General features: G+C 66.3%; 45 protein-coding genes and 1 tRNA gene (1 of these 46 cut by a window edge). 26 read left to right on the top strand and 20 right to left on the bottom strand.

Annotated features, from left to right (window positions below):
* Nucleotides 1–583: 583 nt before the first annotated feature.
* From BLU17_RS08680 to BLU17_RS08655, 6 genes are all read right to left on the bottom strand, one after another.
* Nucleotides 584–1,084: a DUF4411 family protein gene (locus BLU17_RS08680; protein WP_091996316.1), complete on the bottom strand. Its 501-nt coding sequence runs from the start codon at nucleotides 1,082–1,084 to the stop codon at nucleotides 584–586.
* Between the two features lie 2 nt (nucleotides 1,085–1,086).
* Nucleotides 1,087–2,253, bottom strand: a complete 1,167-nt coding sequence (locus BLU17_RS08675; protein WP_091996315.1) for an XRE family transcriptional regulator — start codon at nucleotides 2,251–2,253, stop codon at nucleotides 1,087–1,089.
* A 228-nt stretch (nucleotides 2,254–2,481) separates the two neighbouring features.
* Nucleotides 2,482–2,558 (bottom strand) — tRNA-Met (locus tag BLU17_RS08670).
* Between the two features lie 115 nt (nucleotides 2,559–2,673).
* Nucleotides 2,674–4,332, bottom strand: coding sequence for an MFS transporter (locus BLU17_RS08665; RefSeq protein ID WP_091996314.1), 1,659 nt, complete (start codon nucleotides 4,330–4,332; stop codon nucleotides 2,674–2,676).
* Nucleotides 4,333–4,616: 284 nt separating this feature from the next.
* A complete protein-coding gene (locus tag BLU17_RS08660; RefSeq protein ID WP_091996313.1) occupies nucleotides 4,617–6,251 on the bottom strand; it encodes a sensor histidine kinase in 1,635 nt (544 codons plus the stop codon).
* A gap of 12 nt (nucleotides 6,252–6,263) precedes the next feature.
* On the bottom strand, nucleotides 6,264–7,007 hold the full coding sequence (locus BLU17_RS08655) for a response regulator transcription factor (protein ID WP_091996312.1): 744 nt from the start codon (nucleotides 7,005–7,007) through the stop codon (nucleotides 6,264–6,266).
* A 235-nt stretch (nucleotides 7,008–7,242) separates the two neighbouring features.
* On the opposite strand from BLU17_RS08655, the gene recA reads away from it, so the two are divergent.
* From recA to BLU17_RS08615, 8 genes are all read left to right on the top strand, one after another.
* Entirely contained in the window at nucleotides 7,243–8,319 is a 1,077-nt protein-coding gene (recA, locus tag BLU17_RS08650) for a recombinase RecA (protein ID WP_091996311.1), read from the top strand.
* 182 nt (nucleotides 8,320–8,501) lie between these two features.
* Nucleotides 8,502–9,284: a recombination regulator RecX gene (gene recX, locus BLU17_RS08645; protein WP_091996310.1), complete on the top strand. Its 783-nt coding sequence runs from the start codon at nucleotides 8,502–8,504 to the stop codon at nucleotides 9,282–9,284.
* 142 nt (nucleotides 9,285–9,426) lie between these two features.
* Nucleotides 9,427–10,122, top strand: coding sequence for a DUF2889 domain-containing protein (locus BLU17_RS08640; protein ID WP_091996309.1), 696 nt, complete (start codon nucleotides 9,427–9,429; stop codon nucleotides 10,120–10,122).
* Nucleotides 10,123–10,172: 50 nt separating this feature from the next.
* Entirely contained in the window at nucleotides 10,173–11,339 is a 1,167-nt protein-coding gene (gene sucC / locus BLU17_RS08635) for an ADP-forming succinate--CoA ligase subunit beta (RefSeq protein ID WP_091996308.1), read from the top strand.
* Between the two features lie 85 nt (nucleotides 11,340–11,424).
* Complete coding sequence (sucD, locus tag BLU17_RS08630; protein ID WP_091996307.1) at nucleotides 11,425–12,306, top strand: succinate--CoA ligase subunit alpha; 882 nt, start codon at nucleotides 11,425–11,427, stop codon at nucleotides 12,304–12,306.
* Between the two features lie 176 nt (nucleotides 12,307–12,482).
* Nucleotides 12,483–13,205: a TerC family protein gene (locus tag BLU17_RS08625; protein ID WP_091996306.1), complete on the top strand. Its 723-nt coding sequence runs from the start codon at nucleotides 12,483–12,485 to the stop codon at nucleotides 13,203–13,205.
* 129 nt (nucleotides 13,206–13,334) lie between these two features.
* The gene (locus BLU17_RS08620) at nucleotides 13,335–13,955 is read left to right on the top strand and encodes a pilin (protein ID WP_425434075.1); all 621 of its coding nucleotides are present in this window, start codon (nucleotides 13,335–13,337) and stop codon (nucleotides 13,953–13,955) included.
* Between the two features lie 217 nt (nucleotides 13,956–14,172).
* The gene (locus tag BLU17_RS08615) at nucleotides 14,173–16,002 is read left to right on the top strand and encodes a PglL family O-oligosaccharyltransferase (protein ID WP_091996304.1); all 1,830 of its coding nucleotides are present in this window, start codon (nucleotides 14,173–14,175) and stop codon (nucleotides 16,000–16,002) included.
* Between the two features lie 73 nt (nucleotides 16,003–16,075).
* Here the strand turns inward: BLU17_RS08615 and BLU17_RS08610 are convergent, their stop codons facing one another.
* The gene (locus tag BLU17_RS08610; protein ID WP_091996303.1) at nucleotides 16,076–16,426 is read right to left on the bottom strand and encodes a nucleotide pyrophosphohydrolase; all 351 of its coding nucleotides are present in this window, start codon (nucleotides 16,424–16,426) and stop codon (nucleotides 16,076–16,078) included.
* Nucleotides 16,427–16,454: 28 nt separating this feature from the next.
* Complete coding sequence (moaC, locus tag BLU17_RS08605; RefSeq protein WP_091996302.1) at nucleotides 16,455–16,934, bottom strand: cyclic pyranopterin monophosphate synthase MoaC; 480 nt, start codon at nucleotides 16,932–16,934, stop codon at nucleotides 16,455–16,457.
* Between the two features lie 144 nt (nucleotides 16,935–17,078).
* Between moaC and BLU17_RS08600 the strand changes: the two genes are divergently transcribed.
* Nucleotides 17,079–18,902 carry a M48 family metalloprotease gene (locus BLU17_RS08600; RefSeq protein WP_091996301.1) on the top strand — a complete coding sequence of 608 codons (1,824 nt, stop codon included), beginning with the start codon at nucleotides 17,079–17,081 and terminating at the stop codon, nucleotides 18,900–18,902.
* Between the two features lie 12 nt (nucleotides 18,903–18,914).
* Here BLU17_RS08600 and BLU17_RS08595 read toward each other — a convergent pair whose 3' ends face one another.
* The 6 genes from BLU17_RS08595 to BLU17_RS08570 all read right to left on the bottom strand — a co-directional run bounded on the left by BLU17_RS08595 (nucleotide 18,915) and on the right by BLU17_RS08570 (nucleotide 23,882).
* Complete coding sequence (locus BLU17_RS08595) at nucleotides 18,915–19,514, bottom strand: DUF2946 family protein (RefSeq protein WP_091996300.1); 600 nt, start codon at nucleotides 19,512–19,514, stop codon at nucleotides 18,915–18,917.
* Nucleotides 19,507–20,550: a YheT family hydrolase gene (locus BLU17_RS08590; protein WP_091996332.1), complete on the bottom strand. Its 1,044-nt coding sequence runs from the start codon at nucleotides 20,548–20,550 to the stop codon at nucleotides 19,507–19,509. Before BLU17_RS08590 ends, BLU17_RS08595 begins: the two co-directional genes overlap by 8 nt.
* Nucleotides 20,551–20,579: 29 nt before the next feature.
* On the bottom strand, nucleotides 20,580–21,026 hold the full coding sequence (locus BLU17_RS08585; RefSeq protein WP_091996299.1) for a nuclear transport factor 2 family protein: 447 nt from the start codon (nucleotides 21,024–21,026) through the stop codon (nucleotides 20,580–20,582).
* Between the two features lie 305 nt (nucleotides 21,027–21,331).
* The gene (waaF, locus tag BLU17_RS08580; RefSeq protein ID WP_091996298.1) at nucleotides 21,332–22,360 is read right to left on the bottom strand and encodes a lipopolysaccharide heptosyltransferase II; all 1,029 of its coding nucleotides are present in this window, start codon (nucleotides 22,358–22,360) and stop codon (nucleotides 21,332–21,334) included.
* 344 nt (nucleotides 22,361–22,704) lie between these two features.
* Nucleotides 22,705–22,899 (bottom strand): zinc-finger domain-containing protein, encoded by a 195-nt coding sequence (locus BLU17_RS08575; protein ID WP_091996297.1) that lies wholly within the window; start codon nucleotides 22,897–22,899, stop codon nucleotides 22,705–22,707.
* A 59-nt stretch (nucleotides 22,900–22,958) separates the two neighbouring features.
* On the bottom strand, nucleotides 22,959–23,882 hold the full coding sequence (locus BLU17_RS08570) for a branched-chain amino acid transaminase (protein WP_091996296.1): 924 nt from the start codon (nucleotides 23,880–23,882) through the stop codon (nucleotides 22,959–22,961).
* Between the two features lie 519 nt (nucleotides 23,883–24,401).
* Between BLU17_RS08570 and BLU17_RS08565 the strand changes: the two genes are divergently transcribed.
* The 7 genes from BLU17_RS08565 to BLU17_RS08535 all read left to right on the top strand — a co-directional run bounded on the left by BLU17_RS08565 (nucleotide 24,402) and on the right by BLU17_RS08535 (nucleotide 32,892).
* The gene (locus tag BLU17_RS08565) at nucleotides 24,402–25,601 is read left to right on the top strand and encodes a phosphoglycerate kinase (RefSeq protein WP_091996295.1); all 1,200 of its coding nucleotides are present in this window, start codon (nucleotides 24,402–24,404) and stop codon (nucleotides 25,599–25,601) included.
* Between the two features lie 426 nt (nucleotides 25,602–26,027).
* On the top strand, nucleotides 26,028–27,464 hold the full coding sequence (gene pyk / locus BLU17_RS08560) for a pyruvate kinase (RefSeq protein WP_091996294.1): 1,437 nt from the start codon (nucleotides 26,028–26,030) through the stop codon (nucleotides 27,462–27,464).
* Between the two features lie 382 nt (nucleotides 27,465–27,846).
* Nucleotides 27,847–28,911: a class II fructose-bisphosphate aldolase gene (gene fba / locus BLU17_RS08555; protein ID WP_091996293.1), complete on the top strand. Its 1,065-nt coding sequence runs from the start codon at nucleotides 27,847–27,849 to the stop codon at nucleotides 28,909–28,911.
* A 199-nt stretch (nucleotides 28,912–29,110) separates the two neighbouring features.
* Entirely contained in the window at nucleotides 29,111–30,001 is an 891-nt protein-coding gene (locus tag BLU17_RS08550) for a phosphoribosylaminoimidazolesuccinocarboxamide synthase (protein ID WP_091996292.1), read from the top strand.
* A 31-nt stretch (nucleotides 30,002–30,032) separates the two neighbouring features.
* On the top strand, nucleotides 30,033–30,551 hold the full coding sequence (purE, locus tag BLU17_RS08545; RefSeq protein WP_091996291.1) for a 5-(carboxyamino)imidazole ribonucleotide mutase: 519 nt from the start codon (nucleotides 30,033–30,035) through the stop codon (nucleotides 30,549–30,551).
* Nucleotides 30,552–30,607: 56 nt separating this feature from the next.
* The gene (locus BLU17_RS08540; RefSeq protein ID WP_091996290.1) at nucleotides 30,608–31,825 is read left to right on the top strand and encodes a 5-(carboxyamino)imidazole ribonucleotide synthase; all 1,218 of its coding nucleotides are present in this window, start codon (nucleotides 30,608–30,610) and stop codon (nucleotides 31,823–31,825) included.
* Between the two features lie 14 nt (nucleotides 31,826–31,839).
* Nucleotides 31,840–32,892 carry an L-threonylcarbamoyladenylate synthase gene (locus BLU17_RS08535; RefSeq protein ID WP_091996331.1) on the top strand — a complete coding sequence of 351 codons (1,053 nt, stop codon included), beginning with the start codon at nucleotides 31,840–31,842 and terminating at the stop codon, nucleotides 32,890–32,892.
* A gap of 90 nt (nucleotides 32,893–32,982) precedes the next feature.
* Here BLU17_RS08535 and BLU17_RS08530 read toward each other — a convergent pair whose 3' ends face one another.
* From BLU17_RS08530 to dacB, 3 genes are all read right to left on the bottom strand, one after another.
* Entirely contained in the window at nucleotides 32,983–34,362 is a 1,380-nt protein-coding gene (locus BLU17_RS08530; protein WP_091996289.1) for an SGNH/GDSL hydrolase family protein, read from the bottom strand.
* A gap of 185 nt (nucleotides 34,363–34,547) precedes the next feature.
* Nucleotides 34,548–35,486, bottom strand: coding sequence for a sterol desaturase family protein (locus BLU17_RS08525; protein WP_091996288.1), 939 nt, complete (start codon nucleotides 35,484–35,486; stop codon nucleotides 34,548–34,550).
* A gap of 282 nt (nucleotides 35,487–35,768) precedes the next feature.
* A complete protein-coding gene (gene dacB, locus BLU17_RS08520; protein ID WP_091996330.1) occupies nucleotides 35,769–37,457 on the bottom strand; it encodes a D-alanyl-D-alanine carboxypeptidase/D-alanyl-D-alanine endopeptidase in 1,689 nt (562 codons plus the stop codon).
* Between the two features lie 419 nt (nucleotides 37,458–37,876).
* On the opposite strand from dacB, the gene BLU17_RS08515 reads away from it, so the two are divergent.
* The 6 genes from BLU17_RS08515 (at nucleotide 37,877) to BLU17_RS08490 (ending at nucleotide 43,744) form a co-directional block, all read left to right on the top strand.
* A complete protein-coding gene (locus BLU17_RS08515; protein ID WP_091996287.1) occupies nucleotides 37,877–38,539 on the top strand; it encodes a response regulator in 663 nt (220 codons plus the stop codon).
* Nucleotides 38,540–38,612: 73 nt separating this feature from the next.
* The gene (locus tag BLU17_RS08510; RefSeq protein WP_091996286.1) at nucleotides 38,613–39,914 is read left to right on the top strand and encodes an ATP-binding protein; all 1,302 of its coding nucleotides are present in this window, start codon (nucleotides 38,613–38,615) and stop codon (nucleotides 39,912–39,914) included.
* A 136-nt stretch (nucleotides 39,915–40,050) separates the two neighbouring features.
* A complete protein-coding gene (locus tag BLU17_RS08505) occupies nucleotides 40,051–41,550 on the top strand; it encodes a DegQ family serine endoprotease (RefSeq protein WP_091996285.1) in 1,500 nt (499 codons plus the stop codon).
* 240 nt (nucleotides 41,551–41,790) lie between these two features.
* Nucleotides 41,791–42,300 (top strand): hypothetical protein, encoded by a 510-nt coding sequence (locus BLU17_RS08500; RefSeq protein WP_091996284.1) that lies wholly within the window; start codon nucleotides 41,791–41,793, stop codon nucleotides 42,298–42,300.
* Nucleotides 42,301–42,595: 295 nt separating this feature from the next.
* Nucleotides 42,596–42,961 (top strand): DUF427 domain-containing protein, encoded by a 366-nt coding sequence (locus BLU17_RS08495; RefSeq protein WP_091996283.1) that lies wholly within the window; start codon nucleotides 42,596–42,598, stop codon nucleotides 42,959–42,961.
* Between the two features lie 33 nt (nucleotides 42,962–42,994).
* On the top strand, nucleotides 42,995–43,744 hold the full coding sequence (locus BLU17_RS08490; RefSeq protein ID WP_091996282.1) for an SRPBCC family protein: 750 nt from the start codon (nucleotides 42,995–42,997) through the stop codon (nucleotides 43,742–43,744).
* Nucleotides 43,745–43,763: 19 nt separating this feature from the next.
* On the opposite strand, the gene BLU17_RS08485 is transcribed toward BLU17_RS08490, so the two are convergent.
* The gene (locus BLU17_RS08485; RefSeq protein ID WP_091996281.1) at nucleotides 43,764–44,780 is read right to left on the bottom strand and encodes a helix-turn-helix domain-containing protein; all 1,017 of its coding nucleotides are present in this window, start codon (nucleotides 44,778–44,780) and stop codon (nucleotides 43,764–43,766) included.
* A gap of 156 nt (nucleotides 44,781–44,936) precedes the next feature.
* Here BLU17_RS08485 and BLU17_RS08480 point away from each other — a divergent pair, with 156 nt between their 5' ends.
* A complete protein-coding gene (locus tag BLU17_RS08480) occupies nucleotides 44,937–45,572 on the top strand; it encodes a cysteine hydrolase family protein (protein WP_091996280.1) in 636 nt (211 codons plus the stop codon).
* Between the two features lie 81 nt (nucleotides 45,573–45,653).
* Here BLU17_RS08480 and BLU17_RS08475 read toward each other — a convergent pair whose 3' ends face one another.
* Nucleotides 45,654–46,307, bottom strand: coding sequence for a TetR family transcriptional regulator (locus BLU17_RS08475; RefSeq protein ID WP_091996279.1), 654 nt, complete (start codon nucleotides 46,305–46,307; stop codon nucleotides 45,654–45,656).
* A gap of 433 nt (nucleotides 46,308–46,740) precedes the next feature.
* On the opposite strand from BLU17_RS08475, the gene BLU17_RS08470 reads away from it, so the two are divergent.
* Genes BLU17_RS08470 through BLU17_RS08460 form a run of 3 tightly spaced genes read left to right on the top strand, consistent with a single transcriptional unit; the run spans nucleotide 46,741 to nucleotide 52,837 of the window.
* Nucleotides 46,741–48,015 (top strand): efflux RND transporter periplasmic adaptor subunit, encoded by a 1,275-nt coding sequence (locus tag BLU17_RS08470; protein WP_091996278.1) that lies wholly within the window; start codon nucleotides 46,741–46,743, stop codon nucleotides 48,013–48,015.
* Nucleotides 48,016–48,030: 15 nt separating this feature from the next.
* Nucleotides 48,031–51,297 carry an efflux RND transporter permease subunit gene (locus BLU17_RS08465; protein WP_091996277.1) on the top strand — a complete coding sequence of 1,089 codons (3,267 nt, stop codon included), beginning with the start codon at nucleotides 48,031–48,033 and terminating at the stop codon, nucleotides 51,295–51,297.
* A 1-nt stretch (nucleotide 51,298) separates the two neighbouring features.
* A complete protein-coding gene (locus BLU17_RS08460) occupies nucleotides 51,299–52,837 on the top strand; it encodes an efflux transporter outer membrane subunit (RefSeq protein ID WP_091996276.1) in 1,539 nt (512 codons plus the stop codon).
* Between the two features lie 193 nt (nucleotides 52,838–53,030).
* On the opposite strand, the gene BLU17_RS08455 is transcribed toward BLU17_RS08460, so the two are convergent.
* Nucleotides 53,031–53,055 carry the 3' portion of a nucleobase:cation symporter-2 family protein gene (locus tag BLU17_RS08455; RefSeq protein WP_091996275.1) on the bottom strand. 1,430 nt of this gene lie beyond the right edge of the window, so only the last 25 of its 1,455 coding nucleotides appear in the window; its start codon lies beyond the right edge, outside the window; it ends in the stop codon at nucleotides 53,031–53,033.

The following is a 53,055-nucleotide window of genomic DNA, read 5'->3' as shown; positions in this document are numbered from 1 at the left end:
TTTCGAGCGTCGTCTCGACATTCATGTCGCGTTGCTCTCCCTGGCTGCTGCCGTTATCTGTTCGCGCTTCGTTGATGACTTGTGTTAGCCGCTCTTAATCCGCTTCGACAAATTGAGATCGAAAGGAAAGAACATGAGCAAAAGAACGCCGCAAGCCGGATGCTACAAAGCCTCTAGCACGCTCTAGTCCCGTCAGGGCGATCTCGGAAATAACAGAAGTGTCTCCATTGGAGACACTCACCACTCAATTGGCCGTCAGTACCCGCGCAAATAGCAAGCGAATGGCGTATTTTGCCTCATGTGCTCAGCATAGGGCGTGCGGGCCTTAGTAACTCTGCGATCGCCTCGGGGGGGCCTGCAAGCAGCGACCGCCATGCGTCGATGTAATCGCGGCTGCACAACTGGCCTTGCTCCCATTTCGCAACTTGACTTGATGCGTTGGCAACTACGGCTCGCGCACAAGCGCGATCGCGCAGCAATGCAGCCACGCCAGCATGAGCAACTAGGCGCTGCTCTTCGCGTTCGAGCTGCGCAGCTCGCCTCAACTGCTCCTTATCAGCATCCACCGACTTTTACCGGTAGGTCAGTTTGGACGGTTCCATCCGAAGGTGGCTTTCAACTGGCGCAAGACGTCAAACGTATTCCGGCTATCGACGCCAAAATTGCGACATACATTAGGAATCTTTACTTTTGTCGAATTCTCGCTGTACTGCTCGTGGGTTGCAACTCCCCAGCCCATGGTCCGAGCTTTTGCAACAAGCCAAGGATCTGCACCCCCAAGGAACAGATTCTTGTTCGGTCGCGTGTAGCGCTCGACTGACTCTACGTGCCGAACGACCTCAGCGAATGAAGTCTGAGTTGCCGCATCGGAAACATCTAGGAACCAGCCGGTACCGTGTCGCGCTTCTATCCATTGAGCGAGGCCGTCGCCTCGACCCGCGAGCTCGTCATAGACTTCGCTGATACTCGCAATCATGCCCCGTGCGTTGGCGTCGTCCAACCAGTTCCAGAAGCCCGGGCAAATATCGCTTGCGTAGTAGCGATTCTGTGCCTCAATGAAGATATTGGTATCCAGCAGGTACATTCTTATTCTTCCCCGTACACGCTGCTCGCAAGCTTTTTCAAGTTTGCGGGCGCTACTCCAAGCAAGCTACTCGCATCGCGTATGAGCATTCGTCCTTCAAACGCGGTTTCGAGCACAGCCTTGGTTAGCAGCTTGCTGTTCCTTACTGCAGAAGTTTTATACGGATTACCGCCGCTAGCCTGCCGGGCCGCAGCTGCCGCCCAAGCATCACGTTCAGCTTGGTAGAAGTCAGCGAAGTCGTTCCAAGGCGCGAGCTGCAGCTCGACGGCACGCCTACCAACGACGACGCCGCTCACCTTAAACGCCCGGGCAAGCTCTCTAACTTGAGCCGAAAAATCGGCGTGCCCACTCCACAAGGCACGAAATTCAGCTGCCGGAACTAAAAATTCAGCGGCTGTGGCATTACATAGCCGTTCGAGATCGCTGCCGTGGTGTTGGGCCGAACTGATCTTCTCGTTAGATACCCCGCTTTCCCCAAGCCACAGGTGCGCGAGCTCGTGAATGACCGTGAATATTTGAGCAGCTTTCGCGTCCTTGCCATTGAGAAATATGACAGGCGCATACTGATCAGCAATTACAAAGCCACGAAATTCATCGACGGATAAGGGGCGGTGAGTATTGTTACCAACAATCCCCGAGCGCATCACGAGAATTCCAATATCCTCTATCCTCTCGATCAACAGCCGCAAATACTCTTCCCAGTTTTGGCAGTTGTGCCGATCCTGCGCTGTAATCGCCAAAACGCGTCGGATATCGGCCGCAATTTCAGGCGCCGTGGCCCGGATGTTAAACCGACCTATAAATTCCAGCGGCTGATAGCCTTGTAACTGTCGATACTCTCGAAACCAAGCTTGCTTACGCAGAACGTCATCGAGTATGTCTCGAAAATCAGCGCCCAGCGGTCGGACGGGGTCGTCGCCTACCGTTCGAAAGTCTGCAATAGGGAGGGGCTCATCCGGGGGCTCAGGCAGATAGAAATAGCCAAATGGGATGTGCGTAATCTCGGCAATACGTCGAGCTTGCCGGAAGGTCGGTTTGCGTTCTCCAGTCTCCCAAGCCAACACTCGAGCAGAGGCGGTCCCCAACTTCTCTGCCAACGCGGGCACGTCGATACCAGAGCGCTGGATCGCCCAAGTCAGTATCGCGGGATTAATCTGCGCCTCGGCCATGATCTTAGCGGTCGTTACGACTCGTTTTCATTCTTGCCCCCGCAAGGGAGCTGACGTCGGCTGACCTACACCCCGAGTTCAGCCAACGGCCATCTTACCCGATGATGTTTGGAGGCGGTGTCGGATTGGCGCCAACGGCGTAGAAAAGCCCACGCACCGCCGTTGACACATCGTTGACAGTGGCCAGAAATGACAAAGGGTTAGCCGAAGCTAACCCTTTGTTTTATATGGTGGCGAATCAGGGACTCGAACCCCGGACCTGCGGATTATGATTCCGTCGCTCTAACCGACTGAGCTAATTCGCCGAAGAAGACGAATTATGGCGATGCGGCAGAGCCGTGTCAACCCCTTTCGCCATCTTTTTGCAAACTGGCGCCTGCCGGACGAAAAGCGCCGTCTAGCAGGCGCCCCGGCCGACCATCAATCCTGCGCGTAAATATCCGAGTCCTTGGTTTCCTTCACGAACAGCATGCCGATCACGAAAGTCGCCAGCGCGATGACAATCGGATACCAGAGGCCCGAGTAGATATTGCCCCTCGCCGCCACGATCGCGAAGGCCGTTGCCGGCAGGAAGCCGCCGAACCAGCCGTTGCCAATGTGATACGGCAGCGACATCGAGGTGTAGCGGATACGTGTCGGGAACATCTCGACCAGCATCGCCGCAATCGGGCCGTACACCATGGTCACGAAGATCACGAGGATCGTGAGGATGACCACCGTCATCGGCCAGTTGAGCTGGGCCGGATCGGCCTTGAGCGGATAGCCCGCCGCCTTCAGCGCGGACGCGAGCGTCTTTTCGAATGTCGCGCCCGCTTCCTTCGCGTCGGGCGCGCGACCGTCAAATGTGTCGATGGTCGTGTCGCCCACCTTGATCTGCGCCAGCGTGCCAGCCGGCGCGGCCACGTTGTCGTAGTTCAGGCCGGCCCTCGAGAGCGCGCTCTTCGCGATGTCGCACGAACTCGTGAACTTCGACGTGCCAACCGGGTTGAACTGGAACGAGCACTCGTCCGGGTTCGCGATGACGACAATCGGCGCGCGCTGCGTGGCCGCTTCGAGGGCGGGGTTCGCGTAGTGCGTGAGCGCCTTGAAGAGCGGGAAGTAGGTGAGCGCCGCGATCAGGCAGCCGGCCATGATGATGGGCTTGCGGCCAATCTTGTCCGAGAGCGAGCCGAAGAACAGGAAGAACGGCGTGCCGATCAGGAGCGCCAGCGCAATCAGGATGTTGGCGCTGGCGCCGTCCACCTTGAGCGTCTGCGTGAGGAAGAAGAGTGCGTAGAACTGGCCCGTGTACCAGACCACGGCCTGGCCTGCGGCCACGCCGAAGAGGGCGAGCAGCACGACCTTGAGGTTCTTCCACTGACCGAACGCTTCCTTGAGGGGCGCCTTCGAGACCTTGCCTTCCGCCTTGATGCGCTTGAACGCCGGCGATTCGTCGAGCTGCAGGCGGATCCACACCGAAACGGCGAGCAGCAGGATCGAGGCGATGAACGGAATGCGCCAGGCCCATGCGGCAAACTGTTCTTCGCCGATGAAGGTCCGCACGCCGAGGATCACGAGGAGCGAGAGGAACAGGCCAAGCGTGGCCGTCGTCTGGATCCATGCGGTGTAGAAGCCGCGACGTCCGGGCGGCGAGTGCTCGGCCACGTAGGTCGCGGCGCCGCCGTACTCGCCGCCGAGCGCGAGGCCCTGCAGCAGACGCATGCCGATGAAGATCACCGGCGATGCAATGCCGATCGACGCGTAGCCCGGCAAGAAGCCGACCACGAAGGTCGAGACGCCCATGATGACGATCGTGACGAGGAACGTATGCTTGCGTCCCACGAGGTCGCCGAGGCGCCCGAACACGATCGCGCCGAACGGGCGGACGGCGAAGCCCGCGGCGAAGCCGAGCAGCGTGAAGATGAAGCCCGCCGTCGGATTGACGCCAGAGAAGAAGCTCTTGCTGATGAAGGCCGCAAGTGATCCGGCCAGGTAGAAGTCGTACCACTCGAACACCGTGCCGAGCGACGACGCGAAGATCACGCGTTTTTCGTCGCTCGTCATCGGCGCGTGCGAGACTTGTCCGCCAACGGTTGCCATATATGTCTCCAGTATTGATATGCGTGTGGCCCGCCCGGCGCGGTCATGCGGCACTCTGCCGCCGGTGGTCCTGCGATGCATTATTGGAATGGAAACTTACGGGCTTCTGACGCGCGCGCAGGTTTTTGAGACGGGGCGCGGGAAAGGGGTGGCGGGTGATCGTCGTCTAATTTATGTCTAACGTCGCCAATCGTGATGGTAACGTCTTTTGATGGGGATCGGTGGCGCCTTGCGTTGCGCGCGGGGTAAGGGAAAGTCCCATCCCGGTTTTCGGAGCCGGTCCGTCAGTTTCGCAGCCGCAGCGTCACGCGCACGAGCGTTCCGGCGAGGCGAGGCGTGTCCTGATAGACGTGGTCGTCGATGGCGAGCGTCCCGCCGTGCATCGTGGCGATCTCGCGCACGATCGCGAGACCGAGCCCGCTGCCTTCGCCGTCGCGCCCGAGGATGCGGTAGAAGCGCTCGATCACGCGCTCGCGCTCGGCGGCCGGAATGCCGATGCCCGTGTCTTCCACTTCGAGGTGGACCACGCCTGCGGCGGCCTGCGGCCGTACGCGCACGGTGATGCGCCCGCCCGCCGGCGTGTAGCGGATGGCGTTGTCGATGAGATTCGAAAGCATCTCGCGCAGCATCACGGGATTGCCGTCCACTTCGACGCGCGCTGCCGCTTCGCCATCGCCTTCCTCGCCGCCGTACGCCTTTTCGGGGCCTTCGTAGCCGAGGTCCATCTGCTTGGCGAGCGCCGGCTGCACCCAGTCGCGCACGGCGTGGCGCGCCACATCGGCGACGTCGACCGGCGTGAAGATCTGGCCGGACATGCGGTTTTCCGCGCGCGCGAGCGCGAGCAGCTGCGTGACGAGCCGCGCGGCATGCTCGGAACTCGTCGCGATCTGCTCGAGCGAGCGGTGCACTTCGGCGGGTGCGTTCTGGCGCAGCGCGAGCTCGGCCTGGGTGCGCAGACCCGCGAGCGGCGTTTTCATCTGATGCGCGGCGTCGGCGATGAAGCGCTTTTGCAGCTCCATGTTCTGTTCGAGCCGCGTGAGCAGATCGTTGAACGAGGTGACGAGCGGCTCGATTTCGGGCGGTGCGCGGCGCGCTTCGAGCGGCGAGAGGTCGTCGGGGCGGCGCATGCGGATGTTCGACTGCAGCGCGTGCAAGGGCGCGAGGCCGCGCGAAAGCCCGAACCACACGAGCAGGATCGCGAGCGGCAAGATCACGAACTGCGGCAGGATCACGCCCTTGATGATGTCGTTGGCGAGCTGCCGGCGCTTGTCCAGCGTCTCCGCGACCTGCACGAGCACGGGCTGATTTTGCGGGGCGCCGGCGGCGAGACGCTCCGGTTCGACCGTCGTATAGGCCACGCGAATGTCGATGCCGTGCAGCGTGTCGTCGCGGAACTCGACCACGCCCGGCGGCGGGCGGTCGTCGTCGTGCGGCAACGGCATGTCGCGGTCGCCGCCCACGAGCTCGCCACGGCTGCCGAGCACCTGGTAGAACACGCTGTCGACGTTATCGGCGCGCAGGAAGTCGCGCGTGGAGGCGGGCAGCGTCAACTCGGCCACGCCGTTCACGGGATGGATCTGGCGCGCGAGCACATAGGCGTCGGTTTCGAGCGCGCGGTCGAAGGGCCCGTTCGCGATCGACTTCGCAACCAGATACGTGACCGCGATGCTCATCGGCCAGAGCAGCAGCAACGGCGCGAGCATCCAGTCGAGGATTTCGCCGAACAGCGAGCGCGGCCGCGCCTCGGCGACGGCTTCGGCTTCGTCGGGCGGCGCGAACGGGTTGGCGTAGCGGGCGTCCCGCGCCTCGTCGTCGAGGGCGTCGGCGGCGAACGCGGATGCGCCCGGCGCGCCCGCCCCGGCCGTGCTTGCGGCATCTTTATGCGGCGCAGAGCGCGTGGCGGAAGGACGCCCGGCCATCGTCGCTCCCGGTTACTTGAAGTAGTGGCTGGCGGGCATCGGCGGCGGCGCATCGGGCGCGCCGGCCGAGGCCCGCGCCGGCGCTTCTTTCGATTCCTTTTCGAGGCAGTAGCCAAGCCCGCGCACGGTCACGATGCGCACGCCACCCGCTTCGAGCTTCTTGCGCAGCCGGTGGACGTAGACCTCGATCGCATTGTTGCTGACTTCCTCGCCCCATTCGCACAGGTGATCGACGAGCTGCTCTTTCGAGACGAGCCGTCCGAGCCGCTGCAGCAGCACTTCGAGCACGCCGAGCTCGCGTGCCGAAAGGTCGAGCACCTGGTCGTTGATGCGCGCGACGCGCCCCACCTGGTCGAACGAAAGCGCGCCGTGGCGCACGACGGTCGGGCCGCCGCCTGCGCCACGCCGCGTGAGCGCGCGCACGCGCGCCTCGAGCTCGTTGAGCGCGAAGGGCTTGGCCATGTAGTCGTCGGCGCCGAGGTCGAGGCCTTTCACGCGCTCGTCGACGCTGTCGGCGGCGGTGAGGATCAGCACGGGCAGGTTGGAATTGCGCGCGCGCAAACGGCGCAGCACTTCGAGGCCCGGCATTTTCGGCAGGCCCAGATCGAGGATCAGCAAGTCGAACGACTGCATCGACAAGGCCGTATCGGCGTCCACGCCGCTACGCACGTGATCGACGGCATAGCCCGATTGGCGGAGTGATCGGACAAGGCCGTCCGCGAGTATGCTGTCGTCTTCGGCAATGAGGATTCGCATGTTGCGCCAGCGTCGCCTTCGAGGCTTCTGGAGCCTCGTAGCCCGCGCCGCGCCGCGCCCTTGAGGGCGCGGCCAGTCGACGCGCGGCGGTCTCCCGAAATTCGCGGTTCGGGTTAGCCGGAAAGGCTTGCCAAAACCACTGTTTTTTTATACAGTATCTGCGTTCGTGCGCACCAGCCCGAATAGGGCGTGCACATGGTCACGAGACGCCGTTCATCATAGCAAAGGACGATTCATGGAAGATAGCAAGAAAGGCTCGGCTGGGCTGACTGCTGAAAAGAGCAAGGCGCTGGCCGCCGCGCTCGCGCAGATCGAAAAGCAGTTCGGCAAGGGGTCGATCATGCGACTCGGCGACGGCGACGCGGTCGAGGACATCCAGGTGGTCTCCACCGGTTCGCTCGGCCTCGACATCGCGCTCGGCGTGGGCGGCCTGCCGCGCGGCCGTGTGGTCGAGATCTACGGTCCGGAATCGTCGGGCAAGACCACGCTCACGCTCCAGGTGATCGCCGAAATGCAGAAGCTCGGCGGCACGGCGGCGTTCATCGACGCGGAACACGCGCTCGACGTGCAATACGCCTCCAAGCTCGGCGTGAACGTGCCGGAACTGCTCATCTCGCAACCGGACACGGGCGAGCAGGCGCTCGAAATCGCGGACGCACTCGTGCGCTCGGGCTCGATCGACATGATCGTGATCGACTCGGTTGCGGCGCTCGTGCCGAAGGCGGAAATCGAAGGCGAGATGGGCGACTCGCTGCCGGGTCTGCAGGCGCGTCTGATGTCGCAGGCGCTGCGCAAGCTCACCGGCACGATCAAGAAGACGAACTGCATGGTGATCTTCATCAACCAGATCCGCATGAAGATTGGCGTGATGTTCGGCAATCCGGAAACCACCACGGGCGGCAACGCGCTCAAGTTCTACGCGTCGGTGCGTCTGGACATTCGCCGTATCGGTTCGATCAAGAAAAACGATGAAGTGATCGGCAGCGAAACGCGCGTGAAGGTCGTGAAGAACAAGGTCTCGCCGCCGTTCCGCGAGGCCGTGTTCGATATTCTTTATGGCGAGGGCATTTCGCGTCAGGGCGAAATCATCGACCTCGGCGTGCAGGCCAAGATCGTCGACAAGGCGGGCGCGTGGTACAGCTATAACGGCGAGCGCATTGGCCAGGGCAAGGACAACGCCCGCGAATTTCTGCGTGAGAACGCGGACATCGCCCGCGAAATCGAAAACCGCATCCGCGAATCGCTCGGCGTGAGCACCATGCCCGACGGCGTCAACGACGACGGCGAAGTCGAGATCGCCGACGAAGAATAAGCCCTCGTAGATAAGGCGAGCTGATGCGCAAGGGCGGGTCCGCTTCGGCGTCGGTGGCGTCTCCAGCGTCTTCCGCGTCTTCTTCGTCCTCGCCGTCTGGCGAGCGGACGGACTTGCGCGTAGGTTCGCCTGCAGATCGGGGCGCTGAGAGGCGCTCCGCTGCGAAGCCCGCCGAGTCGCCCATGAGCATTTCAAGCCGCGGCGCCCGAGCGGGCGAGCACGGTTTTGCGCATTCTGGCGCGGCGTGCTCCTCGCCCGCCGATCTCAGCGAAGAGGGGGGCGCGGTTTTCGAGGTGCCGTTCGAAGCATTCTTTGGCGCGGCTGTTGAAGCGTCGCCGAACGTGTCCGCCGATCCTTTATTCGAAGCTGCGCAGTCGAGGAAGCGGTATCGAACATCCATTGCCGAGTCCGACGAGTCCGCCATACCGAAAGCGGACCGCTACGAGCGCAGTTCCGCCACACGCGCCGCACGAGAAAGCGCGCACGAAAAATCGTCGGCGGCAAAGCAGTGCCCCGAGCGCTCCCTGAAGGGCCGCGCGCTCGGCTATCTTTCGCGCCGCGAATACAGCCGCGCCGAGCTCTCCCGCAAGCTCATGCCGTACACCGAAGACGCTGACGCGCTCGAAGCGCTGCTCGATTCGCTCGAGCGCGAGGGTTGGCTCTCCGACGTTCGCTTCGCCGAAAGTGTCGTGCACCGTCGCGCGGCGCGCGTGGGATCGGGGCGCATCGTCAGCGAGCTCAAGCGCCACGCGGTAGGCGACGCGCTCATCGAAGAACTGAGCACGCAATTGCGCGAGACCGAGCTCGTGCGCGCCCGCGCCGTCTGGCAGAAGAAGTACGGCCAGTTGCCAGAAACGCCTGCGGAACGCGCGCGCCAGGCGCGCTTTCTCGCGGCGCGCGGCTTTTCGATGTCGATCATCGGCAAGATCCTCAAGGGTTTCGAGGAAGGCTGCTCCGATTCCTGAGCCGGCCGTCCAGGAAATCGCCACATGCGGGCTTGCGCGCAAGCCCGCATGTAAACCCTTGTAGGGCCTGTGTATTCGCGGCTGTCTCAAATACCCGGTATGTTAAAATCGCCGGGTTTTCCAATCCGGTCTTACCTTCAGCATGCCGCTTCCCACGCCCGTGCGCCGCCAGTTGCGCCATCAGCGCGCCATCCGGGCGGTTGCCTACGAGCGCGAAGACGGCCTGTGGGACATCGACGCGTGCCTGACCGATCACAAGCCACGCGACGTGCCGCTCGCCGCCGGTGTCCGGCCCAATGGTCTGCCGATCCATGAACTCTGGCTGCGCATTACGATCGATCGCAAGCTCAACGTCGTCGACGCCGAAGCGTCGTCCGACTGGGTGCCTTATGACGGTCAGTGCCAGAACGCTCAACCCGCCTATCGGGCCCTTATCGGGCTCAATCTCCTCCAGAACTTCCGCCGCGAAGCGGGCCGGCTCCTCGCCGGCACGGCTGGCTGCACGCATCTCACAGAAATGTTGGGCGTACTGCCGACGGTCGCGATCCAGGCATTCGTTGGAGAAGTGTGGGACGCATCGAATGGCTCGCCGGGCGAAGAGCCCGGACCGGAACTCGGCAAGACCGCCGGAGGCAACGAGTCCGTCGGCGAAAAGCCGCCCTTCCAGCTCGGCCGCTGCCACGCGCTGCGGTTCGACGGGGAGGCGGTGAAGCAGTTTTATCCGCGTTGGTATGGCCATGTGCCGCGTTCAATAGAGCGCGGCGCACAAGCCACCAGCGTGCGCGACAGCCGTGGCCCGGGCCAGGAGGGCAGGGCCGACGCCGTCGCGCATGAATAAGAACAGCGGAATCGAAGTTCACTCCAACTCTCAGACTGAAGGAATCACGCATGAAGATTCATGAGTACCAGGGTAAGGAAATCCTGCGGAAATTCGGAGTCGCGGTCCCGCGCGGCAAGCCGGTGTTTTCGGTGGATGACGCGGTCAAGGCCGCTGAAGAGCTGGGCGGTCCGGTTTGGGTCGTCAAGGCGCAGATCCACGCGGGCGGCCGCGGCAAGGGCGGCGGCGTGAAGGTCGCGAAGTCGCTCGAGCAGGTCCGCGAGTACGCGAACCAGATCCTCGGCATGCAGCTCGTCACGCACCAGACCGGTCCGGAAGGCCAGAAGGTCAACCGTCTGCTGATCGAAGAAGGCGCTGACATCAAGAAGGAACTGTATGTCGGCCTCGTGATCGACCGTGTTTCGCAGAAGGTCGTCGTCATGGCGTCGAGCGAAGGCGGCATGGACATCGAAGAAGTCGCGGCCAGGACGCCGGAAGCGATCCACAAGGTCGCCGTCGATCCGGCAACGGGCCTGAAGGACGCCGAAGCGGACGATCTCGCCCGCAAGATCGGCGTGCCGGAAGCGTCGATTCCGCAAGCCCGCGCGATCCTGCAAGGCCTGTACAAGGCAACGTGGGAAACCGATGCATCGCTCGCCGAAATCAACCCGCTCATCCTGACCGGCGACGGCAAGGTCATCGCGCTCGACGCGAAGTTCAACTTCGACTCCAACGCGCTGTTCCGCCACCCGGACATCGTCGCTTACCGCGACCTGGACGAAGAAGATCCGGCTGAAATCGAAGCCTCGAAGTTCGACCTTGCGTACATTTCGCTCGACGGCAACATCGGCTGTCTGGTGAACGGCGCGGGCCTCGCCATGGCGACGATGGACACCATCAAGCTGTTCGGCGGCGAGCCGGCGAACTTCCTCGACGTCGGCGGCGGCGCCACGACCGAGAAGGTCACCGAAGCGTTCAAGCTCATGCTCAAGAACCCGGGCCTGAAGGCGATCCTCGTCAACATCTTCGGCGGCATCATGCGCTGCGACGTGATCGCGGAAGGCGTGATCGCCGGTTCGAAGGCCGTGAACCTGAACGTGCCGCTCGTCGTGCGCATGAAGGGCACGAACGAGGACCTCGGCAAGAAGATGCTGGCCGAATCGGGCCTCCCGATCATTTCGGCAGACAGCATGGAAGAGGCCGCGCAGAAGGTCGTCGCGGCTGCCGAAGGCAAGTAATTTTCACCGGATACGAATGGCGTGGCGACGGCGCGAAAGCTGCGGCTGACGCGACGCGCAGCGCCAAGCGAACAGAGGTCAATACATGTCGATTCTGATCAACAAAGACACCAAGGTCATCACGCAGGGCATCACCGGCAAGACCGGGCAGTTCCACACGCGCGCCTGCCGTGAATACGCCAACGGCCGCGAAGCGTTCGTCGCGGGCGTGAACCCGAAGAAGGCCGGCGAGGACTTCGAGGGCATTCCCATCTACGCGAACGTGCGCGAGGCGAAGGACGCCACCGGCGCGACCGTTTCGGTTATCTACGTGCCGCCCGCAGGCGCCGCCGCCGCGATCTGGGAAGCCGTCGAGGCCGATCTCGATCTCGCGATCTGCATCACGGAAGGCATTCCCGTGCGCGACATGATCGAAGTGAAGGACCGTATGCGCCGCGAAGGCCGCAAGACGCTGCTCCTCGGCCCGAACTGCCCCGGCACGATCACGCCGGACGAGCTGAAGATCGGCATCATGCCGGGTCACATCCACCGCAAGGGCCGTATCGGCGTCGTGTCGCGCTCGGGCACGCTGACGTACGAAGCCGTGGCGCAGCTCACCGCGCTCGGCCTCGGCCAGTCGTCGGCGGTCGGTATCGGCGGCGACCCGATCAACGGTCTGAAGCACATCGACGTCATGAAGATGTTCAACGACGATCCGGACACGGACGCCGTCATCATGATCGGCGAGATCGGCGGTCCGGACGAAGCGAACGCCGCTTACTGGATCAAGGACAACATGAAGAAGCCGGTGGTCGGCTTCATCGCGGGCGTCACGGCGCCTCCGGGCAAGCGCATGGGCCACGCCGGCGCGCTGATCGCGGGCGGTGCGGACACGGCCGACGCGAAGCTGGAAATCATGGACGGCTGCGGCATCAAGGTGACGCGCAATCCGTCGGAAATGGGCCGTCTGCTGAAGTCGGTGCTGTAAATTCGAAATTCGCTGGCTCTCGCGCATCACGTAAGCGCGAGCGGCCAGCGATTTTTGCTATGCTTGCGGAATCCTTTCACGAGGTTTCCGAACACAGAGCGAGGAAGCCAGTCATGGCTTCCTCGCTTTTTTATTTGGCTCGCTGCCAGAGCCGCCGATCCTGAGTCCCCGTCTTCATGCTCGAATTTTTCGCGTCGCTCCACTGGGGCGCTGTCATCCAGATCATCGTCATCGACATCCTGCTCGGCGGCGACAACGCCGTGGTAATCGCGCTCGCCTGCCGCGACCTGCCTTCGCAGCAGCGACTGCGCGGCATCCTCTGGGGCACCGCGGGGGCGATCGCGTTGCGCGTGGTGCTGATCGCTTTTGCCGTGGTGCTGCTCAACGTGCCGTTCCTGAAGTTCGCGGGCGGCCTGCTGCTGCTGTGGATCGGCGTGCGCCTTCTCGCGCCCGCGCATCTCGAGCACGCCAACGTGAAGCCCGCCGACAAGCTGATCGGCGCGATCAAAACGATCATCGTCGCCGACGCGGTGATGAGCCTCGACAACGTCGTGGCGATCGCGGGCGCGGCCGAAGCCGCCGATCCCCGCCATCGCATCGCGCTCGTGATCTTCGGGCTGATGGTGAGCATTCCGCTCATCGTCTGGGGGAGCCAGCTCGTGCTCAGGTTGCTCGACCGGTATCCGCTGATCGTGACGCTCGGCGCAGGGCTGCTCGGCTGGATCGCCGGCGGGCTCATCGTCAACGACCCCGCCGGCGACCGCTGGCCGATGCTCGACACGCCCGTGGCCGAGTACGGCATGTGCGTGGCGGGGGCGGTGTTCGTCGTCGTGCTCGGGCATCTGCTCAGGCGGCGCAACGCGCGGCGCGCGCAGGCGCAAGGGCCGCAATCGCACTGAGACAGATCGGCTCTGCCGGCGGGCCTATGCCATTTGGCCGACTGCCGCGCAAGCAGGGCCGCCGATACGATCAAGACGCCTGTTCACGGTTGTGAGCGGGCGTTTCTTGTTTCAGGAGCTCTGACGATGATCGTATCCGTACTTCCTTCGAGCCCGTTGGCGTTTGGCGGCTCGACTTCCCCGAGCGCGTGTTTCGCTGGCTTCGCGCGCTTTACGCGCTTCGCTCGCCGCTGGACTTCTCGCGGCTTCACGCTGATCGAGCTGATGATCGTGCTCGCGATCGTCGGCGTGATCGCCGCTTATGCGATCCCCGCGTACCAGGACTATCTCGCCCGCAGCCGCGTGGGCGAGGGCCTCTCGCTCGCGGCTTCGGCGCGGCTCGCCGTAGCGGAGAACGCCGCGAGCGGCAACGCGTTCGGCGCGGGTTACACGGTGCCGCCTTCCACCCGCAACGTGGAGTCGCTGCACATCGACGACGCGACCGGGCAGATCACGGTCGCATTCACGTCGCGCGTGTCGCCCGAAGGCAGCAACACGATCGTGCTCGTGCCCTCGGTGCCCGACAGCGCGGAAGCACCCACCGCGCGCGTCGCGCTCGCGCGGGGCAGCGTGCAGGGCGGTACGCTCACGTGGGAGTGCTTCGCATCGGGCAAGACCGCTTCGTCGCTTGGCGCGCCAGGCGCTGGACCGGCGCCTGCGGACGCCGCGACGCTGCCGGCCAATCTCGCGCCGCCGGAGTGCCGCGCCTGACCGTTGCATTCGAGGCACGCGTCCAGGATCGCGGTGCCTCGGTGCGAGAGCAACAGCGCGCCTGTTCGTGCAGCGGATGCATCGCCGGCGCGAGCGAGAAATTGCGCTGGTCGCGCCGCTCGCGCCATACGAGCGAGTGCGGCCCAAACGGCCGTACCCGCACAGCGGGGAAAAAGTTTTGTATAGTGCCCCGTTGCTGATGCCCCCCGCCCAACTCATGCCCTCCAATTTTGCGCGTTACCTTACGTTCGTCTTGCTGGCCCTCGCGTTGACGCTGCCCTATGCCGTCGTCAACCACACGTATCCGATTCCTACGTTCTACTCGGAATTCGTCGCGCTAGCGCTTTATTTGCTGCTCGGCGCCTCTGCGCTGGCACTCGTGCGCCCAGCGCGCATGGGCGGAGGCTTCGCGTCGCCCACGGTCGCGCTCGTGCCCCTCCTCTTCGGCCTGCTCCTGATCGTCCAGACGTTCGCGCTGCCGCTCGCGCAGCCTTCGATGAACTGGCTCGGCGCGGGCTATCTGCTCGCCGCTTTCGTGGCGGTGCATGCGGGCTACACCATCACTCGCGCGCGTCTCATGCGGGCGGCGCTCGTATGGGGCGCGTTCGCGCTGCAGATCGGCGGCCTCTTTGCCGTGTTCAGCCAGGTCATCCAGCTCTTACATCTCGAAACGAAGGTCACGCCGCTCGTCGTCGCCTATAACGTGACGGTCGATCGCCGGCCATTCGGCAACATGGCGCAGGCCAATCACCTTGCCACCTACATCGCCTTTGCCATGGCGGGCGCGATGTATCTCGTGCAAACGCGGCGGCTGAACGTCCTGCTGTGGGGCGTGCTGACCGCGATCTACGCGGGCGGCCTCGCGCTCACGGTGTCGCGCGGGCCGTGGCTGCAGGTGGGCGTGATTTTTGTCGCGGGCGTGTGGATCGCGCTCACGGGCTGTCGCAGCGAGGAAGGCGAGGGGCGCGGCGGCGCCGGTCAAGGCGGTGCGGCCGGGATGCGTGTCGGCGGCCTGCGCGCCTGGATCGTCCCGGTCGCGCTTTTGGTGCTCTTTGTCGGCATGAACGCGTTCGTGCGCTGGGCCAACATTCGCTACAACCTTCAACTCGACCAGTCGGCGGCCGACCGCTTCAAGGACGCAAGCCAGATCGCGCCGCGCATTGCGCTGTGGCGCTACGGCTGGACGATGTTCAAGTCGCATCCGGTGCTCGGCGTCGGCTGGGGCGATTTCCCGATCCATCAGTTCGAGCTCGTGCGTTTGCTCGGCGGCGTAGAGATCGCCAACAACGCGCACGATATCTTCATCGATCTGCTCGCCAAAACCGGCCTCGCCGGCGTGGCGATCGTCGTGCTCGGGCTCGTCGCCTGGTTCGTGCGTGCGCTGCGTGCGCCGCATACCGCCGAGCGCGTGTTCGGCTTCATGCTGATCGGCGTGCTCGTCATGCATGCGCTCGTCGAATACCCGCAGCAGTACATGTTCTTCCTGCTGCCCGCGATGTTCGTGTTCGGCCTGCTGGAGACGAAGCCGCTGCGAGCCGTGCCGCCGCGCCTGTCGCTTGGCGTCTATGCGGTGGTCGCGTTCGGCGGCATTGCGGCGTTGTACCCGGTGCTGCGCGACTACAACCGCGCCGAGGTGCTGTACTACGGTCAGCATCCCGCGCGCGATTACGCCGACGATCCCTCGCGTCTCTTCGGCGCGTGGGGCGACTACGGCATGGCAACGTTGCTGCCGATGAACGCCGCGAGCCTGTCGAGCAAGCTCTACGCGCACCAGCGCGCCATCGCCCTGCTGCCGGGAGAAACAGTGTTGCGCCGCTATGCGGTGTTGCAGGCGCTCAACGGCGACACGGCGGGCGCATTCGATACGGTCGAGCGCCTGCGCATTTTCGCAACGGAATTACATGACTGGCCGACCCAACTCGCCGCGCTTTACGGTTTGCTCGACGAGCAGGACACGCTGGCGGGGTTCAAGGCGCAGCTCGTCAAGAAATACGGGAAGGCGACGAAGTCGATCGAAGAGGACGACGGGGACGATTCCGACGACTGAGCCTCGCGGCTCACGCGGTGGCCGCCGCAGATACCGTGCCCTACCGGCGCGGCCCGCGCCGCGAGTCGGGTACTCAAAGCTCGGAGTATTTCGCGGCGGTTCCCTTCGCCTTCTCCACGGGATAGCGCTGAGCGTTCAGTTCGAGCTTTTCCGCGGCCGCACCGAGCAGATCGATACCCGCCGTGTGCGCGACCAGCAAAAGGTAGATGAACACGTCCGCGCATTCGTGCCTGAGGTGCGCGAGTTGCGCGGGATCGGCGAGCAGGGCGTCGATCTGCGCATCGGTCTTCCACTGAACCGTCTCGAGGAGCTCGCCGGCCTCGATGCTCGTCGAGACGATCAGGTTGCGCAACGTATGAAATTGCTTCCAGTCGCGGGCATCGCGGAATTCCAGCACCTGCTTTAGCAGCTCGTCGATCGTCATGGCCGTACCCTGAAGGAATCGTGTTGCCTCAACCCTGCGCCACCCAATCCCCCGACTTCCCGCCGTGCTTTTCCAGCACGCGCACATCGGTGATCGTCATGCCGCGGTCCACCGCCTTGCACATGTCGTAGACCGTCAGCAGGCCGACCTGCACGGCGGTCAGCGCTTCCATTTCCACGCCCGTGCGGCCGAGCGTTTCGACCTGCGCCGTGCAGTGCACGCCCGGCAGCGCTTCGTCGAGCGCGAAGTCGACTTTCACTCGCGTGATGGCGAGCGGATGGCACAGCGGAATCAGATCCGAGGTACGTTTCGCGCCCTGAATCGCGGCGATGCGCGCGACGCCGATCACATCGCCCTTCTTCGCGTGACCGTCGCGGATCAGCGCGAAGGTTTCCGGCAGCATGCGGATCGTGCCGCTCGCAAGCGCGATGCGCTTCGTTTCGGCCTTGCCGCCGACATCGACCATATGAGCGTCGCCGGCTGCGTCAAAATGGGTGAGTTCGGGCATGGTGGTCTCTTTCCTGAAGGATGCTTATCTTAGCAGCGCGGCGGGCGGCGCCCGGCGGGCTACAATCGGTCGGTCAGCGCGCGGCGGCGCGCAACGTGCCCGCGCCGCCGCGCCAGTGTCCCGCATTCGCCGATCCTGTCATCAATGCGTTTGAAACGGCTGCTTGCTGTCTGGTTGTGTGCGTCGCTCGCGGTCGAGCCGCAAGCGTACGCGCAGGCGTCGACCGCCTCCGTGCTCAACGTCGGCGGCTCGCCGGGTGCGACGTCGACGGCTCCCGCCATGTCCGTCACGGCTCCCACGGGCCTCGCTTCCAACGCGCCCGCGCTCGTCAACGGCCCGCTCGACGACGCGGCGGATCCCGTCGTCCCCGCCTCGATCGCTCAAGGCGTGTTCGGTACCTACGGCGGCGCGCAGAGCCGCTTTTCAGGCCAGGGTCAGTCCGCCGCGACCGGCGCCAGCAGCGGTGCGAGCAGTGGCGCAAACGGCAGCGCCAGCGCGCGCGCACCGGCCTGGATGCCGCAACTGCCCGATCTCGGCGACGGCTCCGGCGGCGCGCTCACGCCGCAGGCCGAGCGCCGCATCGGTGAGCGCGTGATGCGCGAGATTCGCCGCGACCCCGACTACATCGGCGACTGGCTCGTGCGCGATTACCTCAACTCGGTCGCCGCACGTCTTGCCGCGGCGGCAAGCGCGCAGTACATCGGCGGCTACCGGCCAGACTTCGATCTCTTCGCGATCCGCGACGGCCAGATCAACGCCTTTTCGCTGCCGGGCGGTTTCATCGGCGTGAACACGGGCCTCATCGTCGCCACGCAAACCGAATCGGAACTCGCCTCCGTGCTCGGTCACGAGATGGGCCACGTATTGCAGCGGCACATCGCGCGCATGCTTTCGCAGAACGAGCGCACCGGCCTCGCCGCGCTGGCGGGCGTGCTGTTCGGCATTCTCGCGGGCGTGCTCGCGCACAGCGGCGATCTTGGGGGGGCGATCGCGGTCGGCAGCCAGGCCTACGCCGTGGACAGCCAGTTGCGTTTTTCGCGCGCCGCCGAGCACGAAGCCGATCGCGTGGGCTTCCAGCTGCTCACGGGCGCGGGCTACGACCCATGGGGCATGGTGGCGTTCTTCGAGCGCCTGGAGCGTGACTCGATGGGCGACGCCGGCGTGCCGGCCTACGCGCGCACGCACCCGCTCAACGGCGAGCGCATCGCCGACATGCAGGACCGCGCGCGCCGCGCTGACTACCGCCAGCCGCGCCAGGCGCCCGAATACGGTTTCGTGCGGGCGCGCGTGCGTGTGCTCCAGGACCGCACGCGCGGCGACTACATCGACGAACTCTCGCGTCTGCGCTCGGAGCTCGACGAGCGCACGGCGCTCAACGTCGCCGCGAACTGGTACGGCATGGCCTACGCGCAGACGCTGCTCGAGCGCTACGACGACGCCACGGCGTCGCTTGCGAACGCTCGCGCGGCGTTCGCGCGATTCGAGGCTGCGGACGGCAGCAAGACGCGGAACTCGCCGAGTCTCGACGTGCTCGAGGTGGAGATCGCGCGCCGCTCGGGCCACGCCGACGACGCCGTGCGGCTCGGCGAGGCCGCGCACAAGGCGTGGCCCGCCTCGCACGCGGCCACCGATGCGCTGCTGCAGGCGCTGCTTGCGGCGCGCCGCTTCAAGGACGCGCAGGCGCTCGCGCGCACGGAGACGGAGTCCGAGCCGCAGCAGGGCACGTGGTGGCTCTATCTGGCGCAGGCGAGCGCGGGCTCGGGCGACACGCTCACGCAGCATCGCGCGATGGCCGAGAAGCTTGCGCTCGATGGCGCATGGCCCTCGGCCATCCGCCAGCTCAAGGAGGCGCGCGACATGAAGTCGGTGAGCTACTACGACCTGTCGACGATCGAGGCGCGCTTGCACGACTTCGAGGCGAGCTACAAGCAGGAACGCGAGGACGAGAAGGACGAGGGCCGCGGCTGAGCGCGTCCGCGCCTAGCCTTCGTGCGCAGGCGGTGCGGCGCGGCCGGCGCTGGCCGGGCTCGATACGAAGGAAAAATGCGCGGGTACGTCGGCGCGGCGAATCGGCTGCAGCGGCAGCGCGGCATCGGCGCGCCAGTGGAACGTGCCGCTGTGGGCGTCGTCGGCGAGCGTCGCGTGGTCGGAAAAGAGGTCGAGATCGTGATCGTGCAGCAGCGCCGCGCGCGGCGGCGTGCCTGCTTCGGCGAACACCACGCTGCCCGCTTCGTCGAGGTACGCGGCAGCGGGCTCGAACGGCTGGCCGGCCTGATCGGTGAGCGTCAGCGCGCCATCGCCGCCGCTTGCAAGCCGCACGATCCACGGCGTGTATTCGAGCTCGACGTACACGCGCTGCGGCCCGTTCTGGAAATACCATTGGCCGCGTTCGTCGCGTTCGTAATTGCGGTTGATGAAGCCGAGCAGCGCTTCGTGGCGGATCGGCGTGCCGGGCGCGTTCAGGGCCTGCGCGGCCTCGTCGCGCATGCGCCAGTTGCCGCGCGCGTCGAGCAGCAGCCAGCCTGTGCAATGGGGGACGTTGGGCCAGCGCGCGAGCGCCTGTTTGACGATGTCATCCATGAGAGACGAAAGGCGAGAGATAAGCGAACACGCGCTGCGAGAGCCAGTCGCTGCGGCCGGGGAACGGCCCCGTCATGAAGCCGACGTGACCGCCGTGCTCGGGCTGGTCGAGCTCGACGGCGGCGCTCACTTCGTGGCGCGCGGGCAGCGCATGGCCCGGCAGGAACGGATCGTTGCGCGCATTCAGTACCAACGTGGGAACGACGATTTCGCCGAGCATCGGCCGGGTCGTCGCCCGGGTCCAGTAGTCGTGGGCATTGCGAAAGCCGTGCAGCGGCGCGGTCACGACGTTGTCGAATTCGTACATCGTGCGGCTCGCGAGCACGGCTTCGCTGTCGAAGAGGCCCGGATACTGCTCGAGCTTCTGGAGCGCCTTGACCTTGAGCGTCTTGAGGAAGCTGCGCGTGTAGATCATGCCGAAGCCCTGCGCGAGCATCTCGCCGCCCGCGTGCACGTCGAGCGGCGCGGAAATCGCGGCCGCTGCGGTGACGATCGCGGCGTCCTCGCGGCGCTGCGCGAGCCAGTGCAGCAGCACGTTGCCGCCCAGCGAGACGCCCGCGACGACGAGCGGCCCCGCGTGGCGCGCCGCGAAGCGCTTGAGCACCCAGTCGACTTCGGCGGAATCCGCGAGATGGTAGAAGCGCGGCAGCAGGTTCAGCGGTCCGCTGCAGCTGCGAAAGTGCGGGATCGCGGCGTGCCACCCGCGCGCGTGCGCGGCGGCCGCGAGCGAGCGGGCATAGTGCGAGCTCGAGCCGCCCTCCAGACCGTGGAACAGTACGAAGAGCGGCGCATTGGGCCCGGCGTTCTTGCCGTCCACCCAGTCCACTTCGATGAAATCGCCATCGGGCGTATCCCAGCGCTCGCGTCGGTAAGCGGGCGAGGGCAGGCGCGAGAAGAGCGCCGGCACGATGGTCTGAATGTGCGCGCCGGGTAACCAGAACGGCGCGCGGTAGGTGGCGTCGAGCAGGGAGGCCTGGGCCTCCAGCGCAGCGGCGACGCGGTCCGCCGTGGTGGGCTTGCTGGTGTCGTCGCTCATGTTCATGACTGCCCCCTGCCGCTTGCTCGTCAGTGCAGCGCGCCCTGGCCGTGGCGCAGCCTGGCGGAGAACTGCGTGGCCGCATCGTCGGGCATGCGGCTCGCGTGAATGTGCGCGATGCGCCACTCGCCACGCTCGTGAACCATCACGTAAGTCGTGAAGACCATGGCGGGAATCGCGGCCGGATCGACCGGGCGATGGGCCTCCACGATCGCATAGACCACGGTGCCGAGGCTGTCGTACACGCGGATGTCGAGCGGCTCGATCGACACGGGCGCCGCTTCGAGCTGCGCGGTGAGGCCCGCGCGGATGTTCGGCAGGCCGTGCAGATGCGCGCCTTCCGCAGTGATGCAGCTCACGAATTCTTCATCGATCCACAGACCCATCAAGCCGTCGATGTTGACTTCGGCGACGGCCTGGTAATACGCGTTGAGGGTATCCGCGGCGGCTTCGAAGATGTGGGCAAAACGTGGCATGGCTCGTTGTTCTGGAGCGCCCGGTGATGCACTCGGCGTGTACCTGGGCGCGGGTTGGCGATGGGTCGGTTGCGGCGCCTCGCCGGGTTACCGGGCGTGCGCGCCGTGTTCTGGCGGGCGTCGTCGTGGCGCCTGCGCGAGACAGCGCTGTGGCGAGTCCGCGCCGCTCGCGCCTTAGCCTCTCAGACGCTATTGAGCGCGCGCAACGCGCGAGGCGTCCGTTGCGTGGCGCACATCCACAGCGCCGGCGACGCATTTTTCGAGCGGCGGATGCCGCGCCTGACGCTGCCTCGCGCAACCGGTTGCTACTGGCGCTGCCCGAGCAGCATGCCGCGCAGATCGCCGAAAACCTGCTCCGGGCTCAGTTCGCGCAGGCAGTTCAGATGCCCGAGCGGACACTCGCGCGCAAAGCAGGGACTACATTCGAGATGCAGCCATTGTACCTTTGCGAGCTCGGACAAGGGCGGCGTGTGGCGCGGATCCGTCGATCCGTAGAGCGCGACGAGCGGACGGCGCAGCGCGGCGGCCACATGCATCAGGCCCGAATCGTTGGTGACCACGGCGTTCGCGCGCGAGATCAGCGCGCACGCCTCGCCGAGCGCGGTCTGCCCGCACAGGTTGCGTACGTTCGAGGCGCGGTCGGCGATGGCCTGGGCGAGCGGGGCGTCTTTCGGCGAGCCGAGGGCGACGATCTGCGTGTACGGGAACGACTGGCCGACCATCTTCGCGAGCGCCGCGAAATGCTCGGGCGGCCAGCGCTTGGCGGGGCCGTATTCGGCGCCGGGGCAGAACACCAGCAGCGGCACGCGCGTATCGAGATTGAAGCGCGCCGACACGCGCGAGGCTTCGTTCGGATCCGATTCGAGGCGCGGCATCGGCAGATCGTCGGGGACGGTGGCGCCGGGCGCCCAGGCGAGCGCGGCGTAGTGCCTGACCATCGGCGGGCGCTCGTCTTTTGGCGGATTCGCGTGGCGCACGTTCAGGAGGCCGTAGCGGTTCTCCCCCGTGTAGCCGATGCGCAGCGGTATGTTCGCGAGCCATGGGATGAGCGCGGACTTGAGCGAATTGGGCAGCACGTAGGCCGCGTCGTAGCGCTCGGCGCGCAAGTCGCCGGCCAGTTGCCAGCGGCGCAGCAGTTGCAGCTTGCCGTGGCCGAGGTCGGTGGCGTAGACGTCGCGGATTTCGGGCATGCGCTCGAGCACGGGCGCAACCCAGGTCGGCGCGAGCGCATCGATCTGGATGCGCGGGTGCAGTTTCACGAGCCGCGAAAAAAGCGGCTGCGCCATCAGTGCGTCACCGATCCAGTTCGGTGCGATTACCAGCGCGCGGCGCATCGGGGGTCAGGGTCCGGAGTGGGTGAAGGTTGCGCGGGCAGCTTGCCTGTCGTGGGGCGACCAGGGGCGGCGCGCGAAACACGGTTAATTCAACGAGGCTCGACGTAGCGGTTGGCTCGACGTCCTGCCGGCGTGCCGACGGAACGAAGCGCCGTGCGGCGTGAGGCTTCGTGGCGATGTGCATGAAGCCCGCCGCGCGGCGCTGCGTTCAGCGCGGCGCGCGACGGGCAATGAAGCACGCAAAGTGCCGGACGGGCGAGGCGTTTCGCCCGGCGGCGATTCCGCCACGGACGAAAACCTGCGCAATCGCAGGCCTGCGCCGCCGGGGCGCGACCCGCTTCGCGTCAGTGGCCGTGGACGACTTCGCCCGCGCGCAGTTTGTAGCGCGTGCTGCAGTACGGGCAGCGCGCTTCGCCGTGCGTCACGTCGAGGAAGACGCGCGGGTGGTTGCTCCAGCGCGGCATCGACGGATTCGGGCAGTAAGCAGGCAGATCCTTGGCCGACAGTTCGACCAGCGGCATTTCCTTGATTTCGCTCATGAGGACGATTCTCTGTGTAGCTGTGGGGGCCGGGCGAGGGTACGCCGTAACCGTTTTTTCTAGACCTTCGCGAGCCAGTGCGCGTACTTCTCGCTCTTGCCGGAAACCACGTCGAAGAAGGCGGATTGCAGCTTCTCCGTGACGGGGCCGCGCGAGCCGCTGCCGATCGTGCGGTTGTCGAGCTCGCGGATCGGCGTGACTTCGGCGGCGGTGCCGGTGAAGAACGCTTCGTCGCAGGTGTAGACCTCGTCGCGCGTGATGCGCTTCTCGATCACGGGAATGCCCATGTCGCGCGCGAGCGTGATGACCGTGTCGCGCGTGATGCCGTCGAGGCACGACGCAAGATCCGGCGTATAGAGCTTGCCGTTGTTGACGAGGAAGAAGTTCTCGCCCGAACCTTCCGATACATAGCCGTCCACGTCGAGCAGCAGCGCTTCGTCATAGCCGTCGGTGGTCGCTTCCTGGTTCGCGAGGATCGAGTTCACGTACCAGCCCGAAGCCTTGGCGCGCACCATCGAAACGTTCACGTGGTGGCGCGTGAACGACGAAGTCTTCACGCGGATACCCTTCGCGAGGCCTTCTTCGCCGAGGTAGGCGCCCCACGGCCACGCGGCGATGGCCACGTGGATCGTATTGCCCTTGGCCGAAACGCCGAGCTTTTCCGAGCCGACCCAGATGATCGGGCGGATGTAGCACGACTCGAGCTTGTTCTCGCGCACGACTTCGAGCTGTGCACTGGCGAGGGTTTTCGCGTCGAACGGCACGTCCATCTGGAAGATCTTGGCCGAGTTGAGCAGGCGCTTCGTGTGCTCGGCGAGGCGGAAGATGGCGGTGCTGCCGTCGGCCGTCCTGTAGGCGCGCACGCCTTCGAAGACACCCATGCCGTAGTGCAGCGTGTGGGTCAGCACGTGAATGTTGGCGTCGCGCCAATCAATCAGCTTGCCGTCCATCCAGATCTTGCCGTCGCGGTCGGCCATTGACATACGATTCTCCAGGCGAGTGCAGTAATAATCGGACTGTGAAGCAGGGCTAGAAGCAGGGCTATACAGCGGACTTCGCCGCACGCCGTGCGGCTGCCATTGGCAAAGACGAGCATTTTAGCGTCATTTGGCGCATCCCAGCGCGCCCGCGGGCGCTTGCAGCGGGGTTTGCGGCTGATTTTAGGGTCGCTTCGCGAGGCTTTCCGCAGCGTGTCGTCCGCCTGCCGCCGATGCTGCGTCGCAGCAATTCTCGCCGGCGCCCGTCGGGCCCGCAGCGTTCTCCCAAATACGGGAGATTCGCTGCAGCACGTCTCAGATGGACCTGGCTATCAGCTAAAATACCGGTCTCGCAATTCGATGCCGGCTCGTGCCAGCGACGAGCAGCGACCCGGAGCAGCGACCGGAGACAGCGTCATCCCCGGACCCCGCGCCGTGCCGTTGAGCACGTCTTGCCGCGCCAAACGAGACCGCGGCGCCCGCATCGCCTTGCCACCGCCTTCCCACCATCAAGATGACATGTCCATGAACAAGGTTCTGCGTCTTTCCGATCTGATTTCCGAAGGCAAGCTCAAGGGCAAGCGCGTGTTCATTCGCGCCGACCTGAACGTGCCGCAGGACGACCACGGCAACATCACCGAAGACACCCGCGTGCGCGCCTCCGTGCCGGCCATCAAGGCCGCGCTCGACGCCGGCGCGGCCGTCATGGTCACCTCCCACCTGGGCCGCCCGACCGAAGGCGACTTCAAGCCCGAAGACTCGCTCGCGCCGGTCGCGAAGCGCCTCGCCGAACTGCTCGGCCGCGACGTGCCGCTGGTCGCGAACTGGGTCGAGAACGGCGTGAACGTCGAGCCCGGCAACGTGGTCCTGCTCGAGAATTGCCGCGTGAACAAGGGTGAGAAGAAGAATTCGGACGAGCTTTCGCAGAAGATGGCGAAGCTCTGCGATATCTACGTGAACGATGCGTTCGGCACCGCGCACCGCGCCGAGGCCACGACATACGGCATCGCGAAGTACGCGCCCGTCGCCTGCGCGGGTCCGCTGCTTGCCGCCGAACTCGACGCGCTCGGCAAGGCGCTCGGCGCGCCCAAGCGCCCGCTCGTGGCGATCGTGGCGGGCTCGAAGGTTTCGACCAAGCTCACCATCCTCAAGTCGCTGGCCGAGAAGGTCGACCAGCTGATCGTGGGCGGCGGCATCGCCAACACGTTCATGCTCGCGGCGGGCCTGAAGATCGGCAAGTCGCTTGCCGAAGCCGATCTCGTCGACGAAGCCAGGGCCATCATCGAAGCGGCGCGCGCGCGCGGCGCCTCGGTGCCGATCCCGACCGACGTGGTGACGGCCAAGGAGTTCGCACCGACGGCCAAGGCCGAAACGAAGAACGTGGCCGACGTTGCCGACGACGACATGATTCTCGACATCGGCCCGGTCACGGCCCACGCGCTCGCCGCACAGCTCGCGCAGGCCGGCACGATCGTGTGGAACGGCCCGGTCGGCGTGTTCGAATTCGACCAGTTCGGCAACGGCACGAAGACGCTCGCGGACGCCATCGCCAGCTCGGGGGCGTTCTCGATCGCCGGCGGCGGCGACACCCTCGCGGCCATCGGGAAGTACAACATCCACGACAAGGTCAGCTACATCTCGACCGGCGGCGGCGCTTTCCTCGAGTTCCTCGAAGGCAGGAAGCTGCCGGCCGTCGAAGTGCTCGAAACGCGGGCGGCTGGTTAAGTGGCGCCGCGCCCCCCGGCCGGGAAGCTGGCGAAGGCGGCCACGAGCAAGCTTTCTCGTGCGAGCGCACAGAAGTCGCGCGGCGCAGCCGGGGCAGCAGCCAAACAGAAGGGGCGCGCGGCGCCCCATGCAGGCACGGCGCGGGCGGACGCGACGCCCGCCGCCGTTACCGGACATGTTGCAAACAAGGCGGCGACGCAGTCGAGTGCTGAATCGACAGCCGCTGATCCGGCAGGGCGCGCAGCCATGCCCGAAGCCAACACAAGAAACGCCGCGGCGGCTCACGCGAGTTCCGCGGCGCCCTCCAAGAAAGCGACGCCGGGTACACCCGGTGCGCGTTCCGGTGCGTCCGCAAGCGCGGCGCAACCGGCCAGCACCTCTCGCAGCAACGGTTTTCCCAGCGATCCTTTCCAGACGAGGAGACTCATGCATCGCGCCACCAAGATTGTCGCCACCATTGGTCCGGCTTCCAGCACGCCGGACATCCTGCAGAAAATGATCCGCGCAGGACTGGACGTGGTGCGCCTCAACTTCTCGCACGGCACCGCCGACGACCACCGTCAGCGCGCTGAAATGGTGCGGAAGTGCGCCCGCCAGGCCGGCCGCGAAGTCGCGATCATGGCCGACCTGCAAGGCCCGAAGATTCGCGTCGGCAAGTTCGAGAACGGCAAGACGACGCTCGAGCCGGGCCAGCCGTTCATCCTCGACGCCGAATGCGAGCTCGGCAACGACGAGCGCGTCGGTCTCGACTACAAGGACTTGCCGCGCGACCTCAAGCCGGGCGATGTGCTGCTGCTCAACGACGGCCTGATCGTGCTCGACGTCGCACGCGTGATCGGCAGCGAGATCCACACGGTCGTGCGCGTGGGCGGCGACCTGTCGAACAACAAGGGCATCAACCGCCAGGGCGGCGGCCTCACGGCGCCCGCGCTCACCGCGAAGGACATGGAGGACATCCGCACGGCCATGTCGCTCGGGGCGGACTACGTCGCCGTGTCGTTCCCGAAGAACGCCACCGACATGGAAATGGCGCGCCAGCTCGCGAATATCGCGGGCGCGCCGTATGGCATCAAGCCGAAGATGATCGCGAAGATCGAGCGCGCCGAGGCGATTCCGGCGCTGCAGGAGATTCTCGATTCGTCGGACGGCATCATGGTCGCGCGCGGCGACCTCGCCGTGGAAGTGGGCAACGCCGCGGTGCCGGCGCTGCAAAAGCGCATGATCCGCATGGCGCGCGACTCGCACAAGCTCGTCATCACGGCCACGCAGATGATGGAGTCGATGATCCACGCGCCCGTGCCCACGCGCGCCGAGGTCTCGGACGTCGCCAACGCCGTGCTCGACGGCACCGACGCCGTCATGCTCTCGGCCGAATCGGCGGCGGGCAAGTACCCGGTGCAGACCATCGAGGCGATGGCCGCGATCTGTCTGGAAGCCGAAAAGTCGGAGCAGTCCGAACTCGACAAGGACTTCCTCGACCGCACCTTCACCCGCATCGACCAGTCGATCGCCATGGGCGCGCTCTTCACGGCCTATCACCTGGGCGCCAAGGCGATCGTCGCGCTGACCGAATCGGGCTCGACCGCGCTCTGGATGTCGCGCCACTGGACCCATGTGCCGATCTTCGCGCTCACGCCGCGCGAGGGCAGCGAGCGCGCGATGTCGCTCTACCGCAATGTCACGCCGCTGCATCTCGATACCAGCACCGACCGCGACACGGCGCTCCAGCAAGCGGTGGAAGTGGTGGTGAGCAAGGGCTATGCGTCGCGCGGCGACATGATCGTGCTGACCGTGGGCGAGCCGATGGGCCAGCCGGGTGGCACGAACACGCTGAAGATCGTGCGCGTAGGCGATGTGCTGTAAATCCGCGACGATTTTTTTTCGGTTTTTTCGCGATTCCCGAAAAATAAATGCCGCTGGCGCGGGCTGATATCGCATTGGTATCGGGCGTGCGCCAGATCGGCGCGATTTAAGTGCCGTTTCCCCGTCATTGCAGTTCGTACGCAGCAAAAAGCAGCGTACGGGCTGTCAACGCTTTTCTCGTCTCCGCCCGGTTTTGACGTTCTGATACGCCAATTTCATGCCAGTTGCGTAGCCGGTGCCGGGAACGGACCTGCTTCGCGATAAAATCTCGCCATCGAGCCCGCAGCGAGCATGCGGGCGGCGGTGCCAAACCGCCCTCGACCGGCTGCGCAGACAGCCGGCGGCACGAAGCAATTCGTTTCAAATCAAAGGAGTAGCACTTATGCCTCTCGTTTCAATGCGTCAACTGCTCGACCATGCAGCCGAAAACGGCTATGGCCTGCCGGCGTTCAACGTGAACAACCTGGAGCAGGTCCAGGCGATCATGGAAGCCGCGAACCAGGTCGGCGCGCCGGTGATCATGCAGGCTTCGGCGGGCGCGCGCAAATATGCGGGCGAGCCCTTCCTGCGCCACCTGATCGAAGCCGCGGTCGAGTCGTATCCGCATATTCCGGTCGTGATGCACCAGGACCACGGCCAGTCGCCGGCGGTCTGCATGGCGGCGATCCGCAGCGGTTTCACGAGCGTCATGATGGACGGCTCGCTCGAAGCCGACGGCAAGACGGTCGCTTCGTACGAGTACAACGTCGAAGTGTCGAGGAAGGTCGTCGAAATGGCGCACTCGATCGGCGTGACCGTGGAAGCGGAACTGGGCGTGCTCGGCTCGCTGGAAACGATGAAGGGCGACAAGGAAGACGGCCACGGCGCCGAAGGCACGATGACGCGCGAGCAACTGCTCACCGACCCCGAGCAGGCCGCCGACTTCGTGAAGCTCACGCAGGCCGACGCGCTGGCCATCGCCATCGGCACCTCGCACGGCGCCTACAAGTTCTCGAAGAAGCCCACGGGCGACATCCTGTCGATCCAGCGCATCAAGGAAATCCACGCGCGCATTCCGAACACGCACCTCGTGATGCACGGTTCGTCGTCGGTGCCGCAGGAACTGCTCGCGGAAATCCGCGAGTTCGGCGGCGACATGAAGGAAACCTACGGCGTGCCGGTCGAGGAAATCCAGGAAGGCATCCGCCACGGCGTGCGCAAGATCAACATCGACACGGACCTGCGTCTCGCGATCACGGGCGCGATCCGACGCTATATGTATCAGAACCCGTCGAAGTTCGACCCGCGCGATTACCTGAAGCCGGCCCGCGAAGCCGCGAAGAAGGTGTGCGTGGACCGCTACCTCGCGTTCGGCTGCGAAGGCCAGGCCGGCAAGATCAAGCCGGTCTCGCTCGACAAGATCGCCGAAAAGTACAAGTCGGGCGAACTCGCGCAGATCGTTCGCTAAGCGGGCCTGTGCGCCAGGCGCGGTGCGCGCCTGAGGTCGTAAAAACATCGCCGTTTCCGCCTGTTTCGGGGGAACGGCGATGGGCTTTTTCGGGATTTTTGGTTTACCCTCGCAATACTTTCAGGATTCCGGTTTTTCGCCGCGGCGAATCTGGACCGGACTGCTTCCGTTTCGATTGTTCTTTTAGCGAATCACGACGATGTCTACCCTCTACGAATCCACGCTCCGCTCGCTGCCGCTCCTCGGCCGCGGCAAGGTCCGCGACAACTATGCCGTGGGCAACGACAAGCTGCTGATCGTCACCACCGACCGTCTGTCGGCGTTCGACGTCATCATGGGCGAGCCGATTCCGCGCAAGGGCGAGGTGCTCAACCAGATGGCCGACTTCTGGTTCGAGAAGCTCAAGCACGTCGTGCCGAACCACCTCACGGGCATCGCCCCGGAAACCGTGGTCGCCGCGGACGAAGTCGATCAGGTCAAGGGCCGCGCCGTGGTGGTGAAGCGCCTGGAGCCGATCCTCGTCGAGGCCGTGGTGCGCGGCTATCTGGCCGGCAGCGGCTGGAAGGACTATCAGGCAACGGGCGCCGTGTGCGGCGTCGAACTGCCGCCGGGCCTGCAAAACGCGCAGAAGCTGCCCGAGCCGATCTTCACGCCGGCGGCCAAGGCTGAAATGGGCCACCACGACGAGAACATCACGTACGAAGAGATGGAGCGCCGCATCGGCACCGAGCTGTCGCGCACCATCAAGGAAATCTCGATCAAGCTGTACAAGGAAGCCGCCGATTACGCGGCCACGCGCGGCATCATCATCGCCGACACGAAGTTCGAATTCGGTCTCGACAACCAGGGCCAGCTATACCTGATGGACGAGGCGCTCACCGCCGACTCGTCGCGCTTCTGGCCTGCGGACCAATATCGGGTCGGCTCGAACCCGCCGTCGTTCGACAAGCAGTTCGTGCGCGACTGGCTCGAAGCCCAGCCGTGGAAGAAAGAGCCGCCGGCGCCGAAGCTGCCCGACGAAGTGATCGCGAAGACGTCGGCGAAGTATCAGGAGGCGCTCGAGCGTCTCACGGGTCAGAAGCTCGCGTAAAGCGAGCGCAAAGAGGGAAGAAGGAAGCACAATGAGCGAAGTTCAGACGGCTCACCAGCATGCGGCGCCGCTCGTCGGCGTGTTGATGGGCTCCAGCTCCGACTGGGACACGATGAAGCACGCGGTCGCGATCCTGCAGGAGTTCGGCGTCGCGTACGAGGCCAAGGTGGTCTCGGCGCACCGCATGCCCGACGAGATGTTCGAGTACGCGGAGAAAGCGCGCGAGCGCGGGCTGCGCGCGATCATCGCGGGCGCGGGGGGCGCGGCGCACCTGCCCGGCATGCTGGCGGCCAAGACCACGGTGCCGGTGCTGGGCGTGCCGGCGGTCAGCAAGTATCTGAAGGGCGTGGATTCGCTCCATTCGATCGTGCAGATGCCCAAGGGCGTGCCGGTCGCGACCTTTGCCATCGGCGAGGCGGGCGCGGCCAATGCGGCGCTCTTCGCCGTCTCGATCCTGAGTGTGACCGATACCGAATACGCGAACAAGCTTGCGGCCTTCCGCGTGCGCCAGAACGAAGCGGCGCACGCCATGGTGCTGCCCCCGCTCTGATCGTCCGGCTCCGAACGTCCCCCAAGCGCCGCGGCGAGCCGCGGCCGACCACGAAGATGACTCCTGACAACTCTCCGGTTTCACCGATCCTGCCCGGCGCCTGGCTAGGCATGGTGGGCGGCGGCCAGCTTGGCCGCATGTTCTGCTTCGCCGCGCAGGCGATGGGCTATCGCGTCGCGGTGCTCGATCCCGACGCGACGAGCCCCGCGGGCGCCGTGGCCGATCGCCATATCTGCGCGGCCTACGACGACGAAGCCGCGCTCACTGAACTCGCGCGCCTGTGCGCGGCCATCTCGACCGAGTTCGAGAACGTGCCGGCCGCGAGCCTCGACACGCTCGCGAAATCGACCTTCGTGAGCCCGGCCGGGCGCTGCGTGGCGGTGGCGCAGGACCGCATCGCCGAGAAGCGCTTCATCGCGGCGGCCGGCGTGCCGGTCGCGCCGCACGTGGTGATCGAGTCGTCGCAGGCGCTCGCCGCCATCGACGACAAGGCGCTCGCGGCCGTGCTGCCGGGTATTCTCAAGACCGCCCGCATGGGCTACGACGGCAAAGGCCAGATTCGCGTGAGCAACGCCGAGGAAGTGCGCGAGGCGCATGCGTCGCTCGGCGGCGTGCCGTGCGTGCTCGAAAAGCGCTTGCCGCTGAAGTTCGAGGTGAGCGCGCTGATCGCACGCGGCGCGAACGGCGCGGCCGTGGTCTATCCGCTCGCGCAGAACACGCACCGCAACGGCGTGCTCTCGCACACCATCGTGCCCGCGCCCGACGCGAGCCCGGCGCTCGTGCAGCAGGCCCAGCAGGCAGCGATCCAGATCGCGGCGAAGCTCGGCTATGTCGGCGTGCTGTGTGTGGAATTCTTCGTCCTCGAAGACGGTACGCTCGTCGCCAACGAAATGGCGCCGCGCCCGCACAACTCGGGGCACTACACGACCGACGCATGCGCCACGAGCCAGTTCGAGCAGCAGGTGCGCGCGATGACGGGCATGCCGCTCGGCGACACGCGCCAGCACTCGCCGGCCGTGATGCTCAACATTCTCGGCGACGTGTGGTTCCGGGCCGGAGCGGGCGAGGCTAAACCTCAGAAAGGTGCGGCGCCCGTCACGCCGCCGTGGGACCAGGTGGCGGCGATGCCGGCCGCGCGCCTGCATCTGTACGGCAAGGAGGAAGCGCGTCCGGGCCGCAAGATGGGCCACGTGAACTTCACCGCGCCGACGCTCGACGAAGCGCGCACGGCCGCACGCGACTGCGCGCGCCTCTTGCACATCGCCACGAGCTGAGGTTGGGCCGCATCATGTCCGATCAGCAGAACGCGCCGCACGATGGCGCGCCGCATCTGACCGACGCCGACATCGAAGCGGCCGCCGCGCTGCTCGACGCCGGCGAACTGGTTGCGTTTCCGACCGAGACCGTCTACGGTCTCGGCGGCGATGCGGCGAGCCCCGAAGCCGTCGCGCGCATCTACGCGGCCAAGGGGCGGCCCGCGAATCATCCGGTGATCGTTCATCTGCCGCCCGGCGGCGACCCGCGGTACTGGGCCGCCGAGTGGCCCGAAGCGGCGCAAAAACTCGTCGATGCCTTCTGGCCGGGCCCGCTCACGCTGATCGTCAAGCGCCATGCGCGCATTCCCGACGCCGTGAGCGGCGGACAGGATTCGGTGGGGCTGCGCTGCCCGTCGCATCCGGTCGCGCAGAAGCTGCTGGCGGCGTTCTCCCGGCGCCGCGGCGGCCACGGCGGCGTGGCGGCGCCTTCGGCGAACCGCTTCGGCCACGTGAGCCCGACGACGGCGCAGCACGTGCGCGACGAGTTTGGCGCGGCGGTCCATGTGCTCGACGGCGGCGCATGCGAGGTGGGAATCGAATCGACGATTCTCGATTTGTCGCGCGGCTTTCCCGCGCTGCTGCGGCCCGGCCATGTAACGCCGCACGACATCGCGCGCGTGCTCGGCGAGCCGCCGCGCCTGCCTGACGGCTCGGACGCCACGGCGCCGCGCGCTTCGGGCACGCTGAAGGCGCACTACGCGCCGCGCACGCCGCTCGCGCTGTTGCCGTTCGAAGCGCTGGAGCCGCTGCTTTCGAAGGCGGCCGATGCCGGCGAAACGGTGGCGCTGGTCGCGCGCGCGTCGCGCGCGGGCGCATGGGCCCAGGCGCCGGGCGTGCATTTCGTCGCCGCGCCGGAAGAGCCCCAGGCATACGCGCGCGAGCTGTACGGCTTGCTGCGCGAACTCGATCGCGCGAACGTCGCGCGCATCCTCATCGAAAAGCTTCCGGAGACGCTCGAGTGGATCGCGGTCAACGACCGGCTCGGGCGTGCGGCGGCAGCCTTCGAGGCGCAGCAGCAGGACTGAGCCCGCTTTCCGGGGGGCAATAAAAAACACCCCACGCGCCATCGGGTTCGTGGGGTGTTTTTTTGCGCCGGCCGAGCCGGCGCACGAGGCTTATTGCGGCGCCTTGCCGATGCCGGCCGCGGCTAGCTGCGTTTCGACGAACGTCGCGAACTGGGCGTGCAGCGCCGTGGCCGGATGCACGAGATCCGCGAACATGTAGGTCGTGGGTGCGTTGGCTGCCTTCAGCGTCTGCGGCGAACAGAACAGCGACGAACCGAAGTTGCCGCCATAGACCGTTGCCGCCGCCTGGAGGATGGTCGGGTCCGTCGTGGGCGGCAAGCCGAGCGTTGCCTGCGGATTCGCGAGGGCGTAGTTGGTGGCGTCGGTTTGCATCTGCTGGATATTGCACGCCGTGTCGGTGTTCGTCACCGTGAAGCCGAGGCTCGCCGCATTCGCGACCGACTGGTCGAGCCACGAGAACGTATCCACCACGACGACCTTTTTGGCCGCCACGTTGGGCGCCAACTGCTTGAGCAGCGTGAGGTTGTACATGGCCGAAACGAGCGAGAGCGCCTGGTCGGCCGAGTTCGCGGAGCCCGGCGTGGTACCGCCGACCTGATCCGCTTTCAGCGCTGCCGGCGTCTTGCCGATGTCGGGTACCGTCACGACGGCGACTTTGGGCGCGCCGACGATGTTGTTGTTGACGAGCGTTCCCAGTTCGACGGCAGCCGCGATGATCGGCGTGACCGACGCGAAGTCCGTGCTGGCGTTCGGGTCCGACTGCACGATGTTCAGCGCGATGGCGGCCGGTACGAGCGCCGCGGCCTGCGCCTGGGTAAAGCCCAGCTGCGTCAGCGTCGAAATCGCCGTGGCCTGGTTCGCGGGATTGTTGACGGCGGCCGTGAAGCCGGCCGTGGCCAGCGCCGTGCCGAACGCGTTCAGCCCGGCACCGTTGTTATCCAGCAGCGCCAGGATTTCGTTGGCGCCGCCTTCCACCAGTACGAGCTGGTTTGCGTTGAAGCTGCCGTGCTGCGCCATGTACTGCTGGATCTGCCAGGTGATCGGCTGCTCGCTGGCGGCGGGGATCGCCGCGCTGGTGTTGCTCACGCCGCCGGTGAAGACCATCGCGCCGCCCTGCGCGTAGTCGAGCCCGCCCGTCGCGGTGAGCGGGACGCCGAAGCCGCCCTCGAAGGCCGGCGACAGCGTATTGCCGAAATACCCGGATACCTTCTGCGCCCAGACTTCGCCCGGGTTCGTCGTGAAGCGGCCGCCACCGAAGCCCGGCAGAATCTGCTCCGAATACGTGCCCGCGTCGGTGAGGCTCGTGCCGAATGCCACCACCTGCATGTTCACGCCCGACGGCGGCGGCGTGCTCGCGTTGTTGTTGCCGCTGCCGCCGCCGCAGGCGGCGAGCAGCGCGAAGGCCGCGCTCGCGACGGCGATCTGGGTGGCGCGCAACAGCGTACGGTGTCTCGGTCCTTGATGCTTCATGTTCACTTCATCTCCTCTGTGTGTGGCCTGTGATGCCATGCCTCGATGCTCGTGCCACGGGTGCCCGTGTCGTGAGCGCCGTCCTGTCATCGATATCGATGTCGTTTTCGATCGCCGGCCTCGCATGAACCCCTGCATGCAACCGCCCCCCAGGTCGGGGCAAGGCCGACAGACTACGCAATCTCTCACGTATTGCGCGACCCGAACTCACCCTCGGTGTTGTTTTCCGGCACGCGTTGGCGCGCCTGCGCCGCGCCTCCGGGCGGGACGCGCAGCGCGTCGTGGCGCTCGCACCAGTCCGGCGGCGCGAACAGCGCGGCAAGGCGCGAACGCCAGTCGGGCATGCGCGCGAAATCTCGCGCCATCGCGAGCCATTCGTGAAATGTCGCCGTGAGCGGATTGCACGACGCGAGCGGTTTGACGATGCCGTATTCGGGCGGGTCGTGTTCGTCTTCGTCGGTGTAGCTGCCGAACATGCGGTCCCAGATCGCGAGCACGCCCGCGTAATTGCGATCGATATAGCGCGCGTTGCGAGCGTGATGAACGCGATGCATCGACGGCGTGTTGAACACGTATTCGAGCGTGCCCAGCTTCCCGATTGCCTGGGTGTGCACGAAGAACTGGAACGCGAGATTGACGAGCACGACCGCGACGATCTGCGTGGGCGTGAAGCCGAGCATGGCGAGCGGGATCCAGAACACCCACATGCCCGCGACGGGATACATGAGGCTCTGGCGAAACGCCGTCGAGAGGTTCAGGCGCTCCGACGAATGATGGACGACGTGTGCGGCCCAAAGCCAGCGCACGCGGTGGCTCGCGCGATGAAAGACATAGTAGAGCAGGTCCTGCGCGACGAAGAGCGCGAACCACGCGAGCCATCCCGGCTGCCACGAAACGAGCCGGAAGTGCCGGTAGACGTAAGCGTAGACGGGAATCGCGACGAGCCATGCGAGCTTGTCGGCACTCTGGTGCATGAGCGCGAGCGCGGCATTGCAGAGCGTGTCGGGCCAGCTATAGAGCGAGGCGCCGGGGCGCGTACGGGACAGAGACCAGGCCTCATAGCCGATGCAGGCAAGAAAGACGGGGGCGAGCGCGAGCAGCAGCCATTGCGCATCGAACTGCATGAGCCTCGTCCTCCTTGTCCCGTGAGCGGCGCTGGCGGGCAGCGCGGCGTTTGTTGTCTCGTATCGTGATGGCCGCGTAGATGCGTGTTCTGATGGCGCGCGGCTCGATGGCCGACCGCGTATGACCGATTTTTATGACGCGGTTTTCACCTTTGCCCGCCAGAGTACACGCCTCACGGGTAAGGCGGGCGGGGCTTTGCTAGAGGAAAACTTCGAGCCCGGCGCGCCCGGTGCAGGGGCAACGCGGGCCCGGCGCGCGATCAGTGCGGGATCGTTGCGCGATCAATGCGCGCCGCGCGCCCTGACGGCGGGCCTGTGCGTGGCCTTCGCCACCTTCGGGGCTTTCGCGGCACGCTTGGGATGCGGCTCCACGTATACGGGCTTTTCTTCGGGCATGCCCTTGTAGACCCACTCGAGCAGCGCGTCGTGCGCGGCGCGCGCAGCCTCGGCGCGCGGATCGTTGATGAGGCTCACCACGATCCAGCTCTCGCCGTTTTCGGCAGCCACGTAGCCGGCAATCGCGCGCACGTCGCGCAGCGTGCCCGTCTTGATGTGCGCGTTGCCTCCCACGCCCGCGTTGGTGAGGCGGTTGCGCATCGTGCCGTCCACGCCCACGATCGGCAGCGAGTCGATGAACACCTGCGCGACCGGACTCGCGTTCGCGTTTTGCAGCAGGTTCGCGAGCGAAAGCGCGCTGACGTGCTCTTCGCGCGATAAGCCGCAACCGTTGTCGAGCACGAGTTCGGGCATCGAAAGGCCGCCGCGCCGCAGGAACGTGTTGACGGCGGCGGCGGCTTTCGCGGGGGTCGAGGGAGGCTTGCCCTCGACGGCGCCGAGCGTGAGGAACAGATTGCGCGCCATCACGTTGTTGCTGAACTTGTTGATGTCGTGCACGACGTCCGAGAGCGGCGGGCTCTGATGGACCGCGAGCAGGCGCGCGCGCGGCGGCACGACGCCTTCGCGCACCGCGCCGCCCGGCGTGGCGAAGAGGCTGCCGCCCGTTTGCTGCCAGAGCGCGAGGAAGCCGTCGGCGAAGAACGTGCTGTGATCGACGGGCGCGGCCATGTTGAGCGTGCGGTCGCCGCAGCGCATGGCGTAGCTGCCCGCGAAGCTCGCGGTGACGACGCCGTTGCCGCCAGGCGAGACTTGCGGGCTCGGCAGCATGCCGCCGCACGCGCCGCCGCGCTCGCGGATCTGGTTGTCGATCTGCCACTGCGCGACGGGCGGCACCACGTCGATCGAGACGCCTTCGCGCGAGGGCGAGAACGTGAACGAGACCGACTTGAACGCGTACATGAGCGGGTCGGGGCCGACGTTGTAGGGCGCGCTGTCGTCGCCGTCGAACGAGGGCAGGTCGCGCGTCGAGGCGTCGAACTCGCTCTTGTCGAGCACGAGCGCGCCGTCGATGCGCGCCACGCCGGCCGCGCGAATCTTCTGCACGAGGTCGATCAGCTCCTCGGGGACGAGCTTCGGGTCGCCGGTGCCCTTGATATAGAGATTGCCGTGCAGCGTGCCGCTCGCGTCGATCTCGCCGTCGGTATAGGCGCTCGTCTTCCATCGATAGTCGGGGCCGAGCATCGAGAGGCCGCTCCACGTCGTGACGAGCTTCATCGTCGAGGCGGGCATCATCGGCTGGCCGGCGTTCACGGCGACGCTGGGCTGGCGGTCGCCCACTTTCTCGATCACCACGCTCACCGAGGAGAGCGGCACGTGCGCATGTTCGAGGCCCGCCATCACGGTGGGCGGGAGCACGGTGGTCACGTTGACCGTCGGCACGCGCGCGCCCTCGGGCTGCGCATGCGCCGCCGGCACGGCCGCGAAGCTCGCGGCGAGCGCGGCACAGGCGAGCGCGAGGGTCAGCGGCTTCGGGGGGCGATGCGTGCGGCTTGCGCTCGCGTCATGCGGGCGGCCGGCAAGCGAGGCGGGCAGTCTGAACAAAGTGCGTAGGCGGGACAGCGAAGCGGGCAGCATGAAAAGCGTTCGGGCGAGTGCGGCAGTGCAGGGGCCGCGCGCGACGGGCGAGTGGAGAGGCTCGCCAGTGCTGCGCGGACGCGAAAGTTTTGCGGCGGGCTTCGCAAGATTCGCGCGCGATGCAGGCGCGGCGTAAGCGAACGCGCTTGTATCGCGGCGTCGCGCGCCGCAAAAGCGCACATTGTAAAGACGTCGCGTCGTGCGCGCGCATTACGGGCGAGAAAAGCCGGCGAGAAGCGTGGCGCAACGTGGCCCAACGTGAGGCGCGGATCGAACTTCGGCCGCGGCGCGAGGCATTGGCCTCATGGCCGGTCGTGCAACCCCCCGCGGCGCGGCGCCCCTGTTCAGGCGCTAGAATGCACGCATCGCCATAATTCACGCAGTGCGGCGCCGTATTGCCGCCTTGCCAATCCATTACGATGCGCATACTGCTAGTCGAAGATGACCGCATGATCGCCGAGGGCGTGCGCAAGGCGCTGCGCGGCGAAGGATTTGCGGTCGACTGGGTCGAGGACGGCGACGCCGCGCTCTCGGCCGCGAGCGCCGATTCCTACGATCTCATGCTGCTCGATCTCGGATTGCCGCGCCGCGACGGCCTCGACGTGCTGCGCACGCTGCGCGCGCGCGGCGCGGCGCTGCCCGTGCTGATCCTCACCGCGCGCGACGCCGTGGCCGACCGCGTGAAGGGCCTCGACGCCGGCGCCGACGACTATCTCATCAAGCCCTTCGACCTCGACGAACTGGGCGCGCGCATGCGCGCGCTGATCCGCCGCCAGGCGGGCCGCAGCGACTCGACCATCCGCCACGGCTCGATCACGCTCGATCCGGCTTCGCACCAGGTGACCCAGGACGGCGCGCCCGTCGCGCTGTCGGCGCGCGAATTCGCGCTGCTCGAAGCGCTGCTCGCGCGCCCGGGCGCGGTGCTCTCGAAAACGCAGCTCGAAGAGAAGATGTACGGCTGGGGCGAGGAGATCGGCAGCAATACGGTCGAAGTCTATATCCACGCGCTGCGCAAGAAGCTCGGCGCCGACCTGATCCGCAACGTGCGCGGCCTCGGCTACATGATCGCGAAAGACGCATGAAGTCGCCCGCGAGGCAGGACACGAAGCGCGAAGCAAAGCGCGGCACGAAGCGCGCGGGAGCCCCACTTAGCCGATGAGTTCGATCCGACGACAACTGCTGTTCTGGCTGCTCGCGATCGTCGTCGCGGGCGTGGGGCTCGCGGGCTGGCTGATCTATCGCCAGGCGCTCGCCGAGGCCAACGAGCTGTTCGACTACCAGTTGCAGGAAATCGCCGAGGCGCTGCCCTCCGAGCCGTTCAACGAAATCCTCAGCTCGCGCGATACCGGTGACGAAGGCATCGTGCTGCAGATCTGGAATCGCAACGGCGTGCTCATGTACTACTCGCATCCGCGCGCGCCGCTCGCGCCGCGCGCGGAACTCGGCTTTTCGACCGAGCGCACCGACCGCGGCGACTGGCGCGTATACGGCGCGATAGTCGGCGACAACGTGGTGCAGCTCGCGCAGCCCGTTTCCGTGCGCAACCGGCTTGCGGCGAACGTGGCGCTGCGCACGCTCTGGCCGCTCATCGTGCTGCTGCCGTTCCTCGGGCTCGCGGTGTGGATGGTGGTCGGGCGCGGGCTCAAGCCGCTTTCGCGCGTCGCGCGCGCGCTCGACACGCGCCATCCGGAAGCGCTCGATCCGCTGCCCGAGGAGCGCCTGCCGCGCGAGGTTACGCCGCTCGTGCACGCGTTGAACGCGCTGCTCGAACGTCTCGCGCAGGCGCTCGACACGCAAAAGGCCTTCGTCGCCGATGCCGCGCACGAACTGCGCACGCCGCTCGCGGCCGTGCAGATCCAGGCACAGCTCGTCGCGCGCGCAAGGGACGACGAAACGCGTCGCGAAGCGCTCGCCGATCTGCAGGCGGGCGTGACCCGCGCCACGCGCCTCGCCGAGCAACTGCTCGCGCTCGCGCGTTCGGAGCCCGATGGCCACGCGCGCGCGCGCGACGTGGACCTCCATGCGCTGCTCGACGATTGCGTGCTCAACTATGCGCCGCTTGCGCAGCAGCGCGGCGTCGATCTCGGCATCGAGGAAAGCGCGGCGGCGAGCGTGCACGGCGACGCCGATGCGCTGCGCGTCATGTTCAACAATCTGCTCGACAACGCCACGAAGTACACGCCCGCAGGCGGCCGCGTGGACGTGAGCCTCGTCGTGGAGGAGGGCCATCCGCGCGTGCGCATCGCGGACAGCGGACCCGGCATTCCCGTGAACGAGCGCGCGCGCGTGTTCGATCGCTTTTATCGCGTGGGCGCGGGCGCGAACCGCGCGCGCACCGATGTGGCGGGCACGGGTCTCGGACTCGCGATCGTGCGGCGTATCGCCGATCAGCACGACGCGACGATCACGCTCGGCGATTCGCCCGCGGGCGGGCTCCTCGTAGACGTGCGCTTCTGAATTTTCAGCGCCCGCAAATGCCCGTGCGACGGTCGTTCGCGGGCGTTTGCGCGAATTGCGCCTGCTTAAGACTCCTTTAAGCGATACGGCTTACGCTTCGGTACGTCGTGATCAGTACCCGCGCAAGGAGTCCGCAATGAATACCAAAGTTATTACCCGCAGTGCTGTGGCAGCCGCCGTGGCCGTCGCGTTGTCGGCGGGGTACGTAGCCGGGCACCGCGACGTGCCGGCGCCGCAGGTCATCTCGCAGGCGCAGGCCGCGATGATGCCGGCCGAAGCCGCGGCCAAAACCGGCATTCCCGACTTCTCCGGCCTCGTGGAAACCTACGGGCCGGCGGTGGTCAACATCAGCGCCAAGCACGTCGTGAAGCAGACGTCCCTGCGCAGCGGCGGCAGCGGTCCGCAGCAACTGCCGATCGATCCGAGCGATCCGTTTTACCAGTTCTTCAAGCACTTCTATGGCGGCGTGCCCGGCATGGGCGGCGACGGCGGGCCGCAGGCCGACACGCCGAGCGCGAGCCTCGGCTCGGGGTTCATCATCAGCGCGGACGGCTACATTCTCACGAACGCGCACGTCGTGGACGGCGCCAACGTCGTGACGGTGAAGCTCACCGACAAGCGCGAGTTCAAGGCGAAGGTCGTGGGCGCGGACAAGCAGTCCGATGTCGCCGTGCTGAAGATCGACGCGAAGGACCTGCCGACCGTGAAGATCGGCGACCCGCGCCAGAGCAAGGTCGGCCAGTGGGTGGTGGCGATCGGCTCGCCGTACGGCTTCGACAACACGGTGACCTCGGGCATCATCAGCGCGAAGTCGCGCTCGCTGCCCGACGAGAACTACACGCCGTTCATCCAGACCGACGTGCCGGTCAATCCCGGCAATTCGGGCGGCCCGCTCTTCAATCTGCAAGGCGAAGTCATCGGCATCAACTCGATGATCTATTCGCAGACTGGCGGCTTCCAGGGCCTTTCGTTCGCAATCCCGATCAATGAGGCGATGAAGGTCAAGGACGACCTCGTCAAGACCGGCCACGTGAGCCGCGGGCGTCTTGGCGTCGCGGTGCAGTCGATGAACCAGACGCTCGCCGATTCGTTCGGCATGGACAAGCCGCACGGCGCGCTGGTGAGCTCGGTCGACGCGAACGGCCCGGCCGCGAGGGCAGGGCTGAAGCCCGGCGACGTGATCGTTTCCGTGAACGGTCAGGCGGTGGACGAGTCGTCCGATCTGCCGTCGCTCATCGCGGGCATGAAGCCCGGCACGAAGGCCGATATCCAGGTGTGGCGCGACAAGGGCACGAAGAACCTCACGGCGACCATCGGCACGCTCGGCGACGCGAAGGTGGCCTCGAACGACACGCCGCAGTCGCAGATGCAGGGGCGCCTCGGCGTCGCAGTGCGTCCGCTCACGCCTGACGAGAAGAGCAACAATTCGCTCGATCACGGCCTGCTGGTCGAGCAGTCGGGCGGCGCGGCCGAGAACGCCGGTGTGCAGCCGGGCGACGTGATCCTCGCCGTGAACGGCCGCCCGGTGACGAGCGCCGAGCAACTCAAGCAGATGATTTCGCGGGCAGGCAACAGCATCGCGCTTCTCATCCAGCGAGACGACGCGCAGATTTTCGTGCCCGTCGATCTCGGCTGATCCCTGCTGCCGCGAATCCGGCTCCGTGCGCCGGATTCGCGGCCAGAGCAGGTTCGTTCCAGCGCGTTCTTTTGCTGCCGCCGTTGGCCTCGCGCCTGGCGGCAGCGGCGTTTCCGGGGTCGCGTCGGGCAAGCAAAGCGCGCCGTCGGCTATACCTCCAATGCCTTCGCCGCATCGGACGAAACGGGCATGCGCCTTGCTCGACCATGTGGCCGCAGTCAACCTGAAGAGGAGCGATCGATGAAGAGATTCCGCAACTCGCGCCCCGCCCAGTCCACCGCTTACGCGACAATCCTCGCCGCCGCCTTCCTGGCGTTCGGCCACGCGGGCGGCGCGGCGGCGCAGCAAGCTGATGCGTCGGGCACGGTCGGCGGCACGACCACCGACAACACGAGCGCGGGCAACACCAATGGCGGGGGCATGCCGCAGGTCCAGCAGCAGGGCGCCGTGTCGTACGTTTCGGGCGGCGTGGGCCTCGACGAATCGAAGGCGCTGCTCGGCGCTCAGCACGAGTGGCCGCTTTCGCTGCGCTTCACGGGGCGTGGCGGCGAGTATCTCGCGGACGTTCACGTGCAGATCACCGACTCGCACGGCGCCAGCGTGCTCGATACGACCTCCCGCGGGCCGTATATGCTCGTGAGAGTGCGGCCGGGCCGCTACAACGTGCACGTGAGCCACGCGGGCGTCGACAAGACGAGCACCGTCACCGTGGGCTCCAACGGCAGCGCGCGAGCGTCTTTCATCTGGTAAGGCGCGCCGGGCCGGCAGGGTGCGCTGGCGCGCCGCCGCACGCTCGCCGCGCATAAGATTCGCGCAGCGCGGCTGAGTTTGGCCGATAATGCAGCCATGGGGTGGCCCCCGACCGCTTCGGCGGAGCGCGGGCGATTTCGCTGCCGTCGGCAGCGCGGCGATCGATGGGCGGCCAACCCGGGAACTAGCACGGAACGCGCGCCAAGGGGTGCGCGCCAGGCGAACCGGAGCGGCTTGCCGCCGTCCGGCGAGGGCAGGGCGCCACGGGCGCCGCCTACCAACAGGGGAGCCGAACATGGCGGTCGAACCGGATGCTGCCCATCGCATCGACATCGTCGCGAACCGTCACCGTGTACGGGTGATTCACGGCGGCATCACCATTGCCGACACGCTGCGCGCCGTCACGCTTTGCGAAACCGGCTATCCCGATGTCTTCTATTTCCCGCGCCCCGACGTGAACATGGCGCGGCTCGAGCGTTCCCCGCGTACCTCGCATTGTCCCTACAAGGGCGAGGCGACCTATTTCCATCTACGAACGGAAGACGGGCGCGTCGAGGACGCCGCCTGGAGCTACGAAGCGCCGCTGGATGGCGCGCGCGGCATCGAGGGCTATCTGGCTTTCTACGCGAGCCGCGTGGACCGGATCGATCAGACCTCCTGAAATGACCGGGCAGCGTGCATAGAGGAAGCCGCCATGGAACTGAACGATGCGTTGAGGATTCCGCTCGAACCGTCCGCTGTCTGGGCGGCGCTGCAGGATGTCGCGCTCGTGCGCGCGAGCATGGAGCATTGCGAGTCGTTCCGGCGACTGGGTCCCGGCGAATACGCGATCACGCTCACGGTGCCGCTCGGTCCGCTGCGCGCGCGCTACGAAGTGCGCGCTCACATCGCGAATGACTCCGCGCAGGTGCCGCTCACGCCGCGCCGCGTGCTGAGCTTCCGGGCGCGCGCGGACGGCATCGGCTCGCTGCGCGGGCAGATCGACGTGGCGTTGCGCCCGGAGGAGCGCGCGGTGGCGGCGAAGGAAACGGGGGCGGGCAACGCCGCCAGCACGCGTATTGATTACTCGGTGTGGGCGACGCTCACCGGGCCGCTCTCCGACCTGCCGCCGCGCCAGATCGAGAACGCGTTGCACGAGCTCGCCGACGATTTCTTCACGGAGTTCTGCGCCGTGGTGGCGGCCAAGCACGGCCAGGCGCCGAACCGCGTAGCGGGCGAACAGCCGCGCCGGCAGCACGTATTCCTGCGGCCGATCAGCCTCACCGGTCTCGCGCGGCGCGCGCATATCCTGCCGCACCACGCGGGCGGCACGCTCTCGGGCCGCGCGGCAAGCACGCTGCATCACGAGCCGCCGCCGCACGCGATGCCCTACTGGGCCTGGGCGGCGATGATCTTTTTCGTCGCGTTGCTGCTATACGTGGCCCGCTGGTTCACGGCGGGCTGAACGGCGCATCCCGTGTCTCTCATGATCCCCGAAACTCGCGCCGCCACGCCGACGGCGAAGTCCTGAACGCTTCCACGAAATGCTGTCGCAACGACGCGGCCGAGCCGAAGCCCGCGTGCTGCGCGATCGCGTCGATCGGCTGATCGGTGCTCTCGAGCAACTGTTGCGCGTGGGCGAGGCGTTCGCCGAGCAGCCACGCGCTCACGGTCGATCCCGTCGTCAAGCGGAACTGGCGCGTGAAGGTGCGCCGGCTCATCAACGCCCGCTGGGCGAGCGAGTCGAGCGTGTGCGGCGCGTCGAGATGGGCGCGGATCCAGTCGAGCAGTCCCGCGAGGCGATCGCCGCGCCCGGCCGCCGCGAGCGGCTGCTGCACGTATTGCGCCTGACTTCCCTGGCGGTGCGGCGGCACGACGAGCCGGCGCGCGACGTAGTTCGCGACGCTCGAGCCGCACAGGCGCCGCATCAGGTGCAGGCAGCAGTCGAGCCCCGCCGCCGTGCCTGCCGACGTGAGCAGTTCGCCGTCGTCGACGTAGAGCACGCCGGGATCGAAGCGCACCGCCGGAAAGCGCTGCGCGAAGTCGGCGGCGGCGGCCCAGTGCGTGGTGGCCGGGCGGCCATCGAGCAGCCCGGCGTGCGCGAGGACATAGGCGCCGAGGCAAAGGCCGACCAGGATCGCGCCGCGCGCGTGGGCCTCGCGGAGTGCTTCGCAGAGCAGGGGAGGCGGCGCTTCGTGCGTGTCGCGCCAACTGGGGACGACGATGACGTCCGCGCCGCGCAGTCCTTCGAGGCCGTGGGGGGCGCCGATCGTGAAGCCTGCCGTGGTGGTGAGCGTGCCTGGCTCCGCGGCGCAGACGGCGAGTTCGAACGGCGGCACGCCGCCGTCGCTGCGGTCTTCGCCGAACACGACGCAAGGCACCGAGAGATGGAACGGGCTCATGCGGTCGAAGGCGATCACGGCGACGCGCGGCGGCGCGTCCCGTAGATCGACGGCCGCCGCCGGGCGGGAAGCGCGAAGGGAGCGGGCGGAATTTGTCATGACGGACCCAGGGACGAATGGCCCGATTCTAGCGAAAGTTGTCGTTTGGGCCACTGTCGTGTGCGCGGGCATCGCGCCACAATCCGGTCATCGACTGTGCGTCGTGGCGAGCGGTCGATCCTTTCCAACGCCGGAACCACACCTGGAGGCACTGCCATGTCCGCGAATCCGCGCCGTGCGCTCGTCGTCATCGACGTGCAAAACGAATACACAAGCGGCGATCTGCCGATCGAATTTCCCCCCGTCGAAACCTCGCTCGCCAACATCGGCCGCGCGATGGACGCCGCGCGCGCGGCCGGCGTGCCGGTCGTGGTGGTGCAGAACTTCGCGCCCGCGGACTCGCCCCTCTTCGCGCGCGGCAGCGTCGGCGCCGGGCTGCATCCGGTCGTCGCCTCGCGCGAGCGCGATCATTACGTCGAAAAATCGCTGCCGAGCGCCTTCGCGGGCACCGATCTCGAGGCATGGCTGGCCGGGCGCGACGTCGACACCGTCGCCGTGGCGGGCTACATGACGCACAACTGCGATGCCTCCACGGTGTTCGAAGCGACCCACGCGGGCCTTGCCGTGGAGTTTCTCTCCGACGCGACGGGCTCGGTGCCGTACGCAAACGAGGCGGGCGCGGCGAGCGCCGAGGACATTCATCGCGTGTTCAGCGTGGTGATGCATTCACGCTTCGCGGCGGTCGTGACGACCGACGCATGGCTCGCCGCCGTGAAGGCGGGCGCCCCGCTCGCACGCGACACCATTTACGCCTCGAACCAGCGGGCGCGCGCGAACCGCGTGCCGGCCTGAATGGCGCGCTGACAGACCATGTGGAACGCGGCCTCTCCAGCAGGCCGCCCGGCAAGAAAGGCGCCAGACGGCGCGCCGCGCTCAGGCGTCGGGCTCGCCCGCGCCGACGCGCAGCGCCGGGCTATAGCGCAGCGCGTCGAGCATCGCGGCCACGTGCCGCTCGGCGTTGCTCGCCACGTCGAATACGTCCGGCAGGATCGCCATGTCGCGCAGCGCGCCGCTGATGAACGAATGAAGCACGCGCGAGGCGCGCCCCGGATCGAGGTCGGCGGGCAACTGGCCCTTCGACATCGCATTGCGCAAGCCTTGCTCGATGCTCGCGAGCCCCTCGCGCATGTCCGACTGATGGCGCGCCATCACCGGCCCCATCTCCTCGACGAACTCGCACTTCAGGAACAGGATCTCGAACACGCGGCGGCGGCGCGCGTCGGTTGCCGTGTTACGCAGGCACAGAATGCAGAGGTCGCGCATGCGAGCGAGCGGGTCGGGCTCGCCCGGGTCCGTCGACGCCACCTTCAGCTCGTCGAGCGGCAGCACCACGCGGTCGAACATGGCCGTAAACACGTCGCCCTTGTTCTCGAAATGCCAGTAGATTGCACCGCGCGTCACGCCCGCGGCCTGGGCGATATCGGCAAGCGAGGTGCGCGACACGCCTTTCTCGTAAAAGACGTGTTCGGCGGCGTCGAGGATCCGGTTGCGCGTCTCCAGCGCTTCCTCTTTCGTGCGGCGGGCCATGATGGGATGACTGTGTTGCGTTGTATGGATGGACAAACGGGAATATCAGGGTGCGAATCGTAATGTATTGATTTGTAATATGGAGATCAGGCGGGGATCACGCCTGAAGACTCCTTCAAAGGTAGTAAGGCGTCCTTTTACATTCGTTCGCGAATGTATCTATAATAGCACCCCACCATGAGGGTGCTCCAAGGGGTGATGTCCGGTTAATATCCGTCACTGGCCGAATGGTCGTAGAAACCCCAATGCGCGACGCCTCATGGGTGGCGCGCGGCAGTATCGCCCGGACGGATGTGCAGACCGGAATGCGCCTTTCTAGAAGAAGTACCGGGTTTATCCGTCAGGTATTTGCCAGATGCTGGCGTGCGTGGCCGTCCTCCTCGTTGCGGGACGCCGCACGCTTTTATTGTCAGTTATAGACAGAGGTCGCTCCATGCGCGTCGAACGGGTTCCATTCCGCCTAATCAGTGTCGCGACGGCTGCCATCGCGCTTGCAGCCTGCGGGCAAAAGCAGTCGGCGCCGCCGCCGCAAACTACCGAAGTCGGTATCGTCACCGTCCAGCCGGCCTCCGTGCCGGTCGTGTCCGAGCTTCCCGGCCGCACCAGCGCCTATCTCGTCGCGCAGGTGCGCGCGCGGGTCGACGGCATCGTCCTGCGTCGCGAGTTCACCGAAGGCGCGATCGTGAAGGCCGGCCAGCGTCTTTACAAGATCGACCCGGCGCCCTATATCGCCGCGCTCAACAACGCCAAGGCCGCGCTCGCCAAGGCGCAGGCCAACCTCGTCACGCAGAACGCGCTGGTCGCGCGCTACAAGGTGCTCGTGCAGGCCAACGCGGTGAGCAAGCAGGACTACGACAACGCCGTTTCCGCGCAGGGCCAGGCGGCGGCGGACGTCGCCGCCGGCAAGGCCTCCGTGGACACCGCGCAGATCAACCTCGGCTATACCGACGTCATTTCGCCCGTCACGGGCCAGGTCGGCATCTCGCAGGTCACGCCGGGCGCCTATGTGCAGGCGAGCGCGGCAACCCTCATGTCGACGGTGCAGCAACTGGACCCGATGTACGTGGACGTCACGCAGTCGAGCCTCGAGGGCCTGAAACTGCGCCGCGAGATCCAGGAAGGGCGCCTGAAGACCAACGGCCCGAACGCCGCGAAGGTTTCGCTGGTCCTCGAAGACGGCCGCACGTATGCGGAGAAGGGCAAGCTCCAGTTCACCGACGTCACGGTCGACCAGACCACGGGCTCGGTCACGGTTCGCGCGATCTTCCCGAACCCCGACCGCGTGCTGCTGCCGGGCATGTTCGTGCGCGCGCGCATCGAGGAAGGCATCAACAACAGCGCGTTCCTCGTGCCGCAAGTCGGCGTGCAGCACGACCAGAAGGGGCAGGCGTCGGTGCTCGTCGTCAACAAGGACGACAAGGTCGTGCCGACGCCGATCACCACCGCGGGCACGCAGGGCCAGGACTGGGTCGTCCAGAGCGGTCTGAACGCGGGCGACCGCGTGATCGTGCAGGGTACCGAAAAGGCCAGGCCGGGCGACCAGGTCAAGCCCGTCGCCGCGCAATTGCCGCCGCCGCCGAAACCGGGCGCGCCCTCGGCCGACATGGCGACGGCTTCGGGCTATGCGAACGCGGCCGCTCCGGCATCGGGCGCCGCATCGGGCGCGAAGGGCGCCTCGGCTGCGCCTGCCGCCTCCGCAGCGCAATAATCGGGAGCCTGCTTCATGGCAAAGTTCTTTATCGACCGCCCGATTTTTGCATGGGTGATCGCCATCATCCTGATGCTGGCGGGCGTGGCGTCGGTGTTCACGCTGCCGGTCGCGCAGTATCCGACTATCGCGCCGCCGTCCATTCAGATCAGTGCGACCTACCCTGGCGCTTCGGCGAAGACGGTGGAAAACACGGTCACGCAGGTGATCGAGCAGCAGATGAGCGGCCTCGACCACCTGCTGTATCTCTCGTCGACTTCCGATGACTCGGGCACGGCCACCATCACGCTGACCTTCGCCGCGGGCACCAACCCGGACATCGCGCAGGTGCAGGTGCAGAACAAGCTGCAGCTCGCCACGCCGATCCTGCCGCAGGTCGTGCAGCAACTCGGCATCAAGGTCACGAAGTCGAGCAGCAGCTTCCTGCTCGTGCTCGCGTTCGTGTCCGAAGACGGCAGCATGACCAAGTACGACCTCGCGAACTACGTGGCGTCGAACATCCAGGACCCGATCAGCCGTATCGACGGCGTGGGCACGGTCACGCTGTTCGGCTCGCAGTATGCGATGCGCGTGTGGCTCGACCCGAACAAGCTGACGAACTTCAGCCTCACGCCTGTCGACGTGACAGCCGCGATCACCGCGCAGAACGTGCAGATCGCGGGTGGCCAGCTGGGCGGCACGCCGGCGGTGGCGGGGCAGTCGTTCCAGGCGACCATCACCGAATCGACGCTGCTGCATACGCCCGAAGAGTTCGGCAACATCCTGCTGAAGGTGAACCAGGACGGCTCGCAGGTGCGTCTGAGGGACGTGGCGCGCATCAGCCTCGGCGGCGAAAACTACAACTTCGACACGAAGTACAACGGCGCGCCGACGGCCGGCCTCGGCATCCAGCTCGCGACGGGCGCCAACGCGCTGCAGACGGCGAAGCTCGTGCGCCAGAAGATCGACGACCTCTCGAAGTACTTCCCGCACGGTCTCGTCGTGCAGTACCCGTATGACACGACGCCGTTCGTGCGCCTGTCGATCGAGGAAGTGATCAAGACGCTGCTGGAAGGCATCGTGCTGGTGTTCCTCGTCATGTACCTGTTCCTGCAGAACCTGCGCGCGACGCTGATTCCGACCATCGCGGTGCCGGTGGTGCTGCTGGGCACGTTCGCGATCATGGCAATGGTGGGCTTCTCCATCAACACGCTGTCGATGTTCGGTCTCGTGCTCGCCATCGGCCTGCTCGTGGACGACGCGATCGTGGTCGTGGAGAACGTCGAGCGGGTGATGGTGGAAGAGGGGCTGGGGCCGAAGGAAGCGACCCGCAAGGCCATGGGCCAGATCACCGGCGCGCTGGTCGGCGTGGCGCTCGTGCTTTCCGCCGTGTTCGTGCCGGTGGCGTTTTCGGGCGGCTCGGTCGGCGCGATCTACCGGCAGTTCTCGCTCACGATCGTGGCGGCGATGGTGCTGTCCGTGCTCGTCGCGCTGATTCTCACGCCGGCGCTGTGCGCGACCATCCTCAAGCCGATTCCGAAGGGGCACCACGAGGAGAAGAAGGGCTTCTTCGGCTGGTTCAACCGCACGTTCGAGACGAGCCGCGACAAGTATCACAGCGGCGTGCACCACGTCATCAAGCGCTCGGGCCGCTGGCTCATCATCTATCTCGCGGTGATCGTCGCGGTCGGCCTGCTGTTCGTGCGCCTGCCCAAGTCGTTCCTGCCCGACGAAGACCAGGGCACGATGTTCGTGATCGTGCAGACGCCGTCGGGCTCGACCCAGGAAACCACGGCGCGCACGCTCGCCACCATCCAGAACTACCTGCTCGACGACGAAAAGAGCATCGTCGAGTCGACCTTCACCGTGAACGGCTTCAGCTTCGCGGGCCGCGGCCAGAACTCGGGTCTCGTGTTCGTGCGCCTGAAGGACTACAAGGAGCGTCAGCACGCGGACCAGAAGGTCCAGGCGCTGGTGGGCCGCATGTTCGCGCACTTCTCGTCCTACAAGGACGCGATGATCATCCCGGTGAATCCGCCTTCGATTCCGGAACTCGGCACCGCGTCGGGCTTCGACTTCGAGCTGCAGGATCGCGGCGGCGTCGGTCACGACAAGCTGATGGCGGCGCGCAACATGCTGCTCGGCATGGCCGCGAAGGATCCGTCGCTCGCGCTCGTGCGCCCGAACGGCCTGAACGACACGCCGCAGTTCCAGGTCGACATCGACCGCGAGAAGGCCGAGGCGCTCGGCGTGACGTCGGCGGCCGTCGACCAGACCTTCTCGATCGCATGGGCGTCGCAGTACGTGAACAACTTCCTCGATACGGACGGCCGTATCAAGAAGGTGTACGTGATGGCCGACGCGCCGTTCCGCATGACGCCGGAGGACATGAACATCTGGTACGTGCGCAACGGTTCGGGCGGGATGGTGCCGTTCAGCTCGTTCGCGACCGGTCACTGGACCTTCGGTTCGCCGAAGCTCGAGCGTTACAACGGCATCTCGGCGATGGAAATCCAGGGTCAGGCGAGCCAGGGCAAGTCGACGGGCCAGGCGATGACCGCCATAGAGCAGATCGCGGCGAAGCTGCCCGCGGGCATCGGCTACGAATGGACGGGCCTGTCGTACCAGGAGCGCCAGTCCGGTTCGCAGGCGCCGATTCTCTACGGCATCTCGATCCTCGTCGTGTTCCTCTGTCTCGCGGCGCTGTATGAAAGCTGGTCGATTCCGTTCGCGGTCATCATGGTGGTGCCGCTCGGCGTGCTCGGCGCCCTGCTTGCGGTGACGCTGCGCGGCCTCGAGAACGACGTGTTCTTCCAGGTCGGTCTGTTGACCACCGTGGGTCTCTCGGCGAAAAACGCGATTCTGATCGTGGAGTTCGCGCGCGACCTGCAGGCCGACGGGAAGATGGGGCCGATCGAAGCGGCGCTCGAAGCCTCGCGATTGCGTCTGCGGCCGATCCTGATGACGTCGATGGCGTTCATTCTCGGCGTGCTGCCGCTCGCGATCAGTAACGGCGCGGGTTCGGCTTCGCAGCACGCGATCGGCACGGGCGTGATCGGCGGCATGGTCACGGCCACGTTCCTCGCGATCTTCATGATCCCGATGTTCTTCGTCGTGATTCGCGCGAAGTTCGCCGGCGAGAAGGAAGACGCGGACGTCGCGCTCCAGCACTACGAAGAGCACCATGCGCACGACCATGACGACGAGAACGGCAATGCCGGCGGCCAGGGTGGCAATGGCGGCAATGACGGTGGCGAGAGTGGCGGCGGCAATGCCGGCGGCCCGGGCAAGGAAGGACATTGAGATGCATAAACTATCCGTAATTGCAGTGGCCGCCGCCGCGGCCGCCGCCGTCCTCGCGGGTTGCACGATGGAGCCGTGGTACCACCGGCCCGAGGCGCCGGTGTCCCAGACCTTCCCGCAGGGCGGCGTCTACGCGACGCAGCCCGGCGCGACGGGCGAGAGCGGCGGGGTTGGCCGCAGCGCCAACGGCGCCACGGCGACCGACATTGGCTGGCGCGAGTTCTTCGTCGATCCGCGTCTGCAGCAGCTCGTTGAGATCGCGCTGAAGAACAACCGCGATCTGCGTGTTTCGGTGCTCAACGTCGAGGCGGCGCGCGCGCAGTATCAGATCACGCGCGCCGAACTGTTCCCGGCCATCGACGGCGTGGCCACGGACTCGCGCACGCGCGTGCCGAGGAACCTGCAGACCGCGCCGAACAATCCGTACAGCGTGTACAACGTGGGCCTGCAGGCGTCGTGGGAAATCGACTTCTGGGGGCGCATCCGCAGCCTGAAGGACCAGGCGCTGGCGCAGTACCTCTCCACGGCGTATGCGCGCAAGGCGGCGGAAATCACGCTGGTTTCGGAAGTCGCCGACCAGTACCTGACGATGCTCTCCGACGACGACCTGCTGAAGGTCACGCAGGAAACGCTCAAGACGGCGCAGGACTCGTACAACATCACGAAGGCGCAGTTCGATACCGGCACCGGCACCGAACTCGATCTGCGCCAGGCGCAGAGCGTCGTCGAGCAGGCGCAGGCCAACCTGCAGGCGCAACTGCGCGCTCGCGCGCAGGCCGAGAACGCGCTCGTGCTGCTGATCGGCGAGCCGCTGCCGGACGACCTGCCGCAAGGCTTGCCGCTCGACGGCCAGGCCTTGCTCACCGACATTCCGGCAGGGCTGCCTTCGGACCTGCTCGCGCGGCGTCCGGACATCATGGAAGCGGAGCAGACGCTGCTTGCGGCGAACGCCAACATCGGCGCCGCGCGCGCGGCGTTTTTCCCGAAGATCTCGCTCACGGCGGCGTTCGGCACCGAAAGCCTCACGCTTGGCGGGCTCTTCAAGGCGGGCACGGCGGCATGGAGTTTCGTGCCGCAAATCACGCTGCCGATCTTCGAAGGCGGCTCGAATATCGCGAACCTGCAACTCGCGAACGTCGAGAAGCGCATCGAGATCGCCAACTACGAGAAGTCGATCCAGTCGGCGTTCCGCGAAGTGGCCGACGGCCTGGCCGCGCGCGGCACGTACGATCAGCAGATCACGGCGCTCGAGCGCAACACGTTCGCGAACCAGCGCTCGCTTTCGCTCTCGGAGCTGCGCTACAGGAACGGCGTGGACAGCTATCTGCCGGTCCTCACCGCGCAAACCAGCCTCTATACGGCGCAGCAGACGCTGATCACGGCGCGGCTCGCGCGCCTGACCAACCTCGTCGATCTGTACCGTGCGCTCGGCGGCGGCTGGATCGAGCACGCGGGCGAGACGCCGCGTCCGGCCGATGCGCCGGTCGACTACGGCGCGGCCAGCGCGCCCGTCGCGGCTTCGGCTGCGACGGCCGGGTGACGCGCTTCGCAGCGGCTTGAACGCAAAAACGCCACGGGAAACCGTGGCGTTTTTTTTTTGCGCGCGAACGTCAAAAAAAGGCGCCACGGTTTCCCATGGCGCCGAACCAGCAAAAGACCCCGCCCGCACGAGACGCCGGCGAGCGGGGAACCTCTCGCGTCAACGCAATTCGTTCGTACCCGGTACGTTCGACTCAGTGCGCCGCGGAGCGCGGCATT

This window comes from Paraburkholderia lycopersici (assembly GCF_900096975.1).
Lineage (GTDB): Bacteria > Pseudomonadota > Gammaproteobacteria > Burkholderiales > Burkholderiaceae > Paraburkholderia > Paraburkholderia lycopersici.
The sequence above is the reverse complement of the archived record's forward strand: the minus strand, read 5'-3'. Positions and strand labels throughout refer to the sequence as shown.

Excerpts from the sequence above, each read along its gene's own strand:
- BLU17_RS08680 (WP_091996316.1), bottom strand. The coding sequence starts at position 1,084 with ATGTACCTGCTGGATACCAATATCTTCATTGAGGCACAGAATCGCTAC.
- BLU17_RS08675 (WP_091996315.1), bottom strand. The coding sequence starts at position 2,253 with ATGGCCGAGGCGCAGATTAATCCCGCGATACTGACTTGGGCGATCCAG.
- BLU17_RS08665 (WP_091996314.1), bottom strand. The coding sequence starts at position 4,332 with ATGGCAACCGTTGGCGGACAAGTCTCGCACGCGCCGATGACGAGCGAC.
- BLU17_RS08660 (WP_091996313.1), bottom strand. The coding sequence starts at position 6,251 with ATGGCCGGGCGTCCTTCCGCCACGCGCTCTGCGCCGCATAAAGATGCC.
- BLU17_RS08655 (WP_091996312.1), bottom strand. The coding sequence starts at position 7,007 with ATGCGAATCCTCATTGCCGAAGACGACAGCATACTCGCGGACGGCCTT.
- recA (WP_091996311.1), top strand. The coding sequence starts at position 7,243 with ATGGAAGATAGCAAGAAAGGCTCGGCTGGGCTGACTGCTGAAAAGAGC.
- recX (WP_091996310.1), top strand. The coding sequence starts at position 8,502 with ATGAGCATTTCAAGCCGCGGCGCCCGAGCGGGCGAGCACGGTTTTGCG.
- BLU17_RS08640 (WP_091996309.1), top strand. The coding sequence starts at position 9,427 with ATGCCGCTTCCCACGCCCGTGCGCCGCCAGTTGCGCCATCAGCGCGCC.
- sucC (WP_091996308.1), top strand. The coding sequence starts at position 10,173 with ATGAAGATTCATGAGTACCAGGGTAAGGAAATCCTGCGGAAATTCGGA.
- sucD (WP_091996307.1), top strand. The coding sequence starts at position 11,425 with ATGTCGATTCTGATCAACAAAGACACCAAGGTCATCACGCAGGGCATC.
- BLU17_RS08625 (WP_091996306.1), top strand. The coding sequence starts at position 12,483 with ATGCTCGAATTTTTCGCGTCGCTCCACTGGGGCGCTGTCATCCAGATC.
- BLU17_RS08615 (WP_091996304.1), top strand. The coding sequence starts at position 14,173 with ATGCCCTCCAATTTTGCGCGTTACCTTACGTTCGTCTTGCTGGCCCTC.
- BLU17_RS08610 (WP_091996303.1), bottom strand. The coding sequence starts at position 16,426 with ATGACGATCGACGAGCTGCTAAAGCAGGTGCTGGAATTCCGCGATGCC.
- moaC (WP_091996302.1), bottom strand. The coding sequence starts at position 16,934 with ATGCCCGAACTCACCCATTTTGACGCAGCCGGCGACGCTCATATGGTC.
- BLU17_RS08600 (WP_091996301.1), top strand. The coding sequence starts at position 17,079 with ATGCGTTTGAAACGGCTGCTTGCTGTCTGGTTGTGTGCGTCGCTCGCG.
- BLU17_RS08595 (WP_091996300.1), bottom strand. The coding sequence starts at position 19,514 with ATGGATGACATCGTCAAACAGGCGCTCGCGCGCTGGCCCAACGTCCCC.
- BLU17_RS08590 (WP_091996332.1), bottom strand. The coding sequence starts at position 20,550 with ATGAGCGACGACACCAGCAAGCCCACCACGGCGGACCGCGTCGCCGCT.
- BLU17_RS08585 (WP_091996299.1), bottom strand. The coding sequence starts at position 21,026 with ATGCCACGTTTTGCCCACATCTTCGAAGCCGCCGCGGATACCCTCAAC.
- waaF (WP_091996298.1), bottom strand. The coding sequence starts at position 22,360 with ATGCGCCGCGCGCTGGTAATCGCACCGAACTGGATCGGTGACGCACTG.
- BLU17_RS08575 (WP_091996297.1), bottom strand. The coding sequence starts at position 22,899 with ATGAGCGAAATCAAGGAAATGCCGCTGGTCGAACTGTCGGCCAAGGAT.
- BLU17_RS08570 (WP_091996296.1), bottom strand. The coding sequence starts at position 23,882 with ATGTCAATGGCCGACCGCGACGGCAAGATCTGGATGGACGGCAAGCTG.
- BLU17_RS08565 (WP_091996295.1), top strand. The coding sequence starts at position 24,402 with ATGAACAAGGTTCTGCGTCTTTCCGATCTGATTTCCGAAGGCAAGCTC.
- pyk (WP_091996294.1), top strand. The coding sequence starts at position 26,028 with ATGCATCGCGCCACCAAGATTGTCGCCACCATTGGTCCGGCTTCCAGC.
- fba (WP_091996293.1), top strand. The coding sequence starts at position 27,847 with ATGCCTCTCGTTTCAATGCGTCAACTGCTCGACCATGCAGCCGAAAAC.
- BLU17_RS08550 (WP_091996292.1), top strand. The coding sequence starts at position 29,111 with ATGTCTACCCTCTACGAATCCACGCTCCGCTCGCTGCCGCTCCTCGGC.
- purE (WP_091996291.1), top strand. The coding sequence starts at position 30,033 with ATGAGCGAAGTTCAGACGGCTCACCAGCATGCGGCGCCGCTCGTCGGC.
- BLU17_RS08540 (WP_091996290.1), top strand. The coding sequence starts at position 30,608 with ATGACTCCTGACAACTCTCCGGTTTCACCGATCCTGCCCGGCGCCTGG.
- BLU17_RS08535 (WP_091996331.1), top strand. The coding sequence starts at position 31,840 with ATGTCCGATCAGCAGAACGCGCCGCACGATGGCGCGCCGCATCTGACC.
- BLU17_RS08530 (WP_091996289.1), bottom strand. The coding sequence starts at position 34,362 with ATGAAGCATCAAGGACCGAGACACCGTACGCTGTTGCGCGCCACCCAG.
- BLU17_RS08525 (WP_091996288.1), bottom strand. The coding sequence starts at position 35,486 with ATGCAGTTCGATGCGCAATGGCTGCTGCTCGCGCTCGCCCCCGTCTTT.
- dacB (WP_091996330.1), bottom strand. The coding sequence starts at position 37,457 with ATGCTGCCCGCTTCGCTGTCCCGCCTACGCACTTTGTTCAGACTGCCC.
- BLU17_RS08515 (WP_091996287.1), top strand. The coding sequence starts at position 37,877 with ATGCGCATACTGCTAGTCGAAGATGACCGCATGATCGCCGAGGGCGTG.
- BLU17_RS08510 (WP_091996286.1), top strand. The coding sequence starts at position 38,613 with ATGAGTTCGATCCGACGACAACTGCTGTTCTGGCTGCTCGCGATCGTC.
- BLU17_RS08505 (WP_091996285.1), top strand. The coding sequence starts at position 40,051 with ATGAATACCAAAGTTATTACCCGCAGTGCTGTGGCAGCCGCCGTGGCC.
- BLU17_RS08500 (WP_091996284.1), top strand. The coding sequence starts at position 41,791 with ATGAAGAGATTCCGCAACTCGCGCCCCGCCCAGTCCACCGCTTACGCG.
- BLU17_RS08495 (WP_091996283.1), top strand. The coding sequence starts at position 42,596 with ATGGCGGTCGAACCGGATGCTGCCCATCGCATCGACATCGTCGCGAAC.
- BLU17_RS08490 (WP_091996282.1), top strand. The coding sequence starts at position 42,995 with ATGGAACTGAACGATGCGTTGAGGATTCCGCTCGAACCGTCCGCTGTC.
- BLU17_RS08485 (WP_091996281.1), bottom strand. The coding sequence starts at position 44,780 with ATGACAAATTCCGCCCGCTCCCTTCGCGCTTCCCGCCCGGCGGCGGCC.
- BLU17_RS08480 (WP_091996280.1), top strand. The coding sequence starts at position 44,937 with ATGTCCGCGAATCCGCGCCGTGCGCTCGTCGTCATCGACGTGCAAAAC.
- BLU17_RS08475 (WP_091996279.1), bottom strand. The coding sequence starts at position 46,307 with ATGGCCCGCCGCACGAAAGAGGAAGCGCTGGAGACGCGCAACCGGATC.
- BLU17_RS08470 (WP_091996278.1), top strand. The coding sequence starts at position 46,741 with ATGCGCGTCGAACGGGTTCCATTCCGCCTAATCAGTGTCGCGACGGCT.
- BLU17_RS08465 (WP_091996277.1), top strand. The coding sequence starts at position 48,031 with ATGGCAAAGTTCTTTATCGACCGCCCGATTTTTGCATGGGTGATCGCC.
- BLU17_RS08460 (WP_091996276.1), top strand. The coding sequence starts at position 51,299 with ATGCATAAACTATCCGTAATTGCAGTGGCCGCCGCCGCGGCCGCCGCC.